Below are 56,024 nucleotides of genomic sequence, written 5' to 3' on the forward strand. Positions count from 1 at the left end.
TGCCGAGCGCGAGGTTCTGCTGCCAGTAGGCGGACTTCGCGAGCACCAGGCCGAACGAAACGAGCGCGGCGGTCATCGCGCCGGCGAGGTAGCGGCTCCCAAAGCGCAGGCCGTTGCCGACCGTGACCCACATGATCAGCACGTAGACCCACGCGATCGGCTCGTCCCACCGAATCATGGCCGCGGCCATGAGGCCATAGTCCGCGGCCATCCCGACCAGCCGGCGTGCATGGTTGCGGGCGGGCGAGGCGACGAGCCAGGCCAGGATCAGGCTGCCGATCACGAAGCCGGCCATCACCATGGCCATGACGTCGTAGAAGGCGTCGGAGCGCTCGCCGTGCGGGCCGGCGAGCAGGTACGTGAGCACGACGCCGAGCGCGGCGATGCGAACGGTCGCCTGGCCGTGCTCGCTATCCTCGCGTGCGGCGAAGCGTGCCCGCAGCGCGCGCAGTGCGCCGATCACGGCGTTCGCCCCCCGACCTCGCCGCGGTACTGCTCGCACAGGGCGTCGAGCTGGCGACGGTTGCCGAGCAGCGCCTGCACGCATTGCGGGTCGAACAGGGTGCCGCGCTGCGCATACAGGTGCGCGAGGGCGGCGTCGATCTCCCAGGCGTGCTTGTAGGGTTGCGCGGTGATCAGCGCATCGAAGACGTCGGCGACCGCGACGATGCGTGCCTCGAGCGGGATCCGCGCGCCCGAAAGCCCATCGGGATAGCCACTGCCGTCGTAGCGCTCGTGGTGGCGCAGCGCGATCGTCGCCGCCAGTTCGAGGAAGTCGCTTCCGCTGCCACTCAGCAGCTCGTAGCCGATCTGCGGATGCCGGCGCACCAGCGCGCGCTCCTCGTCGCTGAGCGGTCCGGGCTTCTGCAGCACGGCGTCGGGCAGCGCGATCTTGCCGAGGTCGTGCAGGGGCGTGGCCTGCTCCAGCAGCACCGCCTCGTCGTCGAACATCCCGACGCCGCGCGCGATCAGCCCGGCGACGGCCGCCATGCGCTGCAGGTTCGGGTGCGTGCCCCCGTCGCGGTATTCTACCGCGCGGGCGAGGCGCGAGAGCGTCGCGCGCTCGCGCTCGGCGATCTGCTGCAGCGAGGTCTGGAGGCGGTGTTCGAGCGACATCGCGCGCTGCTTCACCGTCTCCGACTGCTGACGCAGCTGCAGAAGGTTCCGGCAGCGCGCGCGCAGCTCGCGCGGGCGCACCGGCTTGACGAGGAAATCGATGACGCCGGCGTCGAGCGCGGCCTGGCGGACGGGCTCGTCGCCCACCACCGTCACGAGGATGATCGGGATGTCGCGGTGGTGCGGCAGCTTGCGGAAGCGGCGCGCGAACTCGACGCCGTCGATGCCCGGCATGCGGTAGTCGAGCAGCAGCAGGTCCGGGTCGTGCGTGGTGCACCAGTCGAGCGCGGCCTGCGGCTCGCCGAAATCGTGGACGTCGAGCTCGGACCCGATGTCCTCGATGATGTGGCGCAGCATGGTGCGTGCGCTGGTCTGGTCATCGACGATGACGACGTTCATTCGACCTTCCGTTGGCAGGCGCCCCGGCGGCGGACGGGACGAGGATAACCCGGTGGTGCCGCAGGCGTCCCACCGTCGTCTCCCGGTTATCGGCGGCGTCCCTGCCGTACTTGAGCGCATGGCTCAGGCGGAGGCTTCGGGCCGCATGTAGGGGAACAGCAGCACGTCGCGGATCGATGCGCGGTCGGTAAGCAGCATCACGAGTCGATCGATGCCGATGCCGAGCCCGCCGGTCGGCGGCATCCCGACCTCCAGGGCGCGGATGTAGTCGGCGTCGAAGTGCATCGCCTCGTCGTCCCCACCGGCCTTCGCCTCGACCTGTGCGAGGAAGCGCGCGGCCTGGTCTTCCGGGTCGTTGAGCTCGGAGAAGCCGTTCGCGAGCTCCTTGCCGCCCACGAACAGCTCGAAGCGGTCGGTGAGTTCGGGATCGACGTCGTTCGCACGCGCGAGCGGGCTGACCTCGACCGGGTGGTCGGTGATGAAGGTCGGCTGGATGAGCGTGTGCTCGACCGTCTTCTCGAAGATCTCGAGCAGGAGCTTGCCCCAGCCGTAGGACGCCTTCACCGGGATCCCGAGCCGCGCGCAGTGCGCACGCATCGCCTCGACGTCGCGCAGCTGCTCCCGCGCGATGTCCGGATTGTGCTCGAGCACCGCGTCGGTCATCGACCAGCGGCGGAAGCGCGGCCCCAGGTCGATGGGCTGGCCTTCCCACTCGAGCTGCGCGGTGCCGAGCACGTCGAGCGCCGCGTGGCGGATGACGTCCTCGGTGAGGTCCATGATTTCCGTGTACGTGGCATAGGCCTCGTACAGCTCGAGCATCGTGAACTCCGGGTTGTGGCGGGTCGACACGCCCTCGTTGCGGAAGTTGCGGTTGATCTCGTAGACGCGCTCCAGCCCGCCGACGACCAGGCGCTTGAGGTAGAGCTCCGGCGCGACGCGCAGGTACAGCTCGAGGTCGAGCGCATTGTGGTGCGTGACGAACGGCTTGGCCGCCGCGCCGCCTGGGATGTAATGCATCATCGGGGTCTCGACCTCGAGGAAGCGCCGTGCATCGAGCCACGCGCGCATCGCGCGGATGATCTTGCTGCGCTTGACGAAGACGTCGCGCGATTCCGGCGTCACGATGAGGTCGACGTAGCGCTGGCGATAGCGCTGCTCGATGTCGGCCATGCCGTGGAACTTGTCGGGCAAGGGACGCAGGGCCTTCGTGAGCAGGCGGAGCGACGACGCGCGGACGGAAAGCTCGCCCGTGCGCGTACGCGTCAGCTCGCCTTCCACGGCGACGATGTCCCCGAGGTCGAGCTTCTTGAAGACGTCGAAGGCGTCGCCGAGCAGGTCCTTTTTCAGCCACAGCTGGATGCGGCCGGACTCGTCCTGGATCTGCGCGAAGCCCGCCTTGCCCATGTCGCGCTTGAGCAGCATGCGACCGCCGAGTGCGACGCACCGGGGCGCGCCATCGAGCGCCTCGGCCGTCCACCGCTCCGCATCGGCGAACTCCGCCTGCAGGTCGCCCGCATAGTCGACCCGCTTGAAATCGTTCGGGAAGGCGATGCCCTGCCCGCGCAGTTCGGCGAGTTTCGCGCGACGCTCGGCGATCAGGAAGTTCTCGTCGGCCTGGGGCGCTGCGTTCGGGGTATCGGACATGGCGGTCGTTTCGCTGGACTTCGGATGCCGGCCCCTGCCGGCGCCGGAAGACGGCCGCGCGGGAGGCGCGGCCACGGGATCAGACGGCGTCGGTGCGTTTGGCGCCGACCTCGAGGCCGGCCTTCAGGCTCGCCTCGACGAATTCGTCGAGGTCGCCGTCGAGCACCTTCTGCGTGTCGGAGCGCTCGATGCCGGTGCGCAGGTCCTTGATCCGGCTCTGGTCGAGTACGTAGTTGCGGATCTGGCTGCCCCAGCCGATGTCGGACTTGGTGGCTTCCACCGCGTCGCGCTCGGCATTGCGCTTCTGGATCTCGAGCTCGTAGAGCTTGGCGGCGAGCATCTTCATCGCGTTGTCGCGGTTCTGGTGCTGGCTGCGGCCGGTCTGGCAGGCGACCACGATGCCGCTCGGAATATGCGTGATACGCACCGCCGACTCGGTCTTGTTGACGTGCTGGCCGCCCGCGCCGGACGAACGGTAGACGTCGGTCCGCAGGTCCGCCGGGTTGATCTCGATGTCGATGTTGTCGTCGATTTCGGGGGACACGAACACCGAGGTGAAGCTCGTATGCCGGCGGTTGTCCGAGTCGAACGGCGACTTGCGCACGAGGCGATGCACGCCCGTCTCGGTCTTGAGCCAGCCGTAGGCGAAGTCGCCTTCGACGCGCAGCGTGGCCGACTTGATGCCCGCGACGTCGCCGCCGCTGGCTTCCATCAGCTCGGTCTTCCAGCCGCGCGATTCGCACCAGCGCAGGTACATGCGCAGCAGAATCTCGGCCCAGTCCTGGGCCTCGGTGCCGCCCGCGCCGGCCTGGATGTCGACGAACGCGTTCGCGTTGTCCATCTTGCCGGAGAACATGCGCTGGAACTCGAGCTTCTCGACGTCCTTCGCATAGCGCTCGACGTCGTCGACGACCGCCTTGGCGGTGTCCTCATCGTCTTCCATCTCCGCGAGCTCGAGGAGCTCGTCCGCGCCGACGAGGCCATCGGTCAGGCTGCGGATGCCGTTGACGACCTTGTCGAGCGACGAACGCTCACGGCCGAGCGCCTGCGCGCGGTCCGCGTCGTTCCAGACATCGGGGCTTTCCAGCTCCCGGTTTACTTCCTCGAGACGTTCGACCTTTTGGTCGAAGTCAAAGATACCCCCTGAGCGAATCCAGCCGACCGCGGAGGTCGGCGATTCGCTGGCGGACGGGATTGAGCTCGATCATGTCCGGCGGCTGCAACGTGGTGGAGAACCGCGCATTCTAGCAGCGGCGGGGTAGCCCGCCGCTGCCGAAGCGGGCTATTCGACCTCGAATTCGCCCACGAACACGGTCTCGCTGCGTTGCTTGAGGCGCAGCGTGACGGTCCGGTCCTTCTGGCGCGGCGTGCCGAAGCCGGTGCTCAGCCACAGCTGGAGCGTCGTGGCGCCCGTCACCAGCGGCTGGCGTTCGCCGAAGAAGTTCGCTTCGACGCGGTAGCGCCCCTTCTTCGCGGTGCGCAGCGCGAACTCCTCCGGGCCGTAGCCGCCGGTGAAGTCGCTCGACATCCGTCCGCCCTGGTAGGTCAGACGATTGCCGTAGTACGCCTTCTCGCCGTTGGGGTCCGTCACCCACAGATCCATGTCGCTCGCGTCGCTGTCCCAGCTGAGCACGGCACGCAGGTCCAGCGGGAGCGCGCGGAGCAGCCTCGCGTCGATCGCCTGCGTGTCGAGCGGGCGCGGCGCCGTCGCAATGATGGCATTGAGCTCCGCCAGCGCCGTGATCTCGATATCCGGAAACCGGCCGTCCCAGTCGCCGCGAACGACTTCGTACAGCGCGTCGATCGCGGCCTGCCGCTCACCGGCCGCTGCATGGGCCAGGCCCAGGTCGCGCTGGCTCTGCGGCTCCTCGCCCGCCATCGCGAGGACCTGGCGCAGCACGGGGATCGCGAGGTCCGCGCGGCCCGCATGCATCAGCCGGTACGCGAGCACGCGCAGGACATGCCGGTCCTCCAGCTGCAGCTCGGCGAGGTTCGACAGCACGCGCAGCGCGAGGGCCGTGCGGCCCTTCTCGGCCAGCACGTCCGCCGCGTCGAGGAAGAACGCGGTGCCGCGGGGCTCGGCGTCACGCTCGTCGAGGTAAATGTCGTAGACGTCGTCGGCGGCCGCCTCGCGAAGGCGACGCGCCGACGGCGAGTCGGACTGCCAGGGCTGGAGGACGATTGCGGCGGTGGCGGCACGTTCCGGCGCCTGGAACCCGTCGGACGCGATCCGCGAGCCGGTCAACACGATGGTGTCGAGGGTGTTCGCCTCGGCGGCGACCGGCGCGGGTGCGGGCGGCGGCGCCATCGCGCGTAGCGCCGCAGGCGACTCGGCCCGCTCACGGGATTCGCGCTGCGCGCTCGCCGCAGCCGCATCCGCGGCCATTGCGGCGTCCTCGGCGGCCGCGCTGACCGCGCCGCCCGTCCGGCCATCGGTCACCGCCGGCTTGCGTGGCGCGTCCTTCGGGAAGGCGCGCTCCCACCATGCGACGCGGTCGGCCCACTGCTCGGCGACCCGATCGATGCGCTCCCGCATGCCGGCGTCGCGGCGCTTTCCGATCTCGCCGCGAAGTCGCGCGTAATCCGCGCGCAGGTCGGCGGGCGGCTCGATCTCGTAGCGGACATAGTCGTCGAGATTCTCGAGGACCAGCAGGGACGTTTCCGGCGTAACGAGCGAGAAGCGCTGCCCGATCGCCGCGATGCGCGCGCGATTGCGCGCCGGCTCCGCACCCAGCTGCGCGATGCTGTAGCGCGCCCAGAGCGGCGCGGCGAGATCGCCCTCCCGGGCGCCGCGCAGCGGAACGTCGAGGCGGCGTCCGTCCGCGAGCACGACGCTCACGCGCGCGTCGGCATCGACGATTCGACCCGCGATGCGCACGACGCCCTGCTCGACGGTGGTCGACTCGGCCACCAGGTCCGCGACGCCGGTGCCTTCGACCTGCTCGATCAGTGTCGGGGACAGGAGGAGCGCCTGCCTGGCGTCGTCGAGTCCCGCCGCGTCGCGGAGGACGATCGTGCGTCCGCCGCGCGCATCGGTGAGCGCCCGCAGGCGGGCGATGTCGGCTGTCGCGGTCGTGGAGACCGCATGGAGGCGCTGGCGCGGCCCGAACGCCGGGAACGGCGCGTCGCCGTAGTTGAAGAGCCCGTCGCCGAACAGCAGGTACTCGCCGACGGCGGGGTCGGGGCGCCAGTCGACGGTGGCGGTGGCCCCATCGTAGATGCTGCGCTCCAGCGTTCGGCGCAGCTCGCGCCAGTCGCCGCCGCGGACGACGTAGCGCACCGCGGGCTCCGCGCGGTCGCGCAAGCGCACCAGGTGGACTTCGACATCGCCCGCCTTCGCGAAGTAGGCGTCGAGCAAGGCGAGCTCGAGGTCGTGGGCGCGCGCGCGGCCGGACGTGGAGCTGTCCCAGACCAGGCCCATGCGCCGCGGAAGAGTCCGCGGCCGTGCCGCTGCAGCGACCGGAATTTCCGCAACGAAGTACCGCGCGTCCTCGTGGTGTTGCACCTGAACGCGGGGGCCGGCGGCCGCTGCGAAGCGCAACCGGACCGGACGCGCCGGGGGTACGTCGGCCGGGCGCAGCAGCAGGCGCGTCGCCATGCCGGCGCGCTTCAGGGCGACGTCGCGCAACAGGCCGTCGACCGCGACCGGCGCGTCGGCGCGAACCTGTACCGGAATTTCCCCGAGCCCGCGCGCGATGTGCACCGGCAGCGATGCGCTGCCCCGCGCGTCGAGCGTCTCGAGGAGCACGATGCGCACGCGCCGCGTGCCGCCCGGCGCGAACGGGAACACGCGCAGGCGGAACGATTCGCCCGCGGTCTGCTCGAGCAGGCCCGGGTCGACGCCGCGCCGCTCGATCGACTCGAACACCTGGCGACCCTTCGCTTTCGGCACCGGCACGGCGTCGCGCATCCGGCCATCGACGTCCAGTGCGAAGCCGACGACCTGCTGCCCCGGGGCGAGCGGGAACTCCAGCCGCCCTTCCAGCGTGCGCGTGCCCCTGTTGCGGAAGGTCATGTCGATCGAGGTACGCATCGCGCCGCCCGCGCTGTCGACATCGAAGGCGGCGGACTCGAGTTCGACGCGACCGCCCGGCTCGGGCGTCGTCATCAGCGGCGGCGCGGTGAGGTGCCGCTCCTGGCCGTACGCGCTCGGCAACGACAGGGCCACGGCCATGAGGGCCATGACGAGGATCTTGCGCATGCGGTGCTCCCGGTTCGAGGTCCCCTGCTCCAACGCGCCACCGCGCGCCGCGGGGTCGACCCGTCAGGCGCGCTCGCGATGGACGATGACGAGCTGGATCGCGTCCCCGCCGCGATAGTCGTCCGGCTCGAGACGATACGCGATGCGCACGCGCGCCGGGGGCGGCTCCCCGGTCCAGCCGCCGAACTCGATCGCGTTGAAGCGTCGCCCCTGCAGGCCGAGCTCGAGTTTGAGGTGACGCTGGCCGACGACGCGCGAGCCGAGGACCTCGAACTCGCCGTCGAAGTGCGGCTCGGGGAACGCCTGGCCCCAGGGGCCGCCGTCGCGCAGGGCCTCCGCGCAACTGCGGCAGAGTTCATCGACGCGAAGTTCGCCGTCGCTCAGCACCTCCGCCTGCAGGAGCTCCGGCCCGAGCGCGCCGCGCGCGACGCCGAGCAGCTGTTCGCCGAACTCGGCGAGTGCGTCGTCGCGCAGGCTCAGGCCCGCGGCCATCGCATGCCCGCCGAAGCGATCGAGAAGGCCCGGACGCTGCGCATTCACGGTGGCCAGCGCGTCGCGGATGTGGAAGCCCGGGATCGAGCGCGCGGAGCCGCGCAGCATGCGCGAGCCGGGCTCCGCGGGCGCGAGCGCGACGACCGGGCGATGCAGGCGCTCCTTGATCTTCGACGCGACCAGTCCGATGACGCCCGGATGCCATTCCGGATCGTAGAGGCAGACGGCCTGCGGCAGTTCGCCGTCCGGGAGGGTGACGCGCGAGAGCGCGGCTTCCGCCTCGTCGACCATCTGCTGCTGCACGGCGCGGCGCTCGCTGTTGATCTCGTTGAGCATCGCGGCGATCTCGCGGGCACGCCCTAGGTCGTCGCTGAGCAGGCATTCGATGCCGAGCGCCATGTCCTCGAGCCGCCCCGCCGCATTGATGCGCGGCGCGAGCGCGTAGCCGATGTCGGCGGTCGTGAGACGTGCGGGATCGCGCTGCGCGACTTCCGCAAGCGCGGCGAGGCCGAGGCAGACCTGGCCGGAGCGGATCCGCCGCACGCCGGCGGCGACCAGTGCGCGATTGTTCGCGTCCAGCGGCACCAGGTCCGCGACGGTGCCCACGGCGACGAGGTCCAGCAGCACCGCGAGGTCGGGCTCGCCCTGCGGAAACGCACCGCGGTCGCGCATCAGGCGGCGCAGCGCGAGCAGCACGTAGAAGATCACGCCGACGCCTGCGAGCGCCTTGCTCGCGAATCGGTCGCCCCTCACGTTGGGGTCGACGATCGCATCCGCCGGCGGCAGCGACTCGCCCGGCAGGTGGTGGTCGGTGACCAGCACCTTCCAGCCACGGGCCTTGGCCGCGACGACGCCTGCATGGCAGGCGATTCCGTGGTCGACCGTGACGACAAGGTCCGGGGCCATCGGCGCGAGCTCGTCGACCATCGCGGGCGTCAGGCCGTAGCCGTGCACCATGCGGTTGGGCACCGCATACGAGACGCGCCGGGCGCCGAGCGCGCGCAGGCCACGCACGCCGACTGCACAGGCCGTCGCCCCGTCGCAGTCGAAATCGCCGACCACGACGATGTGCGCATCCGCGGCGATCGCGTCGGCGAGCAGCGTCGTGGCGGCGTCGAGCCCGCCCATCGTCTCGGGCGGATGGAGGTTCGCGAGCCGCGGACGCGCGCACTCGGGCGAATGCGCGCCGCGGAGCGCGTACACGCGCGCGAGCACCGGATGCAGTCCCGCGGCCCAGGCACCGGGCGCCACGGGATCTCGACGCCGGAGTCGGGCGACGGTTCGGCTCACTCGGGCGTCCGTGGCAGGAGGCTGCGCAGTGGACGCCGCCAGAATCTCAGGGCCTGCGACCGCCGCAGGGCGATGCCCTGCCGATCGGGCCATGCGAGCCGGAGGGTCTGGATGCGGCGCGCGGCGAGGTCGACCCGCGCCGGCTCGATCCACTTCGAGACGAGCTGGTCGAGGCGCCGGAGCGCGCGCAGGTCGACGACGGTTCCGGCATCGGGCGTCGACCAGGCGTCGCCCCGCGGCGCGGCGCGTGCAGGGGTCAGGCGGGCGAAGGCGTGCGCGACGGGGTCGTCGGTGAGCAGAAGGTCGAAGGCCGCCTGCACGCGGTCCGGAAGGCGGCCCGCCCCCCAGAACCACACCGAGTTCACCGGCGGCAGGCCCTGCGCCGCGCGCTGTGCATTGAGCGGGTGGTTGTGCAGCACGACCTGCGCCTCGCTCAGGAGCGCGCGCCAGCGGCGACCTTCCGGGCCGTCCGGAAGCTGCTCGAACAGGTCGGCCCCGAGCGCATCGTCCGGCGGCGCGAAGCGCGGCAGTGGGGCCTGCGGCGCAAGGCAGAGGTACCAGCGTGACGGCGTGGGCGCGTCGATCGGCATGCCGGCGTCACCGAACAGCGGTCGCAGCGCCTTGAGCAGCACGTCCGCGGACAGCGCGTCCAGTGCGAGGCTCTCGCCGATCGCCAGAAGGCGCGCGCCGTTGATATCGGGCCGCACGAACGCCGGGTCCACCCGCAGCCATTGCGCGCCGGCGGCGTCGCCGGCGTCGGCCTGGCGCGTCACCGCCGCGACGGGCCAACCACGCGGCAGCACGTCGAATACGCCCTCGATGCCACGCGGCGTGTCGACCGCATCGCCCCGCCCCAGGGCGCGCGCGAGGTCGGCAGGCAGCGCCTCGTCCGCGAAGCGGGCCGCAGCGGGCAGCAGGAGCGTGGCCGACGGCACGGGATCAGCCGACGTAGCGGACGCCGACGATCTCGTACTCGCGCGTGCCGCCCGGTGCCTCGATCGTCACCGTGTCGCCTTCGTGCTTGCCGATCAGTGCGCGGGCGATCGGCGCGGAGATCGCGATCAGGCCCTGCTTGATGTCCGCCTCGAGGTCCCCGACGATCTGGTAGGTCTTCTGCTCGTCCGTATCGACGTCCGCGAGTTCGACGGTCGCGCCGAACACGACCCTGCTGCCGGCGTTGAGGGTGGCGATGTCGATGATCTGCGCATGCGACAGCTCACCCTCGAGCTGCTTGATGCGCCCCTCGATGAAGCCCTGCTGCTCGCGCGCCGCGGCGTACTCGGCATTCTCCTTGAGGTCGCCGTGCGCACGTGCCTCGGCGATGGCATTGATGACCGCCGGGCGCTGCACGGACTTCAGGTTCTCGAGTTCGGCGCGCAGACGCTGCGCACCTTTCGCGGTGATCGGGGCTCTCATGGCGATTCCTTCGGCGACCGGCCGCGGCGGCCGGCGTCATGCAGGGGATTGTGCCCGTCCACGCGGCGCATGGGCAGGCCGGAAACGCGACCGGCCGCACGCGGCGGCCGGTCGCGGCGATGGAACGGCTCAGGCGATGGTCGCGTGGAGTTCCTGCAGCGACCACACCGGGCCCGTGCCGCGGTATTCGAGCGATTGCAGCAGCGCGCGTGCGCCCGATACCGTCGTCGAGTACGTGACGCGGTGCTGCAGCGCCTCGCGCCGGATCGAGAACGAGTCGGCGATCGCCTGCCGGCCTTCCGTCGTGTTGACGATGTAGGCGATCTCGCCGTTCTTGATCAGGTCCACCACGTGCGGGCGGCCCTCGATCACCTTGTTCACGACCTCGCAGGCGACACCCTGCGACTTCAGGAATTCCGCGGTGCCACGCGTGGCCACCACGACGTAGCCACGGCGCACGAGCTCCTGCGCCACCGGCAGCACGCGCTGCTTGTCCGGATCGCGCACCGAGACGAACACCTTGCCCGACGCCGGCAGCGCGCGGATGCCCGCGGCCTCGTGCGCCCGCGCGATCGCCGCGCCGAAGTTGCGGCCGACGCCCATCACCTCGCCCGTCGAGCGCATCTCCGGCCCGAGGATCGGGTCGACGCCCTGGAACTTGGCGAACGGGAAGATTGCTTCCTTCACCGAGAAGTAGTCGGGCACGATCTCCTTCGTGGCGCCCTGCTCCGCCAGCGTCATGCCGGCCATGCAGCGCGCCGCGATCTTCGCCAGCGGCATGCCGATCGCCTTGGAGACGAACGGCACCGTGCGCGACGCACGCGGATTCACCTCGAGCAGGAAGATCGTGTCCGAGCCGTCAGCCTCCTGCTGGATCGCGAACTGCGTGTTCATCAGGCCGACGACCTTCAGCGCCCGCGCCAGCGCGACCACCTGCTCGCGCAGGCGGTCCTGCGTGGCTGCGGATAGCGAGTACGGCGGCAGCGAGCAGGACGAGTCGCCGGAATGCACGCCGGCCTCCTCGATGTGCTCCATCACGCCGCCGATCAGGACGTTCCCCTCGCGGTCGGCGATGACGTCGACGTCCACCTCGACCGCATGGTCGAGGAAGCGGTCGAGCAGCACGGGCGAATCGTTCGAGACCTTCACGGCATCGCGCATGTAGCGTGCGAGGTCGCTGTCCGCATGCACGACTTCCATCGCGCGCCCGCCGAGCACGTAGCTCGGGCGGACGACCAGCGGGTAGCCGATTTCGCGGGCGAGCGCCTGCGCTTCGTCGGCGCTGCGTGCGGTGCGGTTGGGCGGCTGCTTCAGGCCCAACTCGTCGACGAGCTTCTGGAAGCGCTCACGGTCCTCGGCCAGGTCGATGCTGTCCGGCGACGTGCCGATCACCGGCACGCCGTTGGCCTCGAGCGCGCGCGCCAGCTTGAGCGGGGTCTGCCCGCCGTACTGCACGATCACGCCGAAGGGCTTCTCGAGGTCGACGATCTCCAGCACGTCCTCGAGCGTGAGCGGCTCGAAGTAGAGGCGGTCGGAAGTGTCGTAGTCGGTCGAGACGGTCTCGGGGTTGCAGTTGACCATGATGGTCTCGAACCCGTCGTCCCGCAGGGCGAGCGCCGCATGCACGCAGCAGTAGTCGAACTCGATGCCCTGCCCGATCCGGTTCGGTCCGCCGCCGAGCACGATGATCTTCCTGCGATCGCTCGGGTTCGCCTCGCACTCGTCCTCGTAGGTCGAGTACATGTAGGCCGTCTCGGTGGCGAACTCGCCGGCGCAGGAATCGATGCGCTTGTAGACGGGGCGCACTCCGAAGGCACGCCGCAGTGCGCGCACGGCGGTCTCGTCCGTGCCGGTGAGTTGCGCCAGGCGTGCATCGGAGAAGCCCATGCGCTTGAGCGCGCGCATGCGGCGGGCGTCGAGCGCGGCGAGACCCGCGGTCGACACCTCCTTTTCGGCGCCGACGATCTCCTCGATCTGGTCGAGGAACCACAGGTCGACATGCGAGAGCGCGTGCACGTCTTCCACCGACATGCCGGCGCGGAAGGCGTCGCCGATATGGAACATGCGCTCGGGGCCGGGTTCCTTGAGCTCCCGGCGCAGGCGCGCGAGGTCCTCGGCATCGGTCAGGTCGAGGCCGGTCGGATCGAGGCCGACCTTGCCCGTCTCCAGCCCGCGGAGCGCCTTCTGCAGGGACTCCTGGAACGAGCGGCCCATCGCCATCACCTCGCCGACCGACTTCATCTGGGTGGTGAGGCGCGCGTCAGCCTGCGGGAACTTCTCGAAGGCGAAACGCGGGATCTTGGTGACGACGTAGTCGATCGACGGCTCGAAGGACGCCGGCGTCTGCCCGCCGGTAATCTCGTTGCGCAGCTCGTCGAGCGTGTAGCCCACCGCGAGCTTGGCGGCGACCTTCGCGATCGGGAACCCCGTCGCCTTCGAGGCGAGCGCCGACGAGCGCGACACGCGCGGATTCATCTCGATCACGACCACGCGGCCGTTCTGCGCGTTGACGCCGAACTGCACGTTCGAGCCGCCCGTGTCGACGCCGATCTTGCGCAGCACCGCGATCGAGGCATCGCGCAGGCGCTGGTACTCCTTGTCGGTGAGCGTCTGCGCCGGTGCGACCGTGATGCTGTCGCCGGTGTGCACGCCCATCGCGTCGAAGTTCTCGATCGAGCAGACGATGATGCAGTTGTCCGCCTTGTCGCGGACGACTTCCATCTCGAACTCCTTCCAGCCGAGCACCGACTCCTCGACGAGGATCTCGTGCACCGGCGAGAGCTCGAGGCCGCGCTTGGCGATCTCCTCGAACTCCTCCTTGTTGTAGGCGATGCCGCCGCCGGTGCCGCCGAGCGTGAAGCTCGGGCGGATGATGGTGGGGAAGCCGACGGTCGCCTGGATCTCGACCGCCTGCTCGAAGTTGCGTGCGACCGCCGCCTTCGGGCATTCGAGCCCGATCTCGGCCATCGCGACGCGGAAGAGCTCGCGGTCCTCCGCCATGCGGATCGCGTCGCGCGAGGCACCGATCAGCTCGACGCCGTACTTCTCGAGCACGCCGTTGTCGGCGAGGTCGAGCGCGCAGTTGAGCGCCGTCTGGCCGCCCATCGTCGGCAGCAGCGCGTCGGGCCGCTCCTTGGCGATGATCTTCTCGACCGTCTGCCAGGTGATCGGCTCGATGTAGACCGCGTCCGCCATGTCGGGGTCGGTCATGATCGTCGCGGGATTGCTGTTGACCAGCACCACGCGGTAGCCCTCGTCGCGCAGGGCCTTGCAGGCCTGGGCGCCGGAGTAGTCGAACTCGCAGGCCTGTCCGATCACGATCGGGCCGGCGCCGATGATCAGGACGGTCTTGATGTCGGTGCGCTTTGGCATGTCGGTCTCGTGAATTCGCGGTCGGTCAGTCGAAACGCACCGAGCAGGCACGCTCGACGACGGGCTGGAGCGCCTTCAGGCGCGCCTCGGGAACCTGCGGGTCCGGGAACTGCTTCTGCAGGATCCCGCCGGCCGGCGTGGACATGAAGGCCGCCACTGCGCCGAGCTCGTCGCGGTCCAGCTGCGCGAGTAGCGCTGCGGGATTCGGCTCCGGCCCGCCCTTCACGGTGCTCCCGACGCCGTCGCGGACGAAGCGCAGCACCTTGGCCCCAGCCGGCGTCTGGCCGAACGCGATCCAGGCATCGACGTTGGCATCGGTCTCGAACATCGCGCCGAACGCGCCACCGAGCGTCTCGACGAACAGCGGCCGCACCTCGCGGGCGACGCAGCTGCGCTGCGCGTCGCTCCACTTCGCGCCGACGTCCTCGCGGAACGAGCGGTCGATCGCCAGGTCGATCGCCGTGTCGATGCCGAAGAGCTGCTGGACGCGCTCGAGGCGATCGGGGCCGGGCGTCGACGCCTGCGCCAGGGACGTGGCCGCGAGCCAAACGACCGCTAGGTATCGGAGCTTCATGCGGCCTCCATCGCGGCGACGAAACGGTCGAACAGCGGCGCGACGTCGTGCGGGCCGGGGCTCGCTTCCGGATGCCCCTGGAAGCTGAAGGCCGGCGCATCGGTGAGCGCGATGCCCTGGTTGCTGCCATCGAACAGCGAGCGGTGCGTGACCCGCACGTTCGCGGGAAGCGTGGCTTCGTCGACGGCGAAGCCATGGTTCTGGCTGGTGATCAGCACGCGGCCGCTGTCGAGGTCCTGCACCGGATGGTTCGCCCCGTGGTGGCCGAACTTCATCTTGAGCGTGCGTGCACCCGCGGCGAGCGCCAGGAGCTGATGGCCGAGGCAGATGCCGTAGACCGGCACGCGGCGCTGGATGAACTCGCGCGTCGCCTCGATCGCATACGTGCACGGCTCCGGGTCACCCGGGCCGTTCGACAGCACGACGCCGTGGGGCTGCAGCGCGAGTACGTCGGCGGCAGGTGTCTGCGCAGGCACCACCGTGACCCGGCAGCCGCGCGAGGCGAGCATGCGCAGGATGTTGAGCTTCACGCCGAAGTCGTAGCAGACGACATGGAAGCGGCCGTCGGCCTGTGCGAAGGCATCGCTGTCGAGGTCGAGCTCGGTCTCGCGCCAGTCGAAGCGCTCACGCGTGCAGACCTCCTTCGCGAGATCCATGCCTTTCAGGCCGGGAAACTTGCGCGCCGCTTCGAGCGCACGCGATTCGTCGATCTCGCCCGCCATCACCGCGCCGTTCTGCGCGCCGCCGTCCCGCAGCAGCCGCGTGAGCTTGCGGGTGTCGATGTCGGAGATCGCGACCATGCCCTTTGCCGCGAGCCAACCGGGCAGCGACAGTTGCGAGCGCCAGTTGCTCGGGCGCTTCGGGACATGGCGCACCACGAGCCCCGCCGGCCAGACGGGCTTGGCCTCGTCGTCCTTCGGCGTGGTGCCGGTGTTGCCGATGTGCGGATAGGTCAGCGTGACGATCTGCCGCGCGTACGAGGGATCGGTGACGACTTCCTGGTAGCCGGTCATCGCGGTGTTGAAGACCACCTCGCCGACGGACAGTCCGGGCGCGCCGATCGATACGCCCTCGAAGATCGTGCCGTCTTCGAGTGCGAGGATTGCGGGTTGGTTCACGGGGATCGCCTCTGCTGCCGAGGGGTGCTGATCCCGTGCGCTCGCCGGTCGAGAAAAATCCGGGTTGCAGCAAAGCGCGGACGCGGTGCGGGACCGGTCCGACGTCGGGATTCTGGCGAGCGGGAATTGTAGCGGCGCGGGCGCGTCGGCGCCAGTTGGACGACGATCGGACCGCGCGATCGGCGCCGACGGCGAGCGCACGGAGCCCGGGGCCGCCGGTCCGCGACCGCGTGGCTCGCCTTGGCTGCTTGCGACCGTGCCGGTCACCGGCACGGTGCAGCGCCTTGCCATCCGGGCTACGGCCGGCTCAGTCGCTCCCCGGACGCGACCGCCCCGCCGCTTCAGCCGATGACGTCGCGAATCGCATAGAGCGCCGGCGGCCGCCCGACGAGTCGGGTGGCCGCATGCAGCGCACCGCGCGCGAAGATGTCGCGGTTCGTCGCGCGGTGGACGAGCTCGATCCGTTCGCCGGGTGCGGCGAACTGCACCAGGTGCTCGCCGACGATGTCGCCCGCGCGAAGCGACGCGTACCGCGGCGTCGCGCCGGCTGCTTCCGCGCGGGCGCCGAGCGCCAGTGCGGTGCCCGAAGGCGCGTCCTTCTTATGCACGTGGTGCGACTCGACGATGTCGCAGTCCCACTGCGAGAGGATGCCGGCGGCGCGCTCGACGAGATCCGCGAGCACCGCGACGCCCAGGCTGAAGTTCGCCGCCCAGAGCACGGGGATCCGCGCGGCGGCCGCCTCGAGCGCCGCCCGCTGTGCCGGCTCGAGGCCGGTCGTGCCCGAGACGAGCGCCGCGTTCCGCGCAAGGCATGTCTCGAGGATCGCGTCGAAGCCCTCCGGCAGGCTGAAGTCGATCGCGACGTCGAACGGTGGAACGTTCGCGAGCGCGCCGCCGCTGATCCATGCAATGCCGTCGGCGACAGGATGCGCCGGGCGGCTGCGGGAGACCGCAGCGACTACCTGGAGGTCGTCGCGCTCGGCGGCGAGGCGCAGCAGCGCCTGGCCCATCCGGCCGGTCGCGCCGTGGATGAGGATGCGAAGGGGCGATTGCATGCGGACAGCCTAGCCGCCGCCCAGCGCCTCCACAACGCCGTGCTCACGCGCGCCCGCGGGCATGGCCTGCGACCAGCGGTTCTTCCCGCCGCTCTTCGCCGCATACATCGCGGCATCCGCGCCGCGCAGGAGCGTGTCGAGCTCGATGTCCGGCGCGACGTCCTCGCGCGCGAGGCCGATGCTCAGGCCCACCCGCACGGGTTCGTCCGTGCCGACGTCGAACGGCGTGTCCACGGTCGAGAGCAACCGCTGCGCAAGCCGTCGGAGGTCGTCCGGCGCCGCGCCGTTCGCGAGGATGACGAACTCGTCGCCGCCGATCCGTGCGACGGTGTCGGTGTCGCGGAGCACCTCGCGCAGCCGGGCGCCCAGCGCGCGGAGCAGTGCATCGCCCGCGGGATGCCCGTGCCGATCGTTGACGTGCTTGAAGTCGTCCACGTCGACCACCGCCAGCAGCACGTGCTCGCTGCCGCGCCTCGCGCGCCGCGCGGTCTGCTCGAAACGGTCCTGCAGCAGCGTGCGATTGGGCAGGCCGGTGAGTGCATCGTGCAGGGCCTGCGCCTTCAGGCGGCGCGAGAGCTCACGGGCATCGAGCGCGCTCGCGAGCACCTGCGACATGAGCCGCAGCCCGATGACGAACGGCTCGTCCCAGACGACGCGGCCACGGACGGCATCGAAGCCGACGAAGCCGCGTAGCGTGCCGGCGATCCACAGCGGCACGATCAGGATCGACTGGATGCCTTCGCGCTCGAACTCGGCGCGCTCGCGGAAAGCCGCGGCGGGCAGGTCGTCGAGGCATTCGACGCACACGATCCGGTCGGCACGCAGCTCCTCCAGCAGCCACGGGAACGTGTCGAGCGGCAGGTCCTGCAGGTTGTGCGCCTCGCGCGAGATGCCCGGCGCCACCCATTCGTGGGTATTGCTCTGCCGCATGGCGGTCGGGTCGATCAGGAAGACGTACGCGCGGTCGACCCCGAAAAAGCGGCCGACGGAGCCGAGCAGGCCCTCGATGGCGCTGTCCAGCTCCGCGTCGTTACTCCGGATGAGCGCGGCGGCCGCTTCCGTGAGCAGGCGCTCGAACTGCAGTCGACGCTCGAGCTCGCCGCGCGCCGTACCGTCGGCGGACGGCTCGTGCAGGTGGAGAAGTACGCGGCTAGCGCCATCCAAGCGGCGTGCCGTGGCGAGGAGGCTGCCGCCCGCAGCAGCATGCGACGGCCCGGGCAACTCGACGATCGCGGTCGGCGCATGTGTCAGGAGGTCCGCGATCCGTGCCGAAGCGGTCTCGGACCACTCGAGAACGCCTTCCAGCCCTGGGCAGTCCGCATCGGGCAGGCCCAGCAGCGCACACGCCTCCGCGTTCGCGCCGACCACGCGGCCGCCGTCGACTGCGACCAGCGCGACGGGCACGTCGTCGAGGCTCAAGCTGATCCGATCCATGGGCGTCCGCCGCTCCCTGCCGGGGCCAGCGGCGAGGATGCCAGATCGCGGACGAGCCGACGCACCGCCCGGAGGGCTCGCCTCAGCCGGTCATCCGGTCCCAGAAGCCGCGCACGCCGTCGAGGAACGTCGACGACTTGGGCGAATGGCGACGGGCGCCCTCGCCCACGAACGTCGCCTCGAAGCGCTCGAGCAACTCGCGCTGCTCGGCGGTCAGGTTGACCGGCGTCTCGACGACGACGCGGCAGTAGAGGTCGCCCTCGACGCGGCTGCGCACCGAGCGCACGCCCTTGCCGCGCAGGCGGAAGGTCCGCCCGGATTGCGTCTCCATCGGGATGCGCAGCTCCACCTCGCCGCCGAGCGTCGGCACGCGGATGCTGTCCCCGAGCGCGGCCTGCGAGATGCGGATCGGCACCTCGCAGTGCAGGTCGTCGCCGTCGCGCTGGAAGATCTCGTGCTCGCGCACGCGGATGTCGACATAGAGGTCACCGGCCGGTGCGCCGGCTGGACCGGCCTCGCCCTCGCCCGCGAGACGGATGCGATCGCCGCTGTCGACGCCCGCGGGAATCTTGACCTGGAGCAGCTTTGTGCGCTCCACGCGCCCCTGCCCGTGGCAGTCCGTGCACGGCTTGGCGATCACCTTGCCACGACCGCCGCAGTGCGGGCAGGTCTGCTGCATCGAGAAGATCCCACGCTGGAAACGCACCTGGCCGCGGCCCTGGCAGGTGCCGCAGGCGTCGAACTTGCCGTCCGACGAACCACTGCCGTCACAGGTCTCGCATTCGTCGAGCGTCGGGATCTCGATCTGCTTCTCGACGCCGCCGACCGCTTCCTCGAGCGAGAGCTCCATCACGTAGCCGATGTCGGCGCCGCGCCGCGGGCCGCGACCACCGCCGCCGGCCGCGCCGCCGAAGATGTTGCCGAAGATGTCGCCGAAGATGTCGCCCATGTCGGCATAGCCGGGGCCGCCGCCACCGCCGCCCATGCCGTGCTCGAACGCGGCGTGGCCGTGCGCGTCGTACATGCGGCGCTTGCCGGGGTCGGCGAGCGTCTCGTAGGCCTCCTTGCACTCCTTGAAGGCGTCCTCGGCGGCCTTGTCGCCCGGGTTGCGGTCCGGATGATGCTTCATCGCCGCGCGGCGGTATGCCTTCTTGAGGTCGTCGTCGCTCGCGTCGCGGGCGACGCCCAGGACCTCGTAATAGTCACGCTTGCTCATCGGCGCTCTTGGCTGTGCTGCTGCTGCGTGCCGGCGGTTGAATCACGCGCGGCGTCCCCGGAAAACGACGGGAGCCCTGGCGGCTCCCGTCGGGGACAGCTTACTTGGACTCGTCGCCCTTCACTTCCGTGAATTCGGCATCGACCACGTCATCGGACTTGCCGGCGGCCGCACCGGGAGCCGTCGCGCCATCGTCCACCCCGCCCTGCCCCTGCGCGGAGGCAACCGCGAGCAGCGACTGCGCGGCTTCCTCGAGCGCGCGGCTCTTGGCCTCGATCTGGCCCTTGTCCTCGCCCTTCATCGCGGTCTCGAGGTCGGCGATCGCCGTTTCAGCGCGGCCGATCGCGTCGCCCGGCACCTTCTCGCCGTGCTCCTTGATCGCGCCACGGGTCATGTGGATCAGGCCGTCGGCGTGGTTGCGCGCCTGGACGAGCTCCTGGAACTTCTTGTCCTCCTCGCGGTTGGCTTCGGCGTCCTCGACCATCCGCTTGATCTCGTCCTCGGACAGGCCCGAGCCGGCCTTGATCTCGACCTTCTGCTCCTTGCCGGTCTTCTTGTCCTTCGCGGTCACGTGCACGATGCCGTTGGCGTCGATGTCGAACGACACCTCCACCTGCGGCATGCCGCGCGGCGCCGGCTCGATGCCGGTGAGGTCGAAGCGCGCCAGCGACTTGTTGTAACGGGCCTGCTCGCGCTCGCCCTGCAGCACGTGCACGGTCACGGCGGACTGGTTGTCCTCGGCGGTCGAGAAGGTCTGCGAGGCCTTGGTCGGGATCGTGGTGTTCTTCTCGATGATCTTGGTGAACACGCCACCGAGCGTCTCGATGCCAAGGCTCAGCGGGGTCACGTCGAGCAGCAGCACGTCCTTGACGTCGCCCTTGAGCACGCCGCCCTGCACCGCGGCGCCGATCGCCACGGCCTCGTCGGGATTGACGTCCTTGCGCGGCTCCTTGCCGAAGAACTCGGCCACCGCGGCCTGCACGCGCGGCATGCGCGTCTGGCCGCCGACGAGGATGACCTCGGTGATGTCGGAGGCGCGCAGGCCGGCGTCGTTGAGCGCGACGCGGCACGGCTCGATCGTCTTCTTGACCAGGTCCTCGACCAGCGCCTCGAGCTTGGCGCGCGTCAGCTTGATGTTGAGGTGCTTCGGGCCCGAGGCGTCGGCCGTCACGTACGGCAGGTTGACCTCGGTCTGCTGCGCGCTCGAGAGCTCGATCTTCGCGCGCTCCGCGGCGTCCTTCAGGCGCTGCAGGGCGAGCGGATCCTTGCGCAGGTCGATGCCCTGGTCCTTCTGGAACTCCTCGACGAGGTAGTCGATGACGCGCTTGTCGAAGTCCTCGCCGCCGAGGAACGTGTCACCGTTGGTGGCGAGAACCTCGAACTGCTTCTCGCCGTCGACTTCGGCGATCTCGATGATCGAGACGTCGAACGTGCCGCCGCCGAGGTCGTAGACGGCGATCTTGCGGTCGGCGCCGGACTTGTCGAGGCCGTAGGCGAGCGCCGCGGCCGTCGGCTCGTTGATGATCCGCTTGACGTCGAGGCCCGCGATGCGGCCGGCGTCCTTGGTCGCCTGGCGCTGCGAGTCGTTGAAGTAGGCCGGCACCGTGATCACGGCCTCGGTCACTTCCTCGCCGAGATACGCCTCGGCCGTCTTCTTCATCTTGGCGAGCACTTCGGCCGAGATCTGCTGCGGCGCCATCTTGCGGCCGTCGGCGGTCGCCACCCAGGCGTCGCCGTTCTCGTGCTGCGTGATGCCGTACGGGACCAGGCCGATGTCCTTCTGCACCTCGGCGTCGGTGAACTTGCGGCCGATCAGGCGCTTCACCGCGTAGAAGGTGTTCTTTGGATTCGTGACGGCCTGGCGCTTGGCCGAGGCGCCGGCGAGGATCTCGCCGTCCTTGGTGTACGCGATGACCGACGGCGTGGTGCGGTCGCCCTCGGCGTTCTCGATGACGCGCACCTTCGTGCCTTCCATGACCGCGACGCACGAATTGGTCGTGCCGAGGTCGATACCGATGATCTTGCCCATGGGGATGCTCCTGCTAGCTCTGGATGTCGGGGGCGCGCTGCGCCGATAAGCCGTATCTATGGATCGCCGGCGCCGGTTCAAGGCGCGGCGGTGTTCAGCCCTGCGCGACGACGACCAGCGCGGGGCGCAGCAGGCGGTCGTTCAGCAGCCAGCCCTTCTGGTAGACCTGCACGACGTGGTTATCGGCGGTTTCGCCCGCCGGGACCATGGCCATCGCCTGGTGGCGCTCGGGGTCGAAGGCCTCCCCGGCCGGGTCGACCGGCGCAAGGCCATTGTCGGCAGCCACCTTCAACAGCTGCTTGAGCGTCAGCTCCATGCCGTCGCGCAGCGCGCCGGCGTCGGCCGTGGCCTGCGCCAGCCCCGCTTCGAGGCTGTCGATCACGGGCAGCAGGTCGCCCAGCAGGCGCTCGTTGGCGAAGCGGCGCGCGGTCTCGATGTCGCGCGCGACGCGTCGCCGCTGGTTCTCGAGGTCGGCACGCTCGCGCAGCACCTCGTCACGCAGCTGGACGAGCTCGCCGCGGGCGCCGTCCAGCTCGGTGCGAAGGCGTGCGCAACAGTCCTTGTCGTTCTCGTTCGACGTCGTCTCGGCCGGGGCCTCGGCGGGGATTTCGGGGGTCATCGGGGCTCTTTCCGTTCGCGCCGGTCGCGCGCCGGGGGCAGCTATGGGGCCGTGCCCGCCCCTTTCAAGAGCTCAGCCGGGGCGGTCGCCGGGCTGCAGCGCGTCGCCCAGGATGTCCGCCGTGGCCTGCACGACCGGGATCACCCGCTCGTAGGCCATCCGCGTCGGGCCGATCACGCCGACGACGCCGAGCACTTGCCCGCCGCTTGAGTACGGCGCGGTCACCAGCGACATCCCATCCAGTGGCGCGAGCCCCGTTTCCTCGCCGATGAAGATGCGCACGCCCGGTGCGCGGGCGGTGCGGTCGAGGAGCTGGAGGATCTCGCGCTTCCGCGAGAACGCCTCGAACAGCTCGCGGAGCCGCTCGATGTCCGCGAGCTCCTGGACCCCCATCAGGCGCGTCTGCCCGGCCAGGAGCATGTCGTCATCCCGCGGGGCGAGCGCCTGGCCGGCGAGCTCGATCGATCGCTCCATCAGCCGGTGAAGTTCGTCCTGCGCGCTGCGCATCTCGTTGAGCAGCACGGCGCGGATCTCCGCCAGGGACCGCCCCGCGAACTGCGCATTGAGATGGTTGGCGACGCGCTCGAGCTCGCCCGCATCGAACGGCCGGCGCACCTCGATGATGCGGTTCTGCAGGTCGCCGTCGGCGAAGACGACGATCGCGAGCACGCGCGCCTCGTCGATCGGCACGAATTCGATGCGGCGGAATGCGAACTGCTCGCGGCGCGGCGTGCTCACCACGCCGACGAAGTGCGTCATCGCCGACAGCATCTCGCTCGCGGTGCCCAGCAGGGCCTGCGTCCCCGATCGCGGCGGCAGGCCCTCGCGCAGAAGGGCGACCTCGCCGTCGGGCAGCGGGGAAACCTGCAGCAGCGAGTCGACGAACAGCCGGTAGCCCTGCGGGGTCGGCACGCGCCCGGCCGAGGTATGCGGGGCGCTGAGCAGGCCGGCGTCCTCGAGGTCCGCCAGGATCCCGCGAATGGTGGCCGGGCTGACGTCGAGCCCCGCGTGCCGTGCGAGCGTCTGCGAGCCGACCGGCTCGCCATCGCGGATGTGGCGCGCGATCAGCGCCCGCAGCAGCTGCCGCGCGCGGGGGTCCTGGCTCGGGTCGAAAGGCTTGCGGCTCATGCCCGTCGTATACGGCCCGCCCGGGGTGCGCGCAAGCGATCCGGCGGCTTTCCGGGTGAGACGGCCGGCAGGCACAATTTCCGGATGCTGACCCACCTCTCGCTCAAGCAGTTCGCCGTCGTCACTGCGGCCGACCTCGAATTCGGGCCCGGACTGACCGTCATCTCCGGCGAGACCGGCGCGGGCAAGTCGCTGCTGGTCGATGCGCTCGGGCTGCTGTCGGGCCAGCGCGCCGACAGCGGCGTGGTGCGCCATGGCGCCGAGCGCGCGGAGCTCGCCGCGGACTTCGACCTCGCGGACGCAGGCCCGGCCCGCGCCTGGCTGCACGACAACGAGCTCGACGACGCGGACGACGCCGGCCGCTGCCAGATCCGCCGCGTGATCCGTGCCGACGGCGGCTCGCGCGCCTGGATCAACGGGCGGCCCGCGACCATCTCGCAGCTGACCGAACTGGCCGGCCATCTCGTCGAGATCCACGGGCAGCACGAGCACCAGGCCCTGCTGTCGCGGGCGAGCCAGATGGACCTGCTCGACGCCTTCGGCCGCACCGAGGCCGATCGCGGCGCAGTGTCCCGGGCTGCAGCGGACTGGTCCGACCTCCTGCGCGAGCGCGAGCGCCTCGCCGGCCAGGGCGACGTCTCCGATCGTGTCGAGTGGCTCCAGCACCAGCTCGATGAGCTCGAGCGCGAGGACCTGGAACCGGCGAGCCTCGAGCAGCTGCAGGTCGACCACCGGCGCTTCGGCCATTCCACCGCACTCATCGCCTCATGCGACAGTGCGTTCGCACGCCTCGGTGGCGAGGACGGCCCCTCGCTCTCGCGCGTGCTGCAGCAGGTGCGCGCCGAGCTCGTGCGCGCCGCGGAGCACGAGCCGCGCCTCGTCGAGGTCGAGGGCATGCTCGACCTGGCCGCGATCCAGATCGACGAGGCCCTGTCGGCGCTCGACCGCGTCCGCAGCGACCTCGACATCGACCCGGACGCCTTCGATGCACTGGAGCGACGCCTCGGTCGCATCCACGAGCTGGCGCGCAAGCACCGCACGCCGCCCGACCAGCTGGGTGCACGACGCGACGCGATCCGCGCCGAGGTCGAGGGGCTGCGCGGTGCCGGCGAGCGGCTCGAGCGCCTCGATGGCGAGATCGCGACCGCGCGCAGCGCGTGGACGGCAGCGGCCGCACGCCTGTCCGAGGCACGCCGCCGCGCGGCGGCGGAGCTGGCCGGATCGACGACGGCGCTCATGGGCGAGCTCGGCATGGGCGGGGGCGTCTTTGACGTCGCCTTCGAGGCGACCGCCGGGGACCGGCCGGATCCGCTCGGCGCCGAGCGCGTGGAATTCATGGTGAGCGCGAACCCCGGCCAGCCGCTGCGGCCGCTCCGCAAGGTGGCGTCCGGCGGCGAGCTTGCGCGCATCTCGCTCGCCATCGAAGTCGCCTCTCTGGGCCTGGATGCCGTGCCGACGATGGTCTTCGACGAGGTCGACACCGGTATCGGCGGCGCCGTCGCGCACATCGTGGGCCAGAAACTGCGCGCGCTCGGGGCGAAGCGCCAGGCACTATGCGTGACCCACCTGCCGCAGGTGGCGGCGCAGGGGCATGCGCACTACCGCGTCATGAAGTCCGCGACACGTGGCGTCACCCAGAGCGAGGTGCGCGCCCTCAGGCCGCCGGAGCGCGAGGAGGAGCTCGCACGCATGCTCGGCGGCGTGGAACTCACGCGGGAGGCGCGTGCCGCCGCGAAGCGGCTCCTGCAGGACGTCGTCTAGGCCGGTCGGCCGGCCGGGGTATAGCCGCGGGCACGATGCGCGCTGATTCCGGCGGCCTGTTCCTGCGCCAGGGGGTGGGCCGGGTCGACGACGCGCGCCGTCGGGCGCGTCTCGTCATGCGGTTGCAGGTCGACGGCGAGGCCGAGCGTCGAAGGCACGTGGTGCGGGAGCGCGTTCGCCAGTCGGCCGCGCAGCGGGGGCAATGCATCGTTGCCGTACTCGTCCCACATGCGCCGCACGTGCTGCCAGTCCGCGGCGTCGAGCTCGAACCAGGCGCCGATGCAGTAGGCCTCGTCCGCGCCGTGCACGGGCAGCGGGATCAGCCCGCGCACGAAGTGCGTCGCGCCGGCGACCACACAGAAGTTGCCGTCGCAGAAGGTGTCGGGCCGCGCCTTCGCATCGGCATCGAGCGCGTGGTAGGCGTCCGGCGCGCGGAAGGCCAGCTCGGCCTCGTCCAGCGCGATCAGCTCGCCGCAGCAGGAACAGCGGACGCCCGTCGCCTCGCTCAACGCTTCTTCTTCCGCACGTACAGCACGAGCGAGTGCGCCTCGATCTCGTAGCCGTGCTCGGCGGCGATGCGCTTCTGAAGGGCCTCGATCTCGACGCTCTCGAACTCGATGATGCGGCCGGTGTCCACGTCGACCATGTGGTCGTGGTGCTCGCCGCGATCGAGCTCGTAGACCGATTGCCCGGACTCGAAATGATGCTTGAGCACGAGGCCGGCGGCCTCGAACTGGGTGAGGACGCGGTACACCGTCGCAAGGCCGATGTCCTCGCCCTGGTCGAGCAGGAGCCGGTAGATGTCCTCGGCCGTGAGGTGCCGGTTCTGCGCGTTCTCCAGCACCGCCAGGATGCGCAGCCGCGGATGCGTGACCTTCAATCCGGCATTGCGCAGGTCCTGCGATTCCATCGGCACTCCAGGGCGGTTTCGTCGGCGGGTCCGCGCCCGAGCGATGCCACAACCGCGCCTGACGCGACTGCCGGAATCCGCTGCACTGCGCGGACGGCAGTGTATCATCCGGCCGGTCCACGACCTCCGTCGTGCCGGGTCCACGTCCGATGCGCAAGCTGCTTCCCGTCCTCGTCGCCGCCCTGCTCACCAGCGCCTGCGGCATCGTCTACCGCCAGCCGATCTACCAGGGCGTGCTGCTCGAGAAGAGCGCGGTGGACCAGCTTCAGGCCGGCATGGACAAGCAGCAGGTCGCCCTCCTGCTGGGCACGCCGTCGATCGCCGATCCGATGCACCAGGATCGCTGGGACTACACCGCGTCGCAGCGCGTCGGTCGCGTCGGCCCCACCGAGGTGAAGAATCTCGCCGTGTTCTTCGAGGGCGACAAGGTCGTGCGCTGGGAAGGCGACTATTTCCCGGAGCAGGATGAGCAGCTCGCGCGCGATTCGGTTCGCCAGTTCGGCCCGAACCTCGCAAAGGACAAGGAAAAGAAGCGCCGCTCGCGCTGACCTAGCGGCCGGCGGCACGCCGGCGCCGTGCCTCCTTCGGATCCGCGACGAGCGGACGCAGCAGTTCCACGCGGTCACCGTCCCGCAGCGCGCTCTGCGGCGAGACGCGGACGCCGTGCACCGCGTATGCGACTTGATCCCCGCCGGTCCAGCCGGCAGCGGCGACCGCCTGCTCCACGGTCGCACCCACGTCCAGCCGAAGGCTGCACGACTCGAACCGGCGCGGCCACGCGCGTAGCAGCTCGACCTCGATCATGCCTCGCCCCGGTCGGCCGCCCGGACGAAGTCGTCGACCATGCGGTCGGCGAGCCCCTGGAAGCCGATGGCGAACGCGCCGGAGAGCAGGCGCACGGCGGGCTCGAAGTCGAGCGTGAGGGTCACCCGGCAGGCGGACTCGTCGAGCGCATGGAACTCCCAGCGCCCCTGCAGGCGTCGGAACGGGCCTTCCACGAACTGCAGGTCGATATGATGCGGGGGTGACATCCGGTTCTCGGTCACGAACCACGTCCGCAGCCCTGCCGCGCGCAGCTCGAGCCGCGCACGCATCCGGTCGGGGCCTTCGTCGAGCACCGTGGCGCCGTCGCACCAGTCGAAGCGCCGCGGATAGGCGCGCACGTCGTTCACGAGCGCGAACATGCGCGCCGCGGAATGTCCGACCAGGGCGGTACGACGGATCGTGGGCATCGGTCTTTGCTCCCGCGACGACCCCCGATCGGGGACAATGGCGCGATGAGCAAGAATTCCAAGGGAAAGAGCGGCAAGGATAAGTCAAAGCCCGCGGGCGGCACGATTGCGCTCAACAAGCGCGCGCGCCACGACTACCACCTCGAGAACCGCACCGAGGCCGGCTTAGCGCTGCAGGGTTGGGAACTCAAGGCGATCCGTGCAGGCCGCGCGAACATCACCGAGGCCTACGCGATCATCCGCAACGGCGAGGTCTTCCTGTTCAACGCGCAGATCACGCCGCTGATCTCGACGTCGACGCACACCATTCCCGAGGAGCGGCGTACCCGCAAGCTGCTCATGCACCGCGCGGAGATCGACGGCCTGATCGGCCGCATGCAGCGCGAGGGCTACACCGTGGTGCCCACGGCCCTGTATTGGAAGGGCAACAAGGTGAAGGCGGAAGTGGCGCTCGCGAAGGGCAAGAAGGAGCACGACAAGCGCGACACCGCCAAGGATCGTGACTGGCAGCGCGAGAAGCAGCGCGCGATGCGCGCGCACAACAAGAACGCCTGATCAGGCCTCGCCGATACCCGGCAGCGTGAAGTAGAAGGTCGCGCCCTCGCCCGCCCGGCCTTCGGCGCGGATCGTGCCGCCGTGGCGCTCCACGATCCTGCGAACGGTGGCGAGCCCGATCCCGTGGCCGGCGAACTGCTCCTCGTTGTGCAGGCGCTGGAACGGCCGGAACAGCTTGTCGACGTAGTCCTGGTCGAAGCCGGCGCCGTTGTCGCGGACGAAATACTCGCCACCTTCGGTGATGCCGAACTCGATGCGCGCGACCTCGCGCTGCTGGGTGAATTTCCACGCGTTCCCCAGAAGGTTCGCGAAGAGGTTGCGAAGCAGCGTCGAATCGCCTTCCACCTCCAGCCCCGGCTGCACGACCACCTCCACGCGCCGCGCCGGGTCACCGAGCTGCATCTCCTCGAGGATCTCGCCCGCGAGCCGGCTGAGGTCGACCGGCTCGATCTTCAGCGCGCTGCGTGACAAGCGCGAGAGCTGCAGCATCGAATCGATGAGCTCGCCCATGCGCCCCGCGGCGCGGCGTACGCGCGCGAGATAGCCGCGCCCGGCGTCGTCGAGCCGGTCCGCATAGCGTTCCGAGAGGATCCGGCTGAAGCCGTCGATGGCGCGCAGGGGCGCACGCAGGTCGTGCGAGACGCTGTAGGCGAACGACTCGAGTTCCTGGTTCGCGCGCATCAGCTCGCGCGTACGCAGGGAGACGCGCGCCTCGAGCGTGCGGTTGAGTGCATGCACGCGCGCCTCGGCGAGCAGGCGCTCGGTGACGTCCTCGAGCTGCACGAGGCCGGTGACGTCCTCGCCGGACTTGCCCGGCACGGGCGAATACGTGAGGTGCACGTGGCGGACGGAGCCGTCGCGGCGCTGGATGCGGCGCATCGCCCGCCAGACGCCCGGAACCGCAATGTCATCCTCGCGGCGTACGTCGCCGGGCGCGTCCTCGAAGAGGTCGTCGAAGCCGAGACCGCGGAGCGTGGCCACATCGCGGCCGACCATGTCGGCGAACGCGGGATTGGCGTCGACGATCGCGCCGCGGCTGTCCAGCAGGGCCTTGCCGATCGCCGAGTACTCCATCGCGCTGCGGAAGCGCAGCTCGCTGCGGCGGAACTCCTCGGTCAGCGTGCCGGCAATCGCGCGCGCGCGGCTTTCGGTGCGCGCGAGCGCGAACGCGACCGCATACATGAGCAGCGCCGCCACGAGGCCGAGCGCGAGCGTGCCGGTAATGGTCTGCAGGCCCGGGGCCGCCAGCGCCAGCTCCGGAGACGCGAAATCGAAGGCCCAGCGGCGGCCGTGCACGTCGGTGACGAACGTGCGGGTGAATGCCGGCGTCGCCGCCCGCCGGCCGCCTTCGTAGATGAGCGCGTCGCCACCGCCCGTCACGTCGCGGATGCGCATGTGCATGCGTTCGAGACGGCCCTGCAGCATCAGCCCGATCAGTGGCTCGACGCGGAACGGCAGGTAGATCCAGCCCTGCGCGGAGGCGAGGCGCGCGTCGACGCTGCGCGGCTGGTCACCGGAGCGGTAGATGGGCAGGTAGAGGATCAGGCTCGTGCCCGCGCTCGGGCCGTCCTGCACGAGGCGGACCGGGCCGGTGAGACGCGGCAGGCCCATGTGGACGGCGTCGCGCATCGCGGCGCGGCGCGTCGGCTCGGCATACATGTCGAAGCCGATCGCGGCGACGTTCTCGGGACGGCGCGGCTCCAGGTACAGGACCGGGCCGTACACCGGCCGCACGCCGCGCGGGCGGACGTTGAGCAGGCCGTAGCCCGACTCGCGCCACTCCAGCTGCAGGTCGGCAAGGCGCGTCGCAGGCACGTAGCCCGCGAAGCCGAGTCCCACCACCGCCGGGTAGCGGTCGGCGACGCGCATGCCTTCGACGTAGGCCTGCCACTGCCGTGGCGTCGGGCGGGCCACGGAAGCGAAGAGCGAGACGCCGCCGCGGGTCATCAGCTCGTAATGGCTGATGCGCCCGATGACGAGCTCGGCCGCCTCGTCGGTGAAGCTCGCGAACTCCTGGCGGGCCGCCGCGATCTCGCGCTCGCGCGCGGCCCGCCACGTCATCAGCACGAGGAACAGCGAAGCGATGAGGACCGCGAAGGCGAACAGGTGGCTGCCGCGCGGCATGACGCGCGACCACCTCGATCCGTCGGCGGGCTCCTGCTCGCTCATCCGCCCAGCATAACCGGCGCGTGCGGAGCGCCCGCGAAGACCGCACAAACGAAGAAGCCCGGCGCGGGGCCGGGCTTCTTCGTCGAGATGGTGGAGGTGGGCGGAATCGAACCGCCGTCCGAAGGAGCTCCATCCCCGGCACTACATGCTTAGCTCGCCGTTGAGTCTCGTCGCAGGGCAGCACGGCGTGCAAAGCGCACCCTGAGACAAGCCCGCTTTGGGTTAACCGGCGACTGACGGGCAGCCATCACCGGCGATTCCGTGATCATGACCCTACGCAGCGAGCACGGACACAAGCTGTTTCGGGGCTTACGCCTTAAGCGGCGAGAGCGTAGTTGTCGTCGTTGGCAACTAGAGTTTTGCAGCTGGATTTACGAGGAAAGCTACCCCCTCGGCATGCGCCAGGCGATTTCGCGACCCCCGTCGAAGCCATTGCACCCCCGGGAGCCAGCTTTCGCTGACAGGGCCAGTATAGGCCCCCGCGCCCTACTCTCAAGCGCGGCCAGGCGAACGGCGGGCCGCGCGTTCAGGCCGGGGTCGCCGGATCCAGGCGGCCGTCCCGCCGGCGCAGACCACCATCCCGTCCGCGTGCCCGGCGTCCACCTGGCAACCGCCGGTGAACTCGGAGAACGCCGGAAGCACGGTCAGGCGCGGCCGGAGCCAGAAGACCGGAAAGCGGCGCGGGCCGAGCTCCCGGATGGCGACGCAAGGATGGAGGTGGCCGCTCAGCACGTGCAGCCCGTCGACCTCGGCCGGCTCATGGCGCAGCGCGAATGGTCCGATGTCGAGCGCCTCGCCGAGCAGCTCGACGCCGAGCCCCGCGTCGGCCAGTGCGCGGTCGTGGTTGCCCGTCAGCGCCGCGACGGACAGCTCGGGATGTGCGACGCGCCAGTCGTGCCAGGTCGCGCGCCAGGCACTGTCATGCACCGCGCCGTGCACGACGTCGCCAAGGATCCAGACCGACGTCGCGCCCGTCAGCTCGACCGCGCGCGCAAGCCGGTCGAGGTCGCCCGCGGTGCCGCCGCTGGGCAGCCCGATTCCGGCGCGACGGAAGATGTCGCCCTTGCCCAGGTGCAGGTCGGACAGGAACAGGCGCCGCTCGCGCGGCCAGAACAGCGCGCGGTCGGCGAGCAGCCACACCGCCTCGCCGCCGACCTCGCCGACGACGTACCGCCCGCCGGGGTCATCGTGCATGGCGACGCTCCAGCTGCGAGGCCGCGCGCTGCACGCGGGTCTTCCAGTCCTCGGTGCTGAGCTGGCCGCGCAGGCCCTCGGCCCAGAGCGGGAACGACAGCGGCGTGAGCCCGCGCGGCCGCAGCAGCATCACGCGCCGCTGCGCGCAGGCCTCGAGCACGCGCTGCAGGCGCTGCACCTCGAGCTGGCCTGCAAAGACCTCGCGCTCGGCGAGCTCGAGGAGCATGTGTTGCGGGTCGTAGCGCTGCAGCACGTCGAACAGCAGCCCACTGGAGGCCTGCAGCTGCCGCATGCTCTTCTGCGGACGACCGGGCACCGTGGGCGGCAGCAGGCCCGCGATCTTGGCGATCTCGCGGAACTGGCGACGCGCGAGCTCACCGAGGTTGAGGCTCTCGCGCAGGTCCTCGAACAGGCGCTCGGGCGTGAGCAACGACTCGAGCAGCGCCTCGTCGACGGCCGTCTCGTTCGCCGGCTTGAGGACGAAGCCGTAGTCGTTGGCGGCATAGCCGAAGGTGTTGGGCTCGATGCGACCCCAGCGCAGCGAGACCAGCGCGGCGAGGCCTTCGTTCGCCAGGCGGCCCGCGAACGGGAAGACGAAGAGCTGCGGTCCCTCGCGCGTGGTCGTGGCCTCGACCAGCAGCCGACCGGGCCGCGGCAGCGACGACAGGCGCGACTGCAGCGCAAGCAGCCCCGCGACCGCACGCATCTCCGGCGCGTCGACGGGCTCGGTGAGCAGGCGTTCGACGCGCGCGGCGAGCTCCATCGACAGCGGCTGCCGGATGCCAGTCCACTGCGGCACGATTCCCTCGCCGGCCGGCGCGCGCTTCACCTGCGCGGTCATCGCCTCCATGCGCACGAGCTGGAGCATCCGCCCCGAGAACAGGAAGCGGTCGCCAGGCTTGAGGCGCGCGATGAAGCCTTCCTCGACCGCCCCGAGCGTGCCGCCACGAACGAGCTTGACCGCCACGCTGCCTTCGCTGGCGATCGTGCCGATCGACAGGCGATGGCGCGTGGCGACGCGACAATCCTCGACGACGTAGCGTCCAGCCCCGTCGCGCACGACGCGGTGGAAATCCGGGTAGTGCTCGAGCGCGCGGCCGCCCTGCACGATGAAGTCGAGGACGGATTGCCAGGCCTCGTCCGCGAGGCCCGCGAAGGCATGCGTGCCGCGCACCTCCGCCAGCAGCGCGTCGGCATCGAACCCGCCGCCGAGCGCGAGCGTGACGCAGTGCTGGGCCAGCACGTCCAGGCTCATGCGCGGGGGGCGGCGCGCCTCGACCTCGATCGCGGAGATCGCCTCGCGCACTGCCGAGAACTCGACGAGCTCGAGCATGTGCGTGGGAATGCACACGACATGCCCCGACTCGCCCGGCCGGTGCTTCGCCCGGCCGGCGCGCTGCAGGAGCCGCGCGGTCCCCTTCGGGCTGCCGAGCTGGAAGACCTGGTCGACCGCGGGGAAGTCGACGCCGAGGTCGAGGCTCGAGGTCGCGACGACGCAGCGCAGTCGGCCGTCGCGCAACCCGGCCTCGACGTCGGCGCGGAGGTGAGGGTCGAGTGAGCCGTGATGCAGCGCGAGCGTCGCCACATCCTCGGGCCAGACCGCCTGCAGCGCCTGGTGCCAAAGTTCCGCATACGCCCGCGTGTTGGTGAACAGCAGGCTCGTGCGCGCCTGGAAGATGCGGTCGGCCACGCGCGAGAGCTGTGCGAGCCCGAGATGCCCCGCCCAGGGGAAGCGCTCGCCTTCCGCGGGCACGAGCGTCTCGAGCGTCATCGGGCGCGGCGCGGCGCCCGACACCACCTCCGATGCCGGCGCATGCGGCAAGAGCACGTCGCGGGCCTCGTCGAGATTGCCGAGTGTCGCCGAGAGCCCCCAGATGCGCAGCGCCGGCGACAGCGCACGCAACCGTGCGAGGCACAGCTGCAGCAGCACGCCGCGCTTGGTGCCGAGCAGCTCGTGCCACTCGTCGACGACGATGCAGCGCAGGCCGGTCAGACGCTCGCCGGTGTCGGGATAGGACAGCAGCAGCGCGAGCGACTCGGGCGTGGTGACGAGCGCATCGAGCCGGCCATCGCGCGCGAGGCGCTTGTCGCGCGCGGAGGCATCACCCGTGCGCAGGCCGATACGCCAGTCGAGCCCGAGCGCGTCGGCCGGCTCGCGCAGCGCACGCAGCGTATCGGCGGCGAGCGCGCGCAGTGGCGTGATCCAGAGCACGCGCAGCTCGCGCTCGTCGGCGTGCGTCGTCCGCGTGGTCGGCGGGGACTTCTCATCGCGCGTTCGGACTTGGCGATCGCCGAGCGCCTCGAGCAGCGGGCCGCCGAACGCCGCGAGCGTCTTGCCGCTGCCGGTGGGCGTGTGCAGCAGTCCGGACTCGCCGCGCAAGTAGCGCGCCCAGACGTCCTGCTGGAACGCGGCAGGCCTCCAGCCGCGCGCCTTGAACCATCCCGCGAGTGCCGACTGCGGATCGCTGTCGTTGCGCGCGCGCGGCGCCCGGATGGGCTCGCCTCCGACGTCGACCAATCCTTCCAGGGTGCAGATCGCATCCTCCGCGCCCTGCTCCGCCGCCCCGTCCCGCGCGCGCGCGGTGCGCTCCTGTGCGGCCTCGCGACGCCGGGTGGCGGCCGCGCGACGCGATCGCTCGCGGCGGATCGACTCCACCGTCTGACGCGGCGCGTCCGGGCGCGGACGCTCCGGATACTCCGCGTACGGGTCGTCACCCTCGGGCGGCAGGGCGCCACGGAGCAGGAAGCCGCTCATCGCGCGAGCGCCTTGAGCGTGTCGAGGCGATCGGCCTCATGCGGGGTCTTGTCGTGGCGCCAACGCAGGATGCGCGGAAAGCGCACGGCGATGCCCGACTTGTGGCGCGTCGAGCGGTTCACCGCCTCGAAGCCGAGCTCGAAGACGTGCACGGCCTCGACGGATCGCACGGGACCGAAACGCTCGATCGTGTGGGCCCGGATCCAGCGGTCGAGCGCGAGGATTTCCTTGTCGTCGAGGCCGGAGTACGCCTTGGCAACGGGCACGAGCAGCTCGCCGTCCCAGAGCCCAAACGTGTAGTCGGTGAACAGCGTGCTGCGTCGCCCGTGGCCCGACTGCGCGTAGATCAGCACCGCATCGATCACCAGCGGATCGATCTTCCACTTCCACCAGTCGCCGCGTCGGCGCCCCGCTTGGTAAGTGGAGGCGCGGCGCTTGAGCATCAGCCCTTCCACGCCACGCTCCCGCGCGGCCTCACGGAGCACGCGCGCTTCCCCCCAGTCCACGGCGTCGACGCGCGGCGACGGCACGATGCGGGCGTCGTTGTTGGCCGACAGCAGGTCCTCGAGCATCTCGCGGCGCTCGGCGAGCGGCAGCTCGCGCAGGTCGCGGCCGTCGAGCTCGAGGAGGTCGTAGGCGAGCACGCAGACGGGCGTGTCGGCGAGTGTCTTCGGCCCGGGCTTGCGTCGCTGGATCCGCGTCTGCAGCGCGGTGAACGGCATCGGCGCGTTGGCGCCGGGCTGCCACGCCACCAGCTCGCCGTCGATCACGGCATCGCGCGGCAGCGAGGTAGCGGCCTGCTCGATCTCGGGAAACCGCCCATCGAGGCGCTCCTCGCCACGCGACCACAGCGCGATGTCATCGCCGCGACGAATGAGCTGCAGGCGAATGCCGTCCCATTTCCATTCGAGCAGCCAGTCGTCGACGGGCCCGAGCGTGTCCGGCTCGGCTTCCAGTGGGGAGGCGAGGAAGAAGGGATACGGCTGCTCGCGGTCGCCGGGCAGCTCCTCGGGCGTGAGCAGGTCGCGCAGGAAACGCGTCGTCGGCTGCCATGCGCCGAGCATGCGCTGCGCGATGCGCGCGATGTCGATGCCGGACATGTCGGCGAGTGCCTGTTGCACCAGCCGCTGGGAGACCCCTACGCGCAGCGCGCCGGTCAACAGCTTGTTGAACGCGAGCCGCTCGTCCGCGCACAGCGACCGCCAGCCGTCCACCACCGCGGCCCGGCGCAGCTCCGGATCGCGCCCCGCGACCGGCAGCAGCCGCTTCTCGATCCACACGCTCAGCGGGACATCCGGCGCCCCCTTGGGCGGGTCGTCGAACAGCAGGGTCAGCGTCTCGGCGAGATCGCCCACGTGCGCATGGCAGTCGTCGACGAGCCAGTCGGGCGTGCCGGTCTCCTGCGAGAGCCAGTCGCGCAGCTCGCGCGTGTTGGCGATGCGCGCGAGCTTGCCGCCGGACAGCAGCCACAGCGCCCACACCGCGTCCTCCGGCGGTGCATCACGGAAATAGGCGACGAGCGCGGCGCGCTTGTCGAGCGTGGCCGTGCTGCGGTCGAGCTCCGTGTACAGGGCTGCGAAACGTCTCATTCGGCTTCGCCTGCGTAGTCGGTCGCGAAGGCTTCCGCGGCGATGCCGGCCTCGTTGAGCGCGCGCAGGATCGCATCGGTGTTGCCGTGCGTCGCGATGACCCGGCGCGCGCCGGTCTCACGGATGGTCCGCATCAGGTCCGGCCAGTCGGCGTGGTCGGACACGACGAAGCCCCGGTCGTAATTGCGGCGCCGACGGTTGCCGCGTACGCGCATCCAGCCCGAGGCGAAGCCGACCTGCGCGCCGCGGAAGCGCCGCATCCACGTGCTTCCGGCCGCGGACGGCGGCGCGATGATCAGCTCGCCCGCGAAGTCGGCGCCCTTGGCCGTCTCCGCGACGGGTCGCGTCGCGAGCATGGGCACGCCCGCCTCGCGATAGACCTGCACGCCGGCATCGACCGCGCCGTGCACGTAGACCGGGCGGTCGGTCCACGCGGCGAGCTCGGCCAGGATGCGTTGCGCCTTGCCGAGCGCATAGCACAGCAGCACGGCCGCCTCGCCCCGCCGCCCGCAATGATCGCGCCATTCGACGATCTCGCGGGCCACCTCGGATGTCTCCGGCCAGCGGTAGATCGGCAGGCCGAACGTGGCCTCGGTGATGAAGGTGTCGCACTCGACGACCTCGAACGGCGCGCACGTCGGATCGTGCTGGCGCTTGTAGTCGCCGGACGCGACCCAGACCTGCCCGTCCGCTTCGATCCGCACCTGCGCGGAGCCGAGCACGTGGCCCGCGGAATGGAACGAGACCTGCGCCTCGCCGAGGGTGAAGGGCTGGCCGTACTCGTAGGCGTGGTAGGCCTGCTCGCCCAGCCGCCAGCGCAGGATGGGCAGGCTCTGCGCCGCGGTGTAGTAGTCGACCGAGCCCGGCCGCGCATGGTCGCCGTGACCGTGCGTGATGACGGCCCGCTCCACGGGCTTCCACGGATCGATGTAGAAGTCACCGGGTGGGCAGTAGAGGCCTTCGCGGCGGAGGACGACGAGGTCGGAGGGCATGGCGCGACGGTAGACAGGCGGCTGTCGGCACGCCGAAAAGGGCGCGACGCGACGCTATCTTTACGGCGTCTCACGGAACGTGACGGCATGGACTGGCTGCACGAACTGCAAGCGGTGGGATCCGCCGCGTACGCGATGCTGCTCGGCGGCGTCATCGGCTACGAGCGCGAGCTCAAGAGCCGGCCCGCCGGCTTCCGCACCCACATGCTGGTGGCCGGCGCCTCGGCGCTGCTGATGGCGATCAGCCAGCTCGCGCTCATGGAGGCGCCGCGCCACGACGACGATATCCGTATCACCGCGGACCCGCTTCGCCTCGTCGAGGCCGTGATCAGCGGCGTGTCGTTCATCGGCGCGGGCACGATCTTCGCGCGACGCCAGGGCCAGCACGTGGCGGGCATCACGACGGCCGCCTCGCTGCTGATGGTCGCGGTGATCGGGGTGATGGCGGGCCTCGACCACTACGTGCTCGCGACCGCCGCGACCGTGCTCACCCTCGTGGTGCTGGTCGCGCTCAACATGGTCGAGAAGCGCACCGGGCTGCGGGAGGAAGGCCCGCATGACGACGAGACACGCGAGGAGAGCGAGGACTCCGACCTCGCGCGCCGCAAGCGCGGAGTGCCCTGACGCATGCGGCCCGGGCATGGGATGTCCGTCACCGGGTCAGCGTCGTGGCTCGTCGCGCCGGCCCTGCAGCCGCGTCGCCCGGGACGTGGTCAGGACACCAGGAAATCGAACAGCTGTGCGCCGCCACCCACCCCCTGGCGGTAGAGCTCGGTAAAGCCGCAACGCTCACAGCTCACCGCGATGAAGCGGTTGGTCGAGATGTCGAACGCCGCCGATAGGAATCCGCCCTCGGCCCGCATCTCGTTACGGCTGTACTCGGTGCCACCGCATTTCACGCACGAGAACGACGACATCGCGAACTCCTATCGGCTGGGGATCCAGCGATGGTATGCCAACCGCTCATGGCAGCCCGCGCTGCTAGGCGTCACCGTGGGGCCCGTGAAACGCATCGCATGCCGCACGCCGGTGGATCGAGCAGCAAAAAAAACGGGGCGCCGCAGCGCCCCGTCGATCGAACGGTTGCCCTGTCGATCAGCCCTGCGTGCGCACCGGCACCAGGGTGATTTCGACGCGACGGTTGCGCGCCCAGCAGGACTCGGTCTGCTCGGTGCACAGCGGGCGCGACTCGCCCGCGCCCACGGTGATCATGCGGCTCTGGCCGACGCCGCGACCGGACAGGTACGACGCCACGGTGTTGGCGCGGCGCTGCGAGAGGTCGCGGTTGTACTCGTCGGTACCGCGCGAGTCGGTGTGGCCGGCGACCTCGATGACCGTCTGGTTGTACTCGTTGAGCGTCGACGCCAGGCGGTCGAGCACCGGGCGGAACTGCGGCTGCAGGTCGGCGCGGGCGGTGCCGAAGGTGATCGCGTCGGGCATCGCGAGCGTGATGTTGTCGCCCTGCCGAACGACCTCGACGCCCGTGCCGGCCATACTGTCGCGCAGCGCGCGCTCCTGGCGATCCTGGTAGTTGCCGACGGCGCCGCCGGCCAGGCCACCGACGCCGGCGCCCACGAGCGCACGCTGGCGGCGCTCGACGGCGTCGTCGCCGGTCAACAGGCCTGCGACCGCACCAACGGCGGCGCCGATCAGCGCGCCATTGCGGGTCCGGTCGTTCGTATCGGGATTGGTGCGGTAGGCGGACGGGTTCGTCGCGCAGCCGGCGAGCAGCGCCGACATGACGGCTGCGGTGAGAGTGAGCTTCGTGTGAGTCTTCATGTGTGCAACCCTCGCGGTGTAGGCGACGCAACGCTAGACACGGTTTCGTCGGCGACGGGTGAGGGCGCGCGTGTACTGTTCAGCTTTCGTCGCGGTCCTGCTCAGGTTCCGTTAGGCGGCCTCGAAGCCGCCGATACGCAGTGAGCGCGGCATCGCGTCCTGCAGCCAGATCCACGATCGGCATGCGCGGATAGTCGGGCGCGACGCGCGCGAGCGCGACGGGGTCCGTCCACGGCGCATGGCGTGTGGCCACCGGCAACGCCGCGAGCTCCGGGACCCAGCGCGCGACGTAGGCACCCTGCGGATCGAACTTCAATGCCTGCGTGACCGGGTTGAAGATCCGGAAGTACGGCGCGGCGTCCGCGCCCGTGCCGGCCACCCACTGCCAGCCCATCGAATTGTTCGCGAGGTCCGCGTCGACCAGCGTGTCCCAGAACCACTCCGCACCCGTACGCCAGTGCACGCGCAGGTGCTTGCAGAGGTAACTGGCGACGAGCATGCGCACGCGGCCGTGCATCCACCCCGTCGCCCACAACTGCCGCATGCCGGCATCGATGATCGGCACGCCGGTGCGACCGCGACGCCAGGCGTCGACGGCCTCGGCGGCATCGTCGGTCCACTCGAAGGCATCGAAGCGCGGATCGAGGTTGCTGTCGACCGACTGCGGCGCGTGATGCATGAGGTGCACCGAGAACTCGCGCCAGCCGAGCTGGCGCACATAGGCGTCGACGTCGGTGTCGCCGACGCGGCCGCGCTCGGCCTCGATCCGCGCGGCGACGCGCCACGGCGCGAGCTCGCCGAAGCGCAGGTGCGGCGAGAGCAGCGAAGTACCGGTTCGATCCGGGCGGTCACGGTCGGTCGCATAGCCGCGCAGCGCGCCGTCGACGAAGGTATCCAGCGCCTCGCGCGCTCCGGCCTCGCCCGGCGTCCATTCGTCCCAGAAGCCGCGATCCCAGGCCGGCCGGGGCGCCGGGTAAAGGCGCCCGACGGAACTGCCGGCGAGGCCCGTCGACGTGCCGGGCAGTTGCATCGGTGCCGGCCAGTGCGCGTCCAATGCCCAGCGCGCACGCGCTGCGCGCCAGAACGGCGTGAACACCCGGAAGCCGGTGCCCTTGCCGGTGCGCAGTTCGTCGGGCTCGAACAGGAGCGCGCCGCGGTGGCGTGCAGGCTCGATCCCGCACCCCGCGAGCGCCTCGGCGATGCGCACGTCGCGCGCGGCGACGACGGGCTCGTACCGGCGGTTCCAGTGCACGGCGGTCGCTCCGGTCGCTGCGGCGAGCTTTGCGAGCACGGTGAGACTGTCACCCCGGAACACGCGAAGCGGCGCGCCGCGCGATTGGAGATCGTGCGCGAGCGCCCGTAGGGAACGCGCCCGCCAGGCGTTCGATGCCGCGCCCGGGGCCCAGTCGCCCTCGCTCGCCGGATCGTGGACGTAGGCCGGAACGATCACGGCACCCGATTCAACGGCCGCCCGCAGCGCCGGGTTGTCATCCAGGCGCAGGTCGTCACGGAACCAGACGATCGCGGTGTGCACGCCCGTCAGCGCTCGGTGAAACGCACGCGGCGAGTGATCGAACACGTCAGCTCGTAGCCGATCGTGCCCGCGGCCGCACCGATCGTCTCGACCGGCAATTCACCGCCCCAGAGCACCACCGGGCTGCCGACGCGCGCGCCGGGCACGGGCCGGAGGTCGACGGTCATGAGGTCCATGGAGACGCGGCCGATCACCTGAGTCGGGCGGCCGTCGACGAGCACCGGCGTGCCGGCGGGCGCGGCGCGCGGATAGCCGTCGCCATAGCCGATCGCGGCGACACCAACGTCCATGTCCTCCGGGCATTCCCAGGTGCCCGCATAGCCGATCCGGCCGCCGCGCGGCACGCGGTTCACCGCGATCAGGCGCGTCGAGAGCGTCATCGCCGGGCGCAGGCCGAAGTTCGCCCCGTCGCGGCCGTCCACCACGGAGATCCCGTACAGCGCACCGCCAGGGCGAACCCAGTCGTCGTGCGCCTCGGGCCAGCCGAGCACCGCCGCGGAGTTCGCAAGCGAGCGGGCACCCGGCAGGCCGGCGGTCACCTCGCGGAAGACGGCGATCTGCTCGCGCGTCTGCGCGCCACGCGAGGCGCTGTCGGCGAACTCGTCGGAGCTCGCGAAGTGGTTCATCAGCACGACGTCGCCCACCACGCCCTGCAGCGCGGTGAGGCGCGCGTGCGCGGCGCGGTAGTGGCCCGGCGCGAAGCCGAGCCGGTGCATGCCGCTGTCGAGCTTGAGCCAGCAGTCGATCGGCTCGCCCGGCGTCGCCTGCTCGAGCATCTCGAGCTGGCTCGCATGGTGCACCACCGTCGACACGGCCAGCGCACGCAGCCGGTCGATGTCGGTCGCCTCATCGAAGCCGGACAGCAGCAGGATCGGCTGGGAGATGCCCGCTGCGCGCAAGCGCTCGGCGTCGGAGAGCGCCGCCACGCCGAAGGCGTCGGCGCCCGCCAGCGCCCGCGCGACGCGCTCCAGCCCATGGCCGTAGCCGTCGGCCTTGACGACGGCCATGACGCGGCTGCCCGGCGCGCGTGCGCGAATCTGGCCGAGGTTGTGACGCAGCGCGTCGACGTGGATGGTCGCGGAAGTAGGTCGGGCCATCGCGACAGTCTAGCGGCGGCTGCCGGCGCCGGCAGCCGCCTCAGTGCACCAGTGCGAACTCGTAGCGGTCGCGCACGCGCTCGCTGAAGTAGGCACCCTGCGAGGGCGCGGCGAGCAGCCGTTGCACCTCGCTCTGCGGCACGCCGAAGTACTGGTAGACGCGGCCGCTGTTGAATTCCACTTCGAGCACGCGCTGCGCCGCGTCGTAGCCAACGCTGGCCAGGGCCTCGGATTCGAGAGTTATGCGTTCCACCCGTGCAGGCTAGGCGCGCGCCGTCTCATCCGACGTGAACCGCGCGGAGCGCCGCGACCCCGGTTCAGCCGGTGGTCGTGTTCGCCGGGAGGCCCTACTCGAACGAGCCGATCGAGTCGTGCGAGAGGTTGTCGAAGCGGGTGTATTCGCCGAAGAACTTGAGCTTGAACGAGCCCGTCGGGCCGCTTCGCTGCTTGCCGATGATCACCTCGGCAAGGCCCTTGTCCGGCGAATTTTCCTTGTTGTAGTAGTCGTCGCGATAGATGAAGACGATCATGTCCGCATCCTGCTCGATCGCGCCGGATTCGCGCAGGTCGGCCATGACGGGGCGCTTGTCGGTGCGCGTCTCGAGCGAGCGGTTGAGCTGCGACAGCGCGATCACCGGCACGCCCAGCTCCTTCGCGAGGCCCTTGAGCGAGCGCGAGATCTCGGAGATCTCGGTCGCGCGGTTCTCGTTGTTGCCCGGCACGCTCATCAGCTGCAGGTAGTCGATGACGATCAGGCCGAGCCCGTGCTCGCGCTTGAGGCGACGGCACTTCGACGCGAGCTTCGCCGGCGACATCCCGGGCTCGTCGTCGATGAAGATCTTCGCCTCGCGCAGCTGGCGGATCGCACCGGTCACGCGGCTCCAGTCCTCGTCCTCGAGCTGGCCGGTGCGCAGGCGCTGCGCATTGACGCGTCCGACCGACGAGATCAGGCGCATCGCGAGCTGCGCCGACGACATTTCCATCGAGAACACGGCCACCGGAAGGCGGCTCTTGAACGCCGCATACTCGGCGAGGTTGAGCGCGAGCGTCGTCTTGCCCATCGCCGGGCGTGCCGCGAGGATGATCAGGTCGGTCTTCTGCAGGCCGGCGGTCATCTCGTCGAATTCGGTGTAACCCGTCGACAGCCCGGTGACGCCGCTGCCGTTGGCATAGCGCGTCTGCAGCTCGTCGAACGCCTCCGACAGCGCCTTGGTGACCGGCGTGAAGTCCGCGCGGCCCGTGCGGTGCGCCTGCGAGATCGCGAGGACCTCGCGCTCGGCCTCCTCCAGCACCTCGGCGCTCTCGCGGCCGTCGGGCTGGAAGCCGTTGTTGACGATCTCCGTGCCGACCTCGATCAGCTGCCGCAGGATCGCCTTGTCGCGAACGATCTCGGCATATGCGGTGATATTCGCGGCCGACGGCGTGGTGCTCGCGAGCTCGACGAGGTAGGCGCCGCCGCCCACGAGCTCGGACTGCCCCGTCGACTCGAACCACTCACCGAGCGTCACCGCGTCGAACGGACGGTTCTTCTCCGCCAGCTCGCGGATCGCGCGGAAGATCATCTGGTGGTCGCGGCGGTAGAAGTCCGACTCGCTGACCTGGTCGGTCACGCGGTCGTAGGCGTCGGGCGCGAGCATCAGGCCGCCGAGTACCGCCTGCTCGGCCTCGACGGACTGCGGGGGGACGCGCAACTGGTCGATGCGCGACTCGGCGCGCGTCTCGAATCGTTTCTCGTTGCGGAAGCCTGCGCGTGCGCTCATCGAATACTGCCTCGGGCCGCGGTCGCGGCGAAAATCACCGGGCCATCCTAGCCAGCGCGGCACTGCATCCGTTGCAGATAAGTCTGTGGACAAGTCGGGATAAGTCGACGGCGTTGTCGCATGGCCCCGTCTCGCGCGCTGCGATCGACCGACGCGACGGCCCGCGCTCTGCCCCGGAACGACGAAGGGCGCCCGGAGGCGCCCTTCGTGACCGCTCGGAGCGTGGATCAGGCCTGTTCGCCGACCACGATCACCTTGACGGTCTGCTCGATGTCCGCGTGCAGGCGCACGATGACCTCGTACTCGCCCGTGCGGCGGAACGGGCCTTCGCCCAGCACCACCTCCGACTTGTCGACCGGGTGGCCGAGCTTGGTGAGCTGGTCGGCGATGTCACGCGGGGTGACCGAGCCGAACAGCTTGCCCTCGGCCGAGGCGTTCGCGGTCAGCGTGACCTCGACACCCTCGAGCTCGGCGCGGCGCTTCTCGGCGCCCTCGAGCTGCGCCTTGGCCTTCGCCTCGAACTCGGCGCGGCGCGCCTCGAAGTCGGCGAGGTTGGCGGCCGTGGCCGGCGTGGCCTTGCCCTGCGGGACGAGGAAGTTGCGGCCGTAACCCGGCTTTACGTTCACCTTGTCGCCGAGCTTGCCGAGGTTGGTGACGTTCTGGAGAAGAATGAGCTGCATGATGGTGCTCCGTATTCGTTAGTGCCGCGCGGCGCTTGCCGGGCGACACAGCGGATCGCTGTCCGAATGGAAGTGCGCGCCGCCACCCGGAGGCGACGGCGCGTCGCGATTACGCGTTGTGGTTGTCGGTGTACGGGATCAGCGCGAGGAAACGCGCGCGCTTGACCGCCGTGGCCAGCTGGCGCTGGTACTTCGACTTGGTGCCCGTGACGCGGCTCGGAACGATCTTGCCGGTCTCGGTGAGGTACTGGCGGAGCGTGTTGAGATCCTTGTAATCGATCTCCTTGACGCCCTCGGCCGTGAACTTGCAGAACTTGCGGCGACGGAAGAACTTGGACATGGTCGTGATTCCTTAGGCGGCTTCGGCGTTGTCGGAGGTGTCGGCGGCCGGAGCGGCATCGCCGTCATCGTCGCGGCGGCGGCGCTCGCCACGCTCGCCCTTGTCGCCCTTCTCGTCCTTGAACTTCATGATCAGCGACTGCTCGGTGTCGGCCTCGTCGCGCTTCATGACGAGGTGGCGGAGCACGGCGTCGTTGAAGCGGAAGCTGTCGACGAGCTCGTTCATCGTGGCCTGCGAGGCCTCGATGTTCATGAGCACGTAGTGCGCCTTCACCAGGTTCTGGATCGGGTACGCCAGCTGGCGGCGGCCCCAGTCTTCCAGGCGGTGGACCTTGCCCTCGGCGGCTTCGATCAGCGACTTGTAGCGCTCGATCATGGCCGGGACCTGCTCGCTCTGGTCCGGATGGACCAGGAACACGACTTCGTAGTGACGCATGGTGGATTCCTTGTGGATGGTCGGCGGATTCGCCGGTCAGCCCCCCGTCCGATCCCTCCGGCGGTGGAGCAAGGTCACCGCGACAGGACGCCGCGGAGCCGGAAAGTATGGCAGCTCAAGCACTTGCGTGCAAACCGCGTGAAGCCGGGCGAGGCTCGAACCGTCCTGCCGCCAGGCCATCGCGTTGCTGGCTGCAGCCCTGCCGGGACCGGTAGGCGACACGTCTCGCGTCGCCGCTCCCCGCCGGCGCGCTTGGCTGCCCGCACCTGCGGTGACGCCCCGGGTCGGCAGCGGAACGGGTACCGGCGGTCACCCGGCACGGCTCGGACGCAAGCCCGCTGCGACGACCGGCCCCACCGGGCGAACGCCGGACCGGCCGGGTCGATCAGCCGGCCGGGCGCGCCTTCTGCCGCTCGATCCACGCGTCGATATGCGTCTCCAGGACCTGCAGCGGCACCGCGCCGGTCTCGAGCACGGCGTCGTTGAAGTCCCGCAGGTCGAAGCGCGGGCCGAGCGCCGTCGACGCGCGCTCGCGCAGCTCGGAGATCTTCAGCTGGCCGATCTTGTACGCGAGCGCCTGCCCGGGCCACGAGATGTAGCGATCGATCTCGTTGACCACGTCCTGGCGCGTCTTCGGGGCATTGTCCATGAAGTACTGGATCGCGCGGTCGCGGCTCCAGCCCTTGCTGTGCATGCCCGTGTCGACCACGAGCCGCACCGCGCGCCACATGTCGTAGGCGAGCTGGCCCATGCGGTCGTAGGGGTCGTCGTACAGGCCCATGTCGTAGCCCAGGCGCTCCGCGTAAAGGCCCCAGCCCTCGCCGTAAGCGGTGAAGTAACCGGCCCGGCGGAACTGCGGCACCTCGGGCAGCTCCATCGCGCGCGAGATCTGGAAATGGTGGCCCGGCACGGCCTCGTGCAGCGAGAGCGCCATCATTTCCCAGGTGGGCCGCACCTCGGGCTTGTAGAGGTTGACGTAGTAGAAGCCGGCGCGGCTGCCGTCGAGCGCGGGGCGCTGGTAGTAGGCGGTGGTGGTGTCCGGCGCGATCGCGTCGGGAATCGGACGCACGCCATAGGGCATCCGCGGAATGGTGCGGAAGACCTTCACCAGCTCCGGATCGATGCGCTTGGAGATCGCCTGGTAGGCCTCGAAAAGCTCCTCGGGCGACTTCTTGAAGTACTTCGGATCGGTGCGCAGGTGGTCGAAGAACTCGGCGAGCGTGCCCGTGAAGCCGACCTCGGCGCGCACCTTCTCCATCTCGGCGCGGATCCGCGCGACCTCCTTCAGGCCGATCTGATGGATCTGGTCGGCCTTGAGGTCGGTCGTCGTGAACGACGCGGCGAGGAAGTCGTAGTACTCGCGGCCGTCCGGCAGGCTCGCGGCCGCGATCTCCGCGCGGGTCTTCGGCAGGTACTCGCCGGTGAAGAACGCCGAAAAGTCACGGTAGGCCGGCACCACGCGGGTGCGGATCGCCTCCGCGGCGCGCGTCCGCAGGCGGACGCGATCGGCTTCGGCGATCGTGTCCGGGAACTTGCGGAACGGGACGAAGAAGCGGCTCTTCTCCGGGTCGTCGACGATCTGTGCGGCGATCTGCGCAGGGATGCGCTCCATGAGCACGCGCGGGGGCGTGTTGCCGGCCTTGACCCCGGCGCGCATCAGCGCGGTCGTCTGCTCGAGCATCGTGGGCAGGGCTTCGAGCCGCGCGATCCAGTCCTCGTAGTCCTTGACCGTGTTGAAGCGCAGCAGCTCCACCATCTCGTCCGCGGTCTGCACGCCGCCACGCTGGCTCACCGGCCGCTGCCACTCGTTGAACTTCTGGCGCTCGACGGCGCGCTCGAGGTCCCATGCGAAGACGTCGTAGTTGAGGCGGTCGGCTTCCGAAAGGGCGGCGCGGTCGATCGCTCGGAGGCGTGCGAGCACCGCACGGTCGGCGGCGGCGCGCTGCTCGATCGCGGCGAGGGAATAGTCGGTCCAGCGATCGTTGAAGCGCAGGTCGCCGTTCGACGAAGCACCCTCGGGGCTTTCGCGCAGGCCCCGCTCCCATTCCTCGGCGAACAGGCGGTGCAGCTGGCGGGCGGCGTCGGGCTGCGGTGCGGAAGCGGCCGGTACCGCCTGCGCGTGGACGACGGGTGCGGCGAGCGCCGCGGCGAGTGCGGCGACGAGGACGAGCGGACGGATCATGGAGGCCTCCAGCGACAGTGGCCGGAGTCTAGCGCCGCCATTACCCGGGCGGCGCGTGCCGGGCGGGTCAGCCCTTGTCTTCGGTCGTGAAGCTCTCGCCGCAGCCGCATTCGGCGCGCACGTTCGGATTGCGGAAGACGAACTGCTCGCCGAGCTTCTGCTTCACCAGGTCGATCTCGGTGCCGTCGACGATCGGCAGGCTCGCATCGTCGACATAGATGCGCACGTCGTCCTGGAAGAACACTCGGTCGCCGGTCTTGGCTTCCCGGGCGAGGTCCGCGACGTACTGCCAGCCCGAGCAGCCGGTGCGCTTCACGCCGAATCGCAGGCCCAGCGCGTCGGGCGTCTCGACGAGGTAACGGCGGACGCGGTCGAGGGCGGCGGGGGCAAGCGAGACGGCCATGGGAGACGGAACCGGAGGCGGGACGGGGCCAGTATAGGTGCGCGGGTACGAACGGCTGCCGACTGCACGTAAACTCCCTGTTCCACATCGGGCCCTATGGCCGGGATTTCAAGACATGGCGGTGGTCAGCGCATGACGGTCATCAGTGTTCAGCAGGCGCTCGCGGGCCGGGTTCCGGTGGGCGGCGAAGTCACCGTTCGCGGCTGGGTACGCACCCGCCGCGACTCGAAGGCTGGCCTGAGCTTCGTGAACGTCAGCGACGGCTCGTGCTTTGCGCCGATCCAGGTCGTCGCGCCGGCCGACCTCCCCAACTACGAGGACGAGGTCAAGCGCCTCACCGCCGGCTGCTCGGTGATCGCGACCGGCACGCTCGTGCAATCGCAGGGCCAGGGGCAGTCGTTCGAAATCCAGGCCTCCGCGATCGAGGTCGTCGGCTGGGTGGAGGATCCGGAAACCTACCCGATCCAGCCGAAGGCACATTCGCTCGAATTCCTGCGCGAGGTCGCGCACCTGCGCCCGCGCACGAACCTGTTCGGCGCGGTCACCCGCATCCGCAACACGCTCGCGCAGGCGGTCCACCGCTTCTTCCACGAGCGCGGCTACTTCTGGATCAACACGCCGATCATCACGACGTCCGATGCCGAGGGCGCGGGCCAGATGTTCCGCGTCTCGACGCTCGACATGGTCAACCTGCCGCGCGACAAGGCCGGCAAGGTCGACTTCTCGCGCGACTTCTTCGGGAAGGAGGCCTTCCTGACCGTCTCCGGCCAGCTGAACGTCGAGGCCTACTGCCTCGCGCTGAGCAAGGTCTACACCTTCGGCCCGACGTTCCGCGCGGAGAACTCGCACACCACGCGTCACCTGGCCGAGTTCTGGATGATCGAGCCGGAGATCGCGTTCGCGGACCTCGCCGAGGACGCGTCGGTCGCCGAGGACTTCCTCAAGTATCTGTTCCGCGCCGTGCTCGACGAGCGCGCGGACGACATGGCCTTCATCGCCGAGCGCGTGCAGAAGGACGCCATCACGCGCCTCGAGGGCTTCATCAACGCGCCGTTCGAGCGCATCGAGTACTCCGATGCGATCGGGCTGCTGCAGAAGTCCGGCGAGAAGTTCGACTTCCCGGTCGAATGGGGCCTGGACCTGCAGACCGAGCACGAGCGCTGGCTTACCGAGCAGCACGTGGGCCGCCCGGTGGTGGTCATGAACTATCCCGAGCACATCAAGGCGTTCTACATGCGCCTCAACGACGATGGAAAGACCGTCGCCGCGATGGACGTGCTCGCGCCCGGCATCGGCGAGATCATTGGCGGCAGCCAGCGCGAGGAGCGCCTCGACGTGCTCGATACGCGCATGAAGCAGTTCGGCCTCGATGCCGAGCACTACGGCTGGTACCGCGATTTCCGTCGCTACGGCAGCGTGCCGCATGCGGGCTTCGGGCTCGGCTTCGAGCGGCTGGTGGTCTACGTCTGCGGGCTGTCGAACATCCGCGACGCGATCCCCTACCCGCGCGCACCGGGCCAGGCGGAGTTCTGATGCTGCTGTTCTTCGCCCTCTGCTCGATCGGCGTGGCGATCGCCGGGCTCACCGCGCTGGTCATCTTCTGGCCGCTCGCGCTCGTGCACATCCGCGACCGGCACCCGGCACTCGCGTCGGAGCTCGGCGAGAACGCATTCTTCCGCGGCTCGGCCTGGATGTGGCTGTTGCGCGGCGACTACCGCGAAACCCCGGACCGCGGCCTGAGCGGACTCGCGACGCCTGCACGCGTCTCGCTGCTGACGATGCTCGGCGGCCTGGTCGCGGCCTGGCTGCTCTGGGTCGCCGATTACTGGATGGGCTGATGGACGCGACACGTGACGAATGGTGGCTCGCCACCGCGGGCAATACGCTGATCTGGGCGCGCCTGCGCGTGCTCGAGGCCGGCACCGCCGAGGTCTTCGACTGCGACGGCGCCACCCTGCCCTACGACAGCGAGGACAGCGCACGCGCCGCGCTGATGGATGCCGAATTCGTGTCCTACGATGGCCTCGACGCGGACGACGCCGCCGACCGCGGCTTCGAACTCGACTCGATCGCCCCGCCGCAGCCCGCGGACGAGGACACCCTGCGCGCGCGCATGATCGTCCGGCTGCCCAAGCGCCACTGACCGTGTACGTCCCGTCCGCCTTCGCCGAGCGTGATCCCGGCTGGCTGGACGCCTTCCTCGATGCGCACGACTTCGCGACGCTCATCACGACGACGCCGGACGGACCGTTCGCGAGCCACGTGCCCGTGCTGGTCGATCGCGGCGAGCGGCGGGTGGTGACCGGGCACCTCGCACGCGCGAACCCGCAGGCGCGCCACGCAGGCCCTGCGTTGCTGATCGCGCAGGGCCCGCATGCCTATGTCTCGCCGTCGTGGTACCCCGACAAGGCGACGATGGCGCGCGTGCCGACGTGGAACTACGTCGCCGTGCACCTCGCCGGCGCGCTCGAATTCTTCGACGACGAGCCGGCGCTCGCCGATCTCGTGGATCGACTTTCGCGCCGCCACGAGGCGCGCGTCGGCGGCGATTGGCATTTCGACCTCGCCGACGAGGCCGAGCGCGTGCAGCTTCGCGGCATCGTCGGCTTCCGGCTCCTCGTCGACCGCGTCGACGCGAAGGCCAAGCTGAGCCAGAACCACCCCGATGCCAATCGCCGTGCGGTCGCCGACCGCCTGCTCGGCGCTGTCGAGCCGCGCGAGCGCTCGGTCGGTGCACTGATGGACGCGACACTGCGCGTTCGCGACACGGAGACCTGACATGGACCTCGACCTCACCGGCCGGCACGCACTCGTCTGCGGCGGCTCCGAAGGCATCGGCCGCGCGACGGCACATGAGCTCGCCGCGCTCGGCGCGAGCGTGACCGTGCTCGCGCGCCGGGCCGAGGCGCTGGAGGCCGTCGTGTCCGCGCTGCCGCGTACCGGCGCGCAGGCGCACGGCTGGATCACCGCCGACGTCGCCGACGTGGACGCGCTGCGCGGGAAGGTGGCGACCGCGGTCGCGGACAGGCCCGTGCACATCCTCGTCAACAACACCGGCGGGCCGCCCGGCGGGCCCGCCTGCGAGGCCACGCTCGATGCCTATCGCGACGCGTTCGCCCGCCACGTCCTCGCGGGGCAAGTGCTCGTGCAGGCGGTGGTCGCAGGCATGCGTGCGGCTGGCTGGGGACGCGTGGTGAACGTGGTCTCGACGTCGGTGCGCGAACCGATCCCGAACCTCGGCGTGTCGAACACGATCCGCGGTGCGGTCGCCAGCTGGGCGAAGACGCTCTCGCGCGAACTCGCGCCGCAGGGGATCACCGTCAACAACGTGCTCCCGGGCTACACGCGCACGGGTCGGCTGGACCAGATCCTGGCCGACCGGTCGCGCGCGACGGGGCAGACCGAAGAGGCCGTCGCCGCGGCGATGCGCGCCGGCGTCCCGGCCGGCCGCTTCGCCGAGCCCGCCGAGATCGCCGCGGCGGTGGCCTTCCTGTGCAGTCCGGCCGCGGGCTACGTCAACGGCGTCAGCCTGGCCGTCGACGGCGGCCGCATGCAGTCCATCTGAGGCGATGCCGATGCTGCGCCTGCACCACTGGATCGACGGCCGGGCGACGCTGCCCGCGGGCGGTCGCTGGCTCGACGTGCACGACCCCGCGTCCGGCGAGGTGTTCGCGGAGGTCGCGGCCGGTACGGCGGCGGATGTCGAGGCGGCCGTCGTGGCGGCATCCGCCGCGGCGCCGGGTTGGGCGGGGCTGCGCAACAGCGAGCGGGCCCGGTGGCTCGAGCGCATCGCCGACGCGCTGGAAGCGCGGCTCGACGCGTTCGCCGCTGCCGAGTCGCGTGATGCGGGTAAGCCCCTGCGCGTCGCGCGCAGCATCGACATCCCGCGCGCGGTGGCGAACTTCCGGTTCTTCGCGCACGCGGCGACGCAGTTCGCGAGCGAATCGCATCACGGCGAAGCCGGCCTCAATTACACGCTTCGGCAGCCGCTCGGCGTAGTCGCGGCGATCTCGCCCTGGAACCTTCCGCTCTACCTGCTGACGTGGAAGATCGCGCCGGCGCTCGCGGCGGGCAACGCCGTGGTGGCGAAGCCGTCCGAGGTGACGCCATGGACGGCGACGCTCCTGGGCGAGCTGGCCGCCGAGATCGGATTTCCGCCCGGCGTGCTCAACATCGTCCACGGGCTGGGGCCGGACGTCGGCGAGCCGCTGGTCGGCCACGCGGTGGTCAAGGCGGTGTCGTTCACGGGCAGCACGGCCGTCGGCCGGCGCATCGCGAGCGTCGCGGCGCCCGCGCTGCGGAAGGTCTCGCTGGAACTCGGCGGCAAGAACGCCACCCTGGTGTTCGCCGACGCGCCCTGGCGCGAGCACCTCGACCTTCTCGTCCGGTCGGCCTTCCAGAACTCCGGCCAGATCTGCCTCTGCGGCTCGCGGCTGCTCGTCGAGCGCCCGATCCACGACGAATTCCGCACGGCCTTCGTCGAGCGCGCGGCCGCGCTCCGTCCAGGCGATCCGGCCGACCCCGCCACCGACCTCGGCCCGCTCGTCTCGCAGGCCCACTTCGACAAGGTCGTCGCCGCGCTCGCCCGCGCACGCGACGAGGGGGCCACCGTCCTCTGCGGCGGCGGCCCGATCGACCGCGCCGGCTGGTTCGTGGCGCCGACCGTGCTGGAGGGCCTCGGGCCCGACTGCGCCAGCAATCGCGACGAGATCTTCGGCCCGGTCGTCAGCCTGCAGCCGTTCGACGACGAGGCCGAGGCGCTCGACCTCGCCAACCGCGGCGACTACGGCCTGTCGGCGTCGGTCTGGACGCGCGACCTCGGCCGCGCGCACCGCCTCGCCGAGCGCCTGCGCGTCGGCATGGTGTGGATCAATACCTGGATGCAGCGCGACCTGCGCACGCCCTTCGGCGGCACCGGCGCCTCCGGCCTCGGCCGCGAGGGCGGCATGGAAGCGATGCGTTTCTTCACCGAGCCCAAGAACGTGGGCCTCTGCCTCGAGAACTGCCCGTGACCCAGACCATCACCGATCTCCTCGAACGCAACCGCGGCTGGGCCGAACGCGTCTGCAAGGAGGACCCGGAGTTCTTCAGCCGCCTTTCCCAGCAGCAGGCGCCGGAATACCTCTGGATCGGCTGCTCGGACTCGCGCGTGCCGGCGAACCAGATCATCGACATGGCGCCGGGCGAGGTCTTCGTCCATCGCAACATCGCCAACGTGGTGGTGCACACCGACCTGAACTGCCTGTCGGTCATCCAGTTCTCCGTCGACGTGCTTCAGGTCAAGCACATCCTCGTCGTCGGCCACTACGGCTGCGGCGGCGTACACGCGGCACTGACACAACGGCGACTCGGGCTGGCCGACAATTGGGTGCGTCACGTTTCCGACGTGGCGGAAAAGCACAGTGGCTGCCTGCAGGCACTGGGCGACGAGCGGGGCCGGCACGATCGCCTGTGCGAACTCAACGTGCTGGAACAGGTGGTCAACGTCTGCCAGACCACCGTCCTGCGCGACGCCTGGGCCCGTGGACAGGACGTCTCGGTGCACGGCTGGGTCTACCGTCTCGAGGACGGCCTGGTGCGTGACCTCGGGCTCCATGTCGATGGCCGCACCCCACTCGCCGACCGCTACGCCGAAGCACTCGCCCGACTCGAATCCACGGAGCGCACCGCATGAGCGACAGCATCATCCTCGAGGGCAATGCCCCCCGCCCCGTCGGCCTGTATCCGCATGCGCGTCGCGTGGGGAACCTGCTCTTCCTTTCCGGCATCGGCCCGCGCGACCCGGACACCAATGCGATCCGCGGCGACGTCCACGACGAGAGCGGCCACCTCGTCTGCTACGACATCGAGGCGCAGTGCCGCGCGGTCTTCAAGAACGTGCGCAACGTGCTGGAGGCGGCCGGCGCGACGTGGGACGACCTCGTCGACGTCACCGTCTACCTCACCGACCTCGTCCACGATTTCCGCGTCTACAACGAGATCTGGGCCGAGTACTTCCCGGACGCGGCCAACGCGCCCTGCCGCACGACCGTCGGCGTGAGCTACCTGCCGACGCCGATCGCCATCGAGCTCAAGTGCATCGCGGTGGTCCGCGAATGAAGCTGCCCGGCCCGATCGACCTGCAGCGCTGGGTCGACGAGCATCGCGAGCTGCTGAAGCCGCCGGTGGGCAACAAGTGCATCGTCGACGGCGACTACATCGTCATGATCGTGGGCGGGCCCAATGCGCGCACCGACTACCACTTCGAGGAAGGCCCGGAGTTCTTCTACCAGCTCGAGGGCGAGATGCTGCTGCGCATCCAGGAAGATGGCGCGGTGCGCGACATCCCCATCCGTGCGGGCGAGATGTTCTACCTGCCGCCGCGCGTGCCGCACAGTCCGCAGCGCAGTGCCGGCGGGGTCGGCCTGGTGATCGAGCGTCGGCGCCTGCCGCACGAGGACGACGCGCTCATGTGGTTCTGCGAGCGCTGCAATGCACAGGTGTACGCGGAGTTCTTCCACCTCGTCGACATCGAGCAGGACTTCTTCCGCGTCTTCGAGCGCTTCTACCGCGACGATGCGCTGCGCACCTGCAAGGCCTGCGGACACCTGAACCCGCGCCCGAGCCGCTACGAGCTGCAGGCCGACTCGGAAGCGGACATCACCTGACGCGCCCGTACGGTCGGCGCTCAGCACTCGGGTATCTTTGTCGCCTCGCCCGATGCCCGACACCGCGCCCGTGCTGAAGATCGACACCCACGCCCATTACCTGCCACGCGACTGGCCCGACCTCGCGCGCAAGTACGGCGACGCGCGCTTTCCCGTCATCCACCACACCGACGACGGCCGGCACCGCATCTACAAGGACGGCAAGTTCTTCCGCGAGATCTTCAGCAAGACATGGGATCCGCAGGAGCGCATCGACGACTACGCCCGCTTCGGCGTCCAGGTACAGGTCATCAGCACCGTGCCGGTGATGTTCAGCTACTGGGCCAAGCCGCAGCATGCGCTGGAGCTTCACCAGGCACTCAACGAGCACATGGCGCAGGCAGTGCGCGACTTTCCGCGCCATTACGCGGGAATCGGCACGGTGCCGCTGCAGTCCCCGCGGCTCGCGATCCAGGAGCTCGAGCGCTGCATGGACCAGCTCGGCCTGCAGGGGGTGCAGATCGGTTCCCACATCGGCGACTGGAACCTCGACGCGCCTGAGTTGTTCGATTTCTTCCAGGCGGCCAGCGAGCTCGGCGCAGCGATCCTCGTCCACCCTTGGGACATGATGGGTAGCGAGTCGATGCCCAAGTACTGGCTGCCGTGGCTCGTGGGCATGCCGGCCGAGCAGTCGCGCGCGGCCTGCTGCCTGGTCTTCGGCGGCGTGCTCGAGCGGCTTCCGAGGCTGCGCATCTGCCTCGCGCACGGCGGGGGCTCGTTCCCCTACACGATCGGCCGCATCGAGCACGGCTTCAACATGCGCCCGGACCTCGTCGCCACCGACAACCCGCGCAATCCGCGTGAGTACCTGTCGCGCCTGTACTTCGACTCCTGGGTCGCCGACCCGCGCGCGCTGCAGTACCTGCTCGACACCTGCGGTACGTCGCGCGTGATGCTCGGCACCGACTACCCGTTCCCGCTCGGCGAGCAGCAGCCCGGTGCCGGCATCGCCGCGCTCGACCTGCCCGACACCGAGCGCGCCCGCCTCTACCACGGCACCGCGCTCGAGTGGCTCGGCCTGCCGCTGTCCCGCTTCGCCTGAAATCGACCCGATGACCGACCTCTTTTCCGACGCGCACGCACGTGCGCTCGACGCGGCCGATGCGCTCGCACCGCTGCGCGACGAATTCCTGATTCCGCGCTTTGAGGGCGCGCCGATGGCCTACTTCGTGGGCAACTCGCTCGGCCTGCAGCCGCGTGGTGCGCGCGCGCATGTCGAGACCGTTCTGCGCAAGTGGGAGGACGAGGCCGTCGAGGGCCACTTCACCGGCGACGCGCAGTGGATGACGTACCACGAGCTCGTGCGCGAGCCGCTCGCGCGCCTCGTCGGCGCCGAGCCGGTCGAGGTGGTCGCGATGAACACACTGACCGTCAACCTGCATCTGCTCATGGTCAGTTTCTACCGCCCGACCGCCGCGCGACGCGCGATCCTGATCGAGGCCGGCGCGTTTCCGTCGGATCGGCACGCGGCGTGGTCGCACCTCGGCGCACGCGGCTTCGATCCCGCGACCGACCTGATCGAGGTCGAGCCCGACCTGCCGGGCGGGTTGTTCTCGATGGCCGCGATCGAGCGGGCGATCGATGCGAACCGTGAGCGTCTCGCCCTCGTGCTGTGGCCGGGCGTGCAGTACCGCACCGGCCAGGCGTTCGACCTTCCCGAGGTGGCGCGCCTGGCGAAAGCTGCAGGGGCGGCCTGCGGCTTCGACCTCGCGCACGCCGTGGGCAACCTCGACGTGCAGCTGCACGACAGCGGCGCCGATTTCGCGGCCTGGTGCCACTACAAGTATGTGAATTCAGGGCCGGGCGCCGTCGCCGGCGCGTTCGTGCACGCGCGTCACGCCAACGCCGACCTGCCCCGATTCGCCGGCTGGTGGGGCCACGACGCCACCTCACGCTTCCGCATGGGGCCGGACTTCGTTCCGGCGCCCGGCGCCGACGGCTGGCAGCTCAGCAACCCGCCGATCCTCGCGATGGCCCCGCTGCGCGCCTCGCTCGAGCTGTTCGACCGCGCGGGCCTCCCGGCGCTGCGGGCGAAGTCCCGCTCGCTCACGGGCTACCTCGAGCAGCTGATCGATGCACGCCTGTCGGGCGTGCTCGACGTGCTCACGCCGCGCGATCCGGGCCGGCGCGGCTGCCAGCTCTCTCTGCGGGTGCACGGCGGCCGCGAGCGCGGGCGCGCGCTGTTCGATCACCTCGCCGCCCGTGGCGTGCTCGGCGACTGGCGCGAGCCCGATGTGATCCGCATCTCACCCACCCCGCTCTACAACACGCATGCGGACGTCCTGCGCTTCGCCCGCTGCGTCGAGGCGTGGGCGGGCTGACCGGTACAGGCGGGCCGCCTGGCCGGCCTGCCGTCGCCGCCCCGAATCATGGACACTCGCCCCACCCGCCTCCGGAGGGATCCGGCTCCGTGAACCCGACCGACCGCCACATCACCGTGATCGGTGCCGGACTCGCCGGCGCGCTCCTCGCGACGCTGCTCGCGCGGCGGGGCTGGAGCGTCGACGTCTATGAGAAGCGCGGCGATCCGCGCCTGCGCGGCTACGAGGGCGGCCGCTCGATCAATCTCGCGCTCGCCGAGCGCGGCCGCCATGCGCTGCGGCTGGCTGGGGCCGACGACGCGGTGATGCGCCAGGCCGTGATGATGCGCGGCCGCATGGTGCATTTCCCGGACGGCCGCACCGACCTGCAGCGCTACGGACGGGACGACAGCGAGGTGATCTGGTCGGTCCACCGCGGCGAGCTGAACATCGTGCTGCTCGACATCGCCGAGGCGGCCGGCGCACGCCTGCACTTCGACCGCGGGCTCGACACGGCCGACTTCGATGCGGGGATCGCGACCTTCACCGATGCACGCAACGCCGCGCA

53 protein-coding genes and 1 other RNA gene (2 of these 54 cut by a window edge) are annotated in these 56,024 nt (G+C 70.4%); 16 read left to right on the top strand and 38 right to left on the bottom strand.

Annotation, left to right across the window (positions count from 1 at the left end; all coding sequences use genetic code 11):
* The 17 genes from ACYVJJ_RS11570 to hrcA form a co-directional block, all read right to left on the bottom strand.
* Positions 1-463, bottom strand: the 5' end (the start) of a protein-coding gene (locus ACYVJJ_RS11570) for an ATP-binding protein (protein ID WP_460833737.1). Its footprint begins 1,706 nt before the window's first position; only the first 463 of its 2,169 coding nucleotides appear in the window; the start codon lies at positions 461-463; the stop codon falls past the left edge of the window.
* Positions 460-1,515, bottom strand: coding sequence for an HD-GYP domain-containing protein (locus ACYVJJ_RS11575; RefSeq protein WP_460833739.1), 1,056 nt, complete (start codon positions 1,513-1,515; stop codon positions 460-462). Before ACYVJJ_RS11575 ends, ACYVJJ_RS11570 begins: the two co-directional genes overlap by 4 nt.
* Before the next feature lie 123 nt (positions 1,516-1,638).
* Positions 1,639-3,159: a lysine--tRNA ligase gene (lysS, locus tag ACYVJJ_RS11580; RefSeq protein ID WP_460833741.1), complete on the bottom strand. Its 1,521-nt coding sequence runs from the start codon at positions 3,157-3,159 to the stop codon at positions 1,639-1,641.
* Between the two features lie 79 nt (positions 3,160-3,238).
* Positions 3,239-4,367 (bottom strand): peptide chain release factor 2 gene (prfB, locus tag ACYVJJ_RS11585; RefSeq protein ID WP_460833742.1). Its coding sequence is split into 2 segments (ribosomal slippage): positions 3,239-4,291 and positions 4,293-4,367, totalling 1,128 coding nucleotides; the frame shifts between segments, so codons are not numbered across the junction.
* 74 nt (positions 4,368-4,441) lie between these two features.
* On the bottom strand, positions 4,442-7,360 hold the full coding sequence (locus ACYVJJ_RS11590; protein ID WP_460833744.1) for a VIT domain-containing protein: 2,919 nt from the start codon (positions 7,358-7,360) through the stop codon (positions 4,442-4,444).
* A 63-nt stretch (positions 7,361-7,423) separates the two neighbouring features.
* Entirely contained in the window at positions 7,424-9,235 is a 1,812-nt protein-coding gene (recJ, locus tag ACYVJJ_RS11595) for a single-stranded-DNA-specific exonuclease RecJ (protein ID WP_460833745.1), read from the bottom strand.
* On the bottom strand, positions 9,139-10,077 hold the full coding sequence (locus tag ACYVJJ_RS11600; RefSeq protein WP_460833747.1) for a phosphoglycerate mutase: 939 nt from the start codon (positions 10,075-10,077) through the stop codon (positions 9,139-9,141). The genes recJ and ACYVJJ_RS11600 overlap by 97 nt, the downstream gene beginning before the upstream one ends.
* 4 nt (positions 10,078-10,081) lie before the next feature.
* Positions 10,082-10,558 carry a transcription elongation factor GreA gene (greA, locus tag ACYVJJ_RS11605; protein WP_460833749.1) on the bottom strand — a complete coding sequence of 159 codons (477 nt, stop codon included), beginning with the start codon at positions 10,556-10,558 and terminating at the stop codon, positions 10,082-10,084.
* A 129-nt stretch (positions 10,559-10,687) separates the two neighbouring features.
* The gene (gene carB, locus ACYVJJ_RS11610) at positions 10,688-13,930 is read right to left on the bottom strand and encodes a carbamoyl-phosphate synthase large subunit (RefSeq protein WP_460833750.1); all 3,243 of its coding nucleotides are present in this window, start codon (positions 13,928-13,930) and stop codon (positions 10,688-10,690) included.
* Positions 13,931-13,955: 25 nt separating this feature from the next.
* Positions 13,956-14,504, bottom strand: a complete 549-nt coding sequence (locus tag ACYVJJ_RS11615) for a hypothetical protein (protein ID WP_460833752.1) — start codon at positions 14,502-14,504, stop codon at positions 13,956-13,958.
* Entirely contained in the window at positions 14,501-15,622 is a 1,122-nt protein-coding gene (carA, locus tag ACYVJJ_RS11620) for a glutamine-hydrolyzing carbamoyl-phosphate synthase small subunit (protein ID WP_460833753.1), read from the bottom strand. Before carA ends, ACYVJJ_RS11615 begins: the two co-directional genes overlap by 4 nt.
* A gap of 341 nt (positions 15,623-15,963) precedes the next feature.
* Positions 15,964-16,677: a 4-hydroxy-tetrahydrodipicolinate reductase gene (dapB, locus tag ACYVJJ_RS11625; protein WP_460833755.1), complete on the bottom strand. Its 714-nt coding sequence runs from the start codon at positions 16,675-16,677 to the stop codon at positions 15,964-15,966.
* Positions 16,678-16,686: 9 nt separating this feature from the next.
* Positions 16,687-18,111: a diguanylate cyclase domain-containing protein gene (locus ACYVJJ_RS11630; RefSeq protein ID WP_460833756.1), complete on the bottom strand. Its 1,425-nt coding sequence runs from the start codon at positions 18,109-18,111 to the stop codon at positions 16,687-16,689.
* 82 nt (positions 18,112-18,193) lie between these two features.
* Positions 18,194-19,327 carry a molecular chaperone DnaJ gene (dnaJ, locus tag ACYVJJ_RS11635; protein ID WP_460833757.1) on the bottom strand — a complete coding sequence of 378 codons (1,134 nt, stop codon included), beginning with the start codon at positions 19,325-19,327 and terminating at the stop codon, positions 18,194-18,196.
* 100 nt (positions 19,328-19,427) lie between these two features.
* Positions 19,428-21,356, bottom strand: coding sequence for a molecular chaperone DnaK (dnaK, locus tag ACYVJJ_RS11640; protein ID WP_460833759.1), 1,929 nt, complete (start codon positions 21,354-21,356; stop codon positions 19,428-19,430).
* Positions 21,357-21,450: 94 nt separating this feature from the next.
* Entirely contained in the window at positions 21,451-21,975 is a 525-nt protein-coding gene (gene grpE, locus ACYVJJ_RS11645) for a nucleotide exchange factor GrpE (RefSeq protein WP_460833760.1), read from the bottom strand.
* Positions 21,976-22,047: 72 nt separating this feature from the next.
* Positions 22,048-23,103 carry a heat-inducible transcriptional repressor HrcA gene (hrcA, locus tag ACYVJJ_RS11650; RefSeq protein WP_460833762.1) on the bottom strand — a complete coding sequence of 352 codons (1,056 nt, stop codon included), beginning with the start codon at positions 23,101-23,103 and terminating at the stop codon, positions 22,048-22,050.
* 84 nt (positions 23,104-23,187) lie between these two features.
* On the opposite strand from hrcA, the gene recN reads away from it, so the two are divergent.
* Entirely contained in the window at positions 23,188-24,864 is a 1,677-nt protein-coding gene (recN, locus tag ACYVJJ_RS11655) for a DNA repair protein RecN (RefSeq protein ID WP_460833763.1), read from the top strand.
* On the opposite strand, the gene ACYVJJ_RS11660 is transcribed toward recN, so the two are convergent.
* Both ACYVJJ_RS11660 and fur read right to left on the bottom strand, forming a co-directional pair.
* Complete coding sequence (locus ACYVJJ_RS11660) at positions 24,861-25,373, bottom strand: DUF2199 domain-containing protein (protein WP_460833764.1); 513 nt, start codon at positions 25,371-25,373, stop codon at positions 24,861-24,863. The genes recN and ACYVJJ_RS11660 overlap by 4 nt on opposite strands.
* Entirely contained in the window at positions 25,370-25,774 is a 405-nt protein-coding gene (gene fur / locus ACYVJJ_RS11665; protein WP_460833766.1) for a ferric iron uptake transcriptional regulator, read from the bottom strand. Before fur ends, ACYVJJ_RS11660 begins: the two co-directional genes overlap by 4 nt.
* A gap of 149 nt (positions 25,775-25,923) precedes the next feature.
* Here fur and ACYVJJ_RS11670 point away from each other — a divergent pair, with 149 nt between their 5' ends.
* A complete protein-coding gene (locus ACYVJJ_RS11670) occupies positions 25,924-26,322 on the top strand; it encodes an outer membrane protein assembly factor BamE (protein WP_460833768.1) in 399 nt (132 codons plus the stop codon).
* 1 nt (position 26,323) lies between these two features.
* Here ACYVJJ_RS11670 and ACYVJJ_RS11675 read toward each other — a convergent pair whose 3' ends face one another.
* Positions 26,324-26,578 carry an RnfH family protein gene (locus ACYVJJ_RS11675; RefSeq protein ID WP_460833769.1) on the bottom strand — a complete coding sequence of 85 codons (255 nt, stop codon included), beginning with the start codon at positions 26,576-26,578 and terminating at the stop codon, positions 26,324-26,326.
* Positions 26,575-27,006 (bottom strand): type II toxin-antitoxin system RatA family toxin, encoded by a 432-nt coding sequence (locus ACYVJJ_RS11680; RefSeq protein WP_460833771.1) that lies wholly within the window; start codon positions 27,004-27,006, stop codon positions 26,575-26,577. Before ACYVJJ_RS11680 ends, ACYVJJ_RS11675 begins: the two co-directional genes overlap by 4 nt.
* A 45-nt stretch (positions 27,007-27,051) precedes the next feature.
* On the opposite strand from ACYVJJ_RS11680, the gene smpB reads away from it, so the two are divergent.
* A complete protein-coding gene (gene smpB / locus ACYVJJ_RS11685) occupies positions 27,052-27,561 on the top strand; it encodes an SsrA-binding protein SmpB (protein WP_460833773.1) in 510 nt (169 codons plus the stop codon).
* On the opposite strand, the gene ACYVJJ_RS11690 is transcribed toward smpB, so the two are convergent.
* From ACYVJJ_RS11690 to ACYVJJ_RS11715, 6 genes are all read right to left on the bottom strand, one after another.
* Complete coding sequence (locus ACYVJJ_RS11690) at positions 27,562-29,730, bottom strand: CHASE domain-containing protein (RefSeq protein WP_460833775.1); 2,169 nt, start codon at positions 29,728-29,730, stop codon at positions 27,562-27,564.
* 88 nt (positions 29,731-29,818) lie between these two features.
* Positions 29,819-30,172, bottom strand: a transfer-messenger RNA (tmRNA) gene (gene ssrA, locus ACYVJJ_RS11695).
* Positions 30,173-30,222: 50 nt separating this feature from the next.
* A complete protein-coding gene (gene pdeM, locus ACYVJJ_RS11700; RefSeq protein ID WP_460833776.1) occupies positions 30,223-30,924 on the bottom strand; it encodes a ligase-associated DNA damage response endonuclease PdeM in 702 nt (233 codons plus the stop codon).
* Positions 30,914-33,679 (bottom strand): ligase-associated DNA damage response DEXH box helicase, encoded by a 2,766-nt coding sequence (locus ACYVJJ_RS11705; RefSeq protein WP_460833777.1) that lies wholly within the window; start codon positions 33,677-33,679, stop codon positions 30,914-30,916. The genes pdeM and ACYVJJ_RS11705 overlap by 11 nt, the downstream gene beginning before the upstream one ends.
* The gene (locus ACYVJJ_RS11710) at positions 33,676-35,268 is read right to left on the bottom strand and encodes an ATP-dependent DNA ligase (protein WP_460833778.1); all 1,593 of its coding nucleotides are present in this window, start codon (positions 35,266-35,268) and stop codon (positions 33,676-33,678) included. Before ACYVJJ_RS11710 ends, ACYVJJ_RS11705 begins: the two co-directional genes overlap by 4 nt.
* On the bottom strand, positions 35,265-36,260 hold the full coding sequence (locus ACYVJJ_RS11715) for a ligase-associated DNA damage response exonuclease (protein ID WP_460833780.1): 996 nt from the start codon (positions 36,258-36,260) through the stop codon (positions 35,265-35,267). The genes ACYVJJ_RS11710 and ACYVJJ_RS11715 overlap by 4 nt, the downstream gene beginning before the upstream one ends.
* 87 nt (positions 36,261-36,347) lie before the next feature.
* Between ACYVJJ_RS11715 and ACYVJJ_RS11720 the strand changes: the two genes are divergently transcribed.
* Positions 36,348-36,884 carry an MgtC/SapB family protein gene (locus ACYVJJ_RS11720; RefSeq protein WP_460833781.1) on the top strand — a complete coding sequence of 179 codons (537 nt, stop codon included), beginning with the start codon at positions 36,348-36,350 and terminating at the stop codon, positions 36,882-36,884.
* An 89-nt stretch (positions 36,885-36,973) separates the two neighbouring features.
* Here the strand turns inward: ACYVJJ_RS11720 and ACYVJJ_RS11725 are convergent, their stop codons facing one another.
* From ACYVJJ_RS11725 to ACYVJJ_RS11775, 11 genes are all read right to left on the bottom strand, one after another.
* A complete protein-coding gene (locus ACYVJJ_RS11725; protein WP_460833783.1) occupies positions 36,974-37,177 on the bottom strand; it encodes a zinc ribbon domain-containing protein in 204 nt (67 codons plus the stop codon).
* A 178-nt stretch (positions 37,178-37,355) separates the two neighbouring features.
* The gene (locus ACYVJJ_RS11730; protein WP_460833784.1) at positions 37,356-38,039 is read right to left on the bottom strand and encodes an OmpA family protein; all 684 of its coding nucleotides are present in this window, start codon (positions 38,037-38,039) and stop codon (positions 37,356-37,358) included.
* 79 nt (positions 38,040-38,118) lie between these two features.
* Complete coding sequence (locus ACYVJJ_RS11735) at positions 38,119-39,573, bottom strand: cryptochrome/photolyase family protein (RefSeq protein WP_460833786.1); 1,455 nt, start codon at positions 39,571-39,573, stop codon at positions 38,119-38,121.
* A 5-nt stretch (positions 39,574-39,578) separates the two neighbouring features.
* Positions 39,579-40,670: an alanine racemase gene (alr, locus tag ACYVJJ_RS11740; RefSeq protein WP_460833788.1), complete on the bottom strand. Its 1,092-nt coding sequence runs from the start codon at positions 40,668-40,670 to the stop codon at positions 39,579-39,581.
* Between the two features lie 40 nt (positions 40,671-40,710).
* The gene (locus tag ACYVJJ_RS11745) at positions 40,711-40,923 is read right to left on the bottom strand and encodes a KTSC domain-containing protein (RefSeq protein WP_460833790.1); all 213 of its coding nucleotides are present in this window, start codon (positions 40,921-40,923) and stop codon (positions 40,711-40,713) included.
* 94 nt (positions 40,924-41,017) lie between these two features.
* Positions 41,018-42,430 carry a replicative DNA helicase gene (locus tag ACYVJJ_RS11750; protein WP_460833791.1) on the bottom strand — a complete coding sequence of 471 codons (1,413 nt, stop codon included), beginning with the start codon at positions 42,428-42,430 and terminating at the stop codon, positions 41,018-41,020.
* Positions 42,431-42,657: 227 nt separating this feature from the next.
* On the bottom strand, positions 42,658-43,110 hold the full coding sequence (rplI, locus tag ACYVJJ_RS11755) for a 50S ribosomal protein L9 (RefSeq protein ID WP_460833792.1): 453 nt from the start codon (positions 43,108-43,110) through the stop codon (positions 42,658-42,660).
* A 109-nt stretch (positions 43,111-43,219) separates the two neighbouring features.
* On the bottom strand, positions 43,220-43,450 hold the full coding sequence (rpsR, locus tag ACYVJJ_RS11760) for a 30S ribosomal protein S18 (RefSeq protein ID WP_031372470.1): 231 nt from the start codon (positions 43,448-43,450) through the stop codon (positions 43,220-43,222).
* Positions 43,451-43,462: 12 nt separating this feature from the next.
* Positions 43,463-43,885: a 30S ribosomal protein S6 gene (gene rpsF, locus ACYVJJ_RS11765; protein ID WP_460833794.1), complete on the bottom strand. Its 423-nt coding sequence runs from the start codon at positions 43,883-43,885 to the stop codon at positions 43,463-43,465.
* A gap of 385 nt (positions 43,886-44,270) precedes the next feature.
* The gene (locus tag ACYVJJ_RS11770; RefSeq protein WP_460833795.1) at positions 44,271-46,067 is read right to left on the bottom strand and encodes a DUF885 domain-containing protein; all 1,797 of its coding nucleotides are present in this window, start codon (positions 46,065-46,067) and stop codon (positions 44,271-44,273) included.
* A gap of 67 nt (positions 46,068-46,134) precedes the next feature.
* The gene (locus tag ACYVJJ_RS11775) at positions 46,135-46,470 is read right to left on the bottom strand and encodes a HesB/IscA family protein (RefSeq protein WP_460833797.1); all 336 of its coding nucleotides are present in this window, start codon (positions 46,468-46,470) and stop codon (positions 46,135-46,137) included.
* 132 nt (positions 46,471-46,602) lie between these two features.
* On the opposite strand from ACYVJJ_RS11775, the gene asnS reads away from it, so the two are divergent.
* The 12 genes from asnS to ACYVJJ_RS11835 form a co-directional block, all read left to right on the top strand.
* A complete protein-coding gene (gene asnS, locus ACYVJJ_RS11780) occupies positions 46,603-48,003 on the top strand; it encodes an asparagine--tRNA ligase (RefSeq protein ID WP_460833799.1) in 1,401 nt (466 codons plus the stop codon).
* On the top strand, positions 48,003-48,308 hold the full coding sequence (locus ACYVJJ_RS11785) for a hypothetical protein (RefSeq protein WP_460833801.1): 306 nt from the start codon (positions 48,003-48,005) through the stop codon (positions 48,306-48,308). The genes asnS and ACYVJJ_RS11785 overlap by 1 nt, the downstream gene beginning before the upstream one ends.
* The gene (locus tag ACYVJJ_RS11790; protein WP_460833802.1) at positions 48,308-48,613 is read left to right on the top strand and encodes a hypothetical protein; all 306 of its coding nucleotides are present in this window, start codon (positions 48,308-48,310) and stop codon (positions 48,611-48,613) included. The genes ACYVJJ_RS11785 and ACYVJJ_RS11790 overlap by 1 nt, the downstream gene beginning before the upstream one ends.
* 2 nt (positions 48,614-48,615) lie before the next feature.
* Positions 48,616-49,248 carry an FMN-binding negative transcriptional regulator gene (locus tag ACYVJJ_RS11795; RefSeq protein ID WP_460833804.1) on the top strand — a complete coding sequence of 211 codons (633 nt, stop codon included), beginning with the start codon at positions 48,616-48,618 and terminating at the stop codon, positions 49,246-49,248.
* A 1-nt stretch (position 49,249) separates the two neighbouring features.
* Positions 49,250-50,035 (top strand): SDR family oxidoreductase, encoded by a 786-nt coding sequence (locus ACYVJJ_RS11800; protein ID WP_460833806.1) that lies wholly within the window; start codon positions 49,250-49,252, stop codon positions 50,033-50,035.
* Between the two features lie 10 nt (positions 50,036-50,045).
* Entirely contained in the window at positions 50,046-51,482 is a 1,437-nt protein-coding gene (locus ACYVJJ_RS11805) for an aldehyde dehydrogenase (protein WP_460833808.1), read from the top strand.
* Positions 51,479-52,144 carry a carbonate dehydratase gene (gene can, locus ACYVJJ_RS11810; protein ID WP_460833810.1) on the top strand — a complete coding sequence of 222 codons (666 nt, stop codon included), beginning with the start codon at positions 51,479-51,481 and terminating at the stop codon, positions 52,142-52,144. The genes ACYVJJ_RS11805 and can overlap by 4 nt, the downstream gene beginning before the upstream one ends.
* On the top strand, positions 52,141-52,569 hold the full coding sequence (locus tag ACYVJJ_RS11815; protein WP_460833811.1) for a RidA family protein: 429 nt from the start codon (positions 52,141-52,143) through the stop codon (positions 52,567-52,569). The genes can and ACYVJJ_RS11815 overlap by 4 nt, the downstream gene beginning before the upstream one ends.
* A complete protein-coding gene (locus ACYVJJ_RS11820) occupies positions 52,566-53,117 on the top strand; it encodes a 3-hydroxyanthranilate 3,4-dioxygenase (protein WP_460833813.1) in 552 nt (183 codons plus the stop codon). Before ACYVJJ_RS11815 ends, ACYVJJ_RS11820 begins: the two co-directional genes overlap by 4 nt.
* Positions 53,118-53,169: 52 nt before the next feature.
* Entirely contained in the window at positions 53,170-54,198 is a 1,029-nt protein-coding gene (locus ACYVJJ_RS11825) for an amidohydrolase family protein (RefSeq protein WP_460833815.1), read from the top strand.
* 10 nt (positions 54,199-54,208) lie between these two features.
* The gene (gene kynU / locus ACYVJJ_RS11830) at positions 54,209-55,477 is read left to right on the top strand and encodes a kynureninase (RefSeq protein ID WP_460833816.1); all 1,269 of its coding nucleotides are present in this window, start codon (positions 54,209-54,211) and stop codon (positions 55,475-55,477) included.
* Between the two features lie 89 nt (positions 55,478-55,566).
* On the top strand, positions 55,567-56,024 hold the 5' end (the start) of the coding sequence (locus ACYVJJ_RS11835) for an FAD-dependent oxidoreductase (protein ID WP_460833818.1). Its footprint extends 910 nt past the window's final position; 458 of the gene's 1,368 nt are visible here — the first part of the coding sequence; it begins with the start codon at positions 55,567-55,569; its stop codon lies beyond the right edge, outside the window.

It is taken from the genome of Lysobacter humi (ex Lee et al. 2017), from assembly GCF_054781815.1.

Bases quoted from the DNA above. Each gene is read 5' to 3' on its own strand.
- ACYVJJ_RS11715 (WP_460833780.1), bottom strand. From the start codon at position 36,260: ATGCCCTCCGACCTCGTCGTCCTCCGCCGCGAAGGCCTCTACTGCCCA.
- ACYVJJ_RS11575 (WP_460833739.1), bottom strand. From the start codon at position 1,515: ATGAACGTCGTCATCGTCGATGACCAGACCAGCGCACGCACCATGCTG.
- smpB (WP_460833773.1), top strand. From the start codon at position 27,052: ATGAGCAAGAATTCCAAGGGAAAGAGCGGCAAGGATAAGTCAAAGCCC.
- dnaK (WP_460833759.1), bottom strand. From the start codon at position 21,356: ATGGGCAAGATCATCGGTATCGACCTCGGCACGACCAATTCGTGCGTC.
- ACYVJJ_RS11825 (WP_460833815.1), top strand. From the start codon at position 53,170: ATGCCCGACACCGCGCCCGTGCTGAAGATCGACACCCACGCCCATTAC.
- ACYVJJ_RS11770 (WP_460833795.1), bottom strand. From the start codon at position 46,067: ATGATCCGTCCGCTCGTCCTCGTCGCCGCACTCGCCGCGGCGCTCGCC.
- dapB (WP_460833755.1), bottom strand. From the start codon at position 16,677: ATGCAATCGCCCCTTCGCATCCTCATCCACGGCGCGACCGGCCGGATG.
- dnaJ (WP_460833757.1), bottom strand. From the start codon at position 19,327: ATGAGCAAGCGTGACTATTACGAGGTCCTGGGCGTCGCCCGCGACGCG.
- ACYVJJ_RS11615 (WP_460833752.1), bottom strand. From the start codon at position 14,504: ATGAAGCTCCGATACCTAGCGGTCGTTTGGCTCGCGGCCACGTCCCTG.
- asnS (WP_460833799.1), top strand. From the start codon at position 46,603: ATGACGGTCATCAGTGTTCAGCAGGCGCTCGCGGGCCGGGTTCCGGTG.
- ACYVJJ_RS11630 (WP_460833756.1), bottom strand. From the start codon at position 18,111: ATGGATCGGATCAGCTTGAGCCTCGACGACGTGCCCGTCGCGCTGGTC.
- ACYVJJ_RS11790 (WP_460833802.1), top strand. From the start codon at position 48,308: ATGGACGCGACACGTGACGAATGGTGGCTCGCCACCGCGGGCAATACG.
- ACYVJJ_RS11750 (WP_460833791.1), bottom strand. From the start codon at position 42,430: ATGAGCGCACGCGCAGGCTTCCGCAACGAGAAACGATTCGAGACGCGC.
- pdeM (WP_460833776.1), bottom strand. From the start codon at position 30,924: ATGCACGATGACCCCGGCGGGCGGTACGTCGTCGGCGAGGTCGGCGGC.
- ACYVJJ_RS11730 (WP_460833784.1), bottom strand. From the start codon at position 38,039: ATGAAGACTCACACGAAGCTCACTCTCACCGCAGCCGTCATGTCGGCG.
- kynU (WP_460833816.1), top strand. From the start codon at position 54,209: ATGACCGACCTCTTTTCCGACGCGCACGCACGTGCGCTCGACGCGGCC.
- rpsR (WP_031372470.1), bottom strand. From the start codon at position 43,450: ATGTCCAAGTTCTTCCGTCGCCGCAAGTTCTGCAAGTTCACGGCCGAG.
- ACYVJJ_RS11675 (WP_460833769.1), bottom strand. From the start codon at position 26,578: ATGATCGAGGTCGAGCTGCTACGCGCGTGGCCGCGCCGGTTCGAGTCG.
- ACYVJJ_RS11775 (WP_460833797.1), bottom strand. From the start codon at position 46,470: ATGGCCGTCTCGCTTGCCCCCGCCGCCCTCGACCGCGTCCGCCGTTAC.
- grpE (WP_460833760.1), bottom strand. From the start codon at position 21,975: ATGACCCCCGAAATCCCCGCCGAGGCCCCGGCCGAGACGACGTCGAAC.
- hrcA (WP_460833762.1), bottom strand. From the start codon at position 23,103: ATGAGCCGCAAGCCTTTCGACCCGAGCCAGGACCCCCGCGCGCGGCAG.
- recN (WP_460833763.1), top strand. From the start codon at position 23,188: ATGCTGACCCACCTCTCGCTCAAGCAGTTCGCCGTCGTCACTGCGGCC.
- ACYVJJ_RS11785 (WP_460833801.1), top strand. From the start codon at position 48,003: ATGCTGCTGTTCTTCGCCCTCTGCTCGATCGGCGTGGCGATCGCCGGG.
- rplI (WP_460833792.1), bottom strand. From the start codon at position 43,110: ATGCAGCTCATTCTTCTCCAGAACGTCACCAACCTCGGCAAGCTCGGC.
- ACYVJJ_RS11800 (WP_460833806.1), top strand. From the start codon at position 49,250: ATGGACCTCGACCTCACCGGCCGGCACGCACTCGTCTGCGGCGGCTCC.
- ACYVJJ_RS11725 (WP_460833783.1), bottom strand. From the start codon at position 37,177: ATGTCGTCGTTCTCGTGCGTGAAATGCGGTGGCACCGAGTACAGCCGT.
- fur (WP_460833766.1), bottom strand. From the start codon at position 25,774: ATGGAATCGCAGGACCTGCGCAATGCCGGATTGAAGGTCACGCATCCG.
- ACYVJJ_RS11815 (WP_460833811.1), top strand. From the start codon at position 52,141: ATGAGCGACAGCATCATCCTCGAGGGCAATGCCCCCCGCCCCGTCGGC.
- ACYVJJ_RS11690 (WP_460833775.1), bottom strand. From the start codon at position 29,730: ATGAGCGAGCAGGAGCCCGCCGACGGATCGAGGTGGTCGCGCGTCATG.
- ACYVJJ_RS11720 (WP_460833781.1), top strand. From the start codon at position 36,348: ATGGACTGGCTGCACGAACTGCAAGCGGTGGGATCCGCCGCGTACGCG.
- ACYVJJ_RS11680 (WP_460833771.1), bottom strand. From the start codon at position 27,006: ATGCCCACGATCCGTCGTACCGCCCTGGTCGGACATTCCGCGGCGCGC.
- ACYVJJ_RS11590 (WP_460833744.1), bottom strand. From the start codon at position 7,360: ATGCGCAAGATCCTCGTCATGGCCCTCATGGCCGTGGCCCTGTCGTTG.
- rpsF (WP_460833794.1), bottom strand. From the start codon at position 43,885: ATGCGTCACTACGAAGTCGTGTTCCTGGTCCATCCGGACCAGAGCGAG.
- ACYVJJ_RS11805 (WP_460833808.1), top strand. From the start codon at position 50,046: ATGCTGCGCCTGCACCACTGGATCGACGGCCGGGCGACGCTGCCCGCG.
- ACYVJJ_RS11670 (WP_460833768.1), top strand. From the start codon at position 25,924: ATGCGCAAGCTGCTTCCCGTCCTCGTCGCCGCCCTGCTCACCAGCGCC.
- ACYVJJ_RS11705 (WP_460833777.1), bottom strand. From the start codon at position 33,679: ATGAGCGGCTTCCTGCTCCGTGGCGCCCTGCCGCCCGAGGGTGACGAC.
- greA (WP_460833749.1), bottom strand. From the start codon at position 10,558: ATGAGAGCCCCGATCACCGCGAAAGGTGCGCAGCGTCTGCGCGCCGAA.
- carB (WP_460833750.1), bottom strand. From the start codon at position 13,930: ATGCCAAAGCGCACCGACATCAAGACCGTCCTGATCATCGGCGCCGGC.
- alr (WP_460833788.1), bottom strand. From the start codon at position 40,670: ATGGCCCGACCTACTTCCGCGACCATCCACGTCGACGCGCTGCGTCAC.
- ACYVJJ_RS11820 (WP_460833813.1), top strand. From the start codon at position 52,566: ATGAAGCTGCCCGGCCCGATCGACCTGCAGCGCTGGGTCGACGAGCAT.
- ACYVJJ_RS11710 (WP_460833778.1), bottom strand. From the start codon at position 35,268: ATGAGACGTTTCGCAGCCCTGTACACGGAGCTCGACCGCAGCACGGCC.
- recJ (WP_460833745.1), bottom strand. From the start codon at position 9,235: ATGGCCCGATCGGCAGGGCATCGCCCTGCGGCGGTCGCAGGCCCTGAG.
- lysS (WP_460833741.1), bottom strand. From the start codon at position 3,159: ATGTCCGATACCCCGAACGCAGCGCCCCAGGCCGACGAGAACTTCCTG.